This is a genomic window from Novosphingobium sp., from assembly GCF_041905565.1.
GTDB lineage: Bacteria > Pseudomonadota > Alphaproteobacteria > Sphingomonadales > Sphingomonadaceae > Novosphingobium.
The window spans coordinates 1-55880 of record NZ_JAYRKX010000004.1; the positions used below are offsets into that span (position 1 = coordinate 1).

General features: G+C 67.2%; 54 protein-coding genes (1 of these 54 running past the window's edge). 22 read left to right on the forward strand and 32 right to left on the reverse strand.

The features are described 5' to 3' along the window. Nucleotides 1-182: 182 nt before the first annotated feature. Together ACE3N9_RS04455 and ACE3N9_RS04460 are read right to left on the reverse strand one after the other, a co-directional pair. Complete coding sequence (locus tag ACE3N9_RS04455; protein WP_374281261.1) at nt 183-1190, reverse strand: NAD(P)H-dependent flavin oxidoreductase; 1008 nt, start codon at nt 1188-1190, stop codon at nt 183-185. Between the two features lie 129 nt (nt 1191-1319). Further along, nucleotides 1320-2591, reverse strand: a complete 1272-nt coding sequence (locus tag ACE3N9_RS04460; RefSeq protein ID WP_374281263.1) for an aspartate kinase — start codon at nt 2589-2591, stop codon at nt 1320-1322. 77 nt (nt 2592-2668) lie between these two features. Between ACE3N9_RS04460 and ubiG the strand changes: the two genes are divergently transcribed. Then, nucleotides 2669-3403: a bifunctional 2-polyprenyl-6-hydroxyphenol methylase/3-demethylubiquinol 3-O-methyltransferase UbiG gene (gene ubiG / locus ACE3N9_RS04465; protein ID WP_374281265.1), complete on the forward strand. Its 735-nt coding sequence runs from the start codon at nt 2669-2671 to the stop codon at nt 3401-3403. On the opposite strand, the gene ACE3N9_RS04470 is transcribed toward ubiG, so the two are convergent. From ACE3N9_RS04470 to ACE3N9_RS04490, 5 genes are all read right to left on the reverse strand, one after another. Beyond that, the gene (locus ACE3N9_RS04470; RefSeq protein WP_374281267.1) at nt 3400-4305 is read right to left on the reverse strand and encodes a VacJ family lipoprotein; all 906 of its coding nucleotides are present in this window, start codon (nt 4303-4305) and stop codon (nt 3400-3402) included. The two genes, ubiG and ACE3N9_RS04470, sit on opposite strands and share 4 nt — an antisense overlap. A gap of 141 nt (nt 4306-4446) precedes the next feature. Continuing rightward, nucleotides 4447-4983 carry an AAA family ATPase gene (locus ACE3N9_RS04475; protein WP_374281269.1) on the reverse strand — a complete coding sequence of 179 codons (537 nt, stop codon included), beginning with the start codon at nt 4981-4983 and terminating at the stop codon, nt 4447-4449. Continuing rightward, on the reverse strand, nt 4980-5570 hold the full coding sequence (pnuC, locus tag ACE3N9_RS04480) for a nicotinamide riboside transporter PnuC (protein ID WP_374281271.1): 591 nt from the start codon (nt 5568-5570) through the stop codon (nt 4980-4982). The genes ACE3N9_RS04475 and pnuC overlap by 4 nt, the downstream gene beginning before the upstream one ends. Beyond that, nucleotides 5567-5914, reverse strand: a complete 348-nt coding sequence (locus ACE3N9_RS04485; RefSeq protein WP_374281273.1) for an arsenate reductase — start codon at nt 5912-5914, stop codon at nt 5567-5569. The genes pnuC and ACE3N9_RS04485 overlap by 4 nt, the downstream gene beginning before the upstream one ends. Beyond that, nucleotides 5911-6222: an antibiotic biosynthesis monooxygenase gene (locus tag ACE3N9_RS04490; protein ID WP_374281275.1), complete on the reverse strand. Its 312-nt coding sequence runs from the start codon at nt 6220-6222 to the stop codon at nt 5911-5913. The genes ACE3N9_RS04485 and ACE3N9_RS04490 overlap by 4 nt, the downstream gene beginning before the upstream one ends. 72 nt (nt 6223-6294) lie before the next feature. On the opposite strand from ACE3N9_RS04490, the gene aroC reads away from it, so the two are divergent. Further along, on the forward strand, nt 6295-7368 hold the full coding sequence (aroC, locus tag ACE3N9_RS04495; RefSeq protein ID WP_374281277.1) for a chorismate synthase: 1074 nt from the start codon (nt 6295-6297) through the stop codon (nt 7366-7368). Between the two features lie 52 nt (nt 7369-7420). Here aroC and pheT read toward each other — a convergent pair whose 3' ends face one another. From pheT to ACE3N9_RS04540, 9 genes are all read right to left on the reverse strand, one after another. Beyond that, a complete protein-coding gene (pheT, locus tag ACE3N9_RS04500; protein WP_374281279.1) occupies nt 7421-9811 on the reverse strand; it encodes a phenylalanine--tRNA ligase subunit beta in 2391 nt (796 codons plus the stop codon). After that, complete coding sequence (pheS, locus tag ACE3N9_RS04505; RefSeq protein ID WP_374281281.1) at nt 9808-10905, reverse strand: phenylalanine--tRNA ligase subunit alpha; 1098 nt, start codon at nt 10903-10905, stop codon at nt 9808-9810. Before pheS ends, pheT begins: the two co-directional genes overlap by 4 nt. Before the next feature lie 90 nt (nt 10906-10995). Then, nucleotides 10996-11904: a helix-turn-helix domain-containing protein gene (locus tag ACE3N9_RS04510; protein ID WP_374281283.1), complete on the reverse strand. Its 909-nt coding sequence runs from the start codon at nt 11902-11904 to the stop codon at nt 10996-10998. Between the two features lie 69 nt (nt 11905-11973). Further along, entirely contained in the window at nt 11974-12861 is an 888-nt protein-coding gene (locus ACE3N9_RS04515; protein ID WP_374281285.1) for a helix-turn-helix domain-containing protein, read from the reverse strand. 198 nt (nt 12862-13059) lie between these two features. Continuing rightward, nucleotides 13060-13419 (reverse strand): 50S ribosomal protein L20, encoded by a 360-nt coding sequence (gene rplT / locus ACE3N9_RS04520; RefSeq protein ID WP_374281286.1) that lies wholly within the window; start codon nt 13417-13419, stop codon nt 13060-13062. Between the two features lie 55 nt (nt 13420-13474). Beyond that, the gene (rpmI, locus tag ACE3N9_RS04525; RefSeq protein ID WP_088308183.1) at nt 13475-13678 is read right to left on the reverse strand and encodes a 50S ribosomal protein L35; all 204 of its coding nucleotides are present in this window, start codon (nt 13676-13678) and stop codon (nt 13475-13477) included. A gap of 167 nt (nt 13679-13845) precedes the next feature. Continuing rightward, nucleotides 13846-14523 (reverse strand): alpha/beta fold hydrolase, encoded by a 678-nt coding sequence (locus ACE3N9_RS04530; protein WP_374281288.1) that lies wholly within the window; start codon nt 14521-14523, stop codon nt 13846-13848. Between the two features lie 2 nt (nt 14524-14525). Further along, nucleotides 14526-15407 carry a methylenetetrahydrofolate reductase gene (locus ACE3N9_RS04535; protein ID WP_374281290.1) on the reverse strand — a complete coding sequence of 294 codons (882 nt, stop codon included), beginning with the start codon at nt 15405-15407 and terminating at the stop codon, nt 14526-14528. A 25-nt stretch (nt 15408-15432) separates the two neighbouring features. Further along, complete coding sequence (locus tag ACE3N9_RS04540) at nt 15433-16836, reverse strand: aminomethyl transferase family protein (protein ID WP_374281292.1); 1404 nt, start codon at nt 16834-16836, stop codon at nt 15433-15435. A 116-nt stretch (nt 16837-16952) separates the two neighbouring features. On the opposite strand from ACE3N9_RS04540, the gene purU reads away from it, so the two are divergent. Both purU and ACE3N9_RS04550 read left to right on the forward strand, forming a co-directional pair. Next, entirely contained in the window at nt 16953-17807 is an 855-nt protein-coding gene (purU, locus tag ACE3N9_RS04545) for a formyltetrahydrofolate deformylase (protein WP_374281294.1), read from the forward strand. 17 nt (nt 17808-17824) lie between these two features. Continuing rightward, complete coding sequence (locus ACE3N9_RS04550; protein WP_374281296.1) at nt 17825-18226, forward strand: VOC family protein; 402 nt, start codon at nt 17825-17827, stop codon at nt 18224-18226. Nucleotides 18227-18351: 125 nt separating this feature from the next. On the opposite strand, the gene ACE3N9_RS04555 is transcribed toward ACE3N9_RS04550, so the two are convergent. From ACE3N9_RS04555 to ACE3N9_RS04580, 6 genes are read right to left on the reverse strand one after another with little or no spacing between them, the layout of a single operon-like run. Further along, a complete protein-coding gene (locus tag ACE3N9_RS04555) occupies nt 18352-19251 on the reverse strand; it encodes a TauD/TfdA dioxygenase family protein (protein ID WP_374281298.1) in 900 nt (299 codons plus the stop codon). Between the two features lie 12 nt (nt 19252-19263). Then, a complete protein-coding gene (locus tag ACE3N9_RS04560) occupies nt 19264-20007 on the reverse strand; it encodes an alpha/beta fold hydrolase (protein WP_374281300.1) in 744 nt (247 codons plus the stop codon). Between the two features lie 4 nt (nt 20008-20011). Further along, nucleotides 20012-20788, reverse strand: a complete 777-nt coding sequence (locus tag ACE3N9_RS04565; RefSeq protein WP_374281302.1) for a glutathione S-transferase family protein — start codon at nt 20786-20788, stop codon at nt 20012-20014. 10 nt (nt 20789-20798) lie between these two features. Beyond that, the gene (locus tag ACE3N9_RS04570; protein ID WP_374281304.1) at nt 20799-21545 is read right to left on the reverse strand and encodes an SDR family NAD(P)-dependent oxidoreductase; all 747 of its coding nucleotides are present in this window, start codon (nt 21543-21545) and stop codon (nt 20799-20801) included. Between the two features lie 4 nt (nt 21546-21549). Next, nucleotides 21550-22422 carry an amidohydrolase family protein gene (locus ACE3N9_RS04575; protein ID WP_374281306.1) on the reverse strand — a complete coding sequence of 291 codons (873 nt, stop codon included), beginning with the start codon at nt 22420-22422 and terminating at the stop codon, nt 21550-21552. Nucleotides 22423-22479: 57 nt separating this feature from the next. Further along, nucleotides 22480-23994: an aldehyde dehydrogenase family protein gene (locus ACE3N9_RS04580; RefSeq protein WP_374281308.1), complete on the reverse strand. Its 1515-nt coding sequence runs from the start codon at nt 23992-23994 to the stop codon at nt 22480-22482. 168 nt (nt 23995-24162) lie between these two features. Here ACE3N9_RS04580 and ACE3N9_RS04585 point away from each other — a divergent pair, with 168 nt between their 5' ends. Together ACE3N9_RS04585 and ACE3N9_RS04590 are read left to right on the forward strand one after the other, a co-directional pair. Next, nucleotides 24163-25647 (forward strand): AMP-binding protein, encoded by a 1485-nt coding sequence (locus ACE3N9_RS04585; RefSeq protein WP_374281310.1) that lies wholly within the window; start codon nt 24163-24165, stop codon nt 25645-25647. A 188-nt stretch (nt 25648-25835) separates the two neighbouring features. Continuing rightward, the gene (locus ACE3N9_RS04590) at nt 25836-26396 is read left to right on the forward strand and encodes a YqgE/AlgH family protein (protein WP_374281312.1); all 561 of its coding nucleotides are present in this window, start codon (nt 25836-25838) and stop codon (nt 26394-26396) included. 114 nt (nt 26397-26510) lie between these two features. On the opposite strand, the gene ACE3N9_RS04595 is transcribed toward ACE3N9_RS04590, so the two are convergent. Further along, on the reverse strand, nt 26511-27830 hold the full coding sequence (locus ACE3N9_RS04595; RefSeq protein ID WP_374281314.1) for a sugar MFS transporter: 1320 nt from the start codon (nt 27828-27830) through the stop codon (nt 26511-26513). 166 nt (nt 27831-27996) lie between these two features. Between ACE3N9_RS04595 and ACE3N9_RS04600 the strand changes: the two genes are divergently transcribed. The 5 genes from ACE3N9_RS04600 to ACE3N9_RS04620 all read left to right on the forward strand — a co-directional run bounded on the left by ACE3N9_RS04600 (nt 27997) and on the right by ACE3N9_RS04620 (nt 32646). Beyond that, nucleotides 27997-28743: an IclR family transcriptional regulator gene (locus tag ACE3N9_RS04600; protein ID WP_374281316.1), complete on the forward strand. Its 747-nt coding sequence runs from the start codon at nt 27997-27999 to the stop codon at nt 28741-28743. A 1-nt stretch (nt 28744) separates the two neighbouring features. Next, nucleotides 28745-29902, forward strand: coding sequence for an acyl-CoA dehydrogenase family protein (locus ACE3N9_RS04605; RefSeq protein ID WP_374281318.1), 1158 nt, complete (start codon nt 28745-28747; stop codon nt 29900-29902). Nucleotides 29903-29907: 5 nt separating this feature from the next. Then, entirely contained in the window at nt 29908-30927 is a 1020-nt protein-coding gene (locus ACE3N9_RS04610) for an NADP-dependent oxidoreductase (RefSeq protein WP_374281595.1), read from the forward strand. Between the two features lie 65 nt (nt 30928-30992). After that, complete coding sequence (locus ACE3N9_RS04615) at nt 30993-31376, forward strand: cytochrome c family protein (RefSeq protein WP_374281320.1); 384 nt, start codon at nt 30993-30995, stop codon at nt 31374-31376. Nucleotides 31377-31419: 43 nt separating this feature from the next. Further along, on the forward strand, nt 31420-32646 hold the full coding sequence (locus ACE3N9_RS04620; protein ID WP_374281597.1) for a CaiB/BaiF CoA transferase family protein: 1227 nt from the start codon (nt 31420-31422) through the stop codon (nt 32644-32646). Here ACE3N9_RS04620 and cofC read toward each other — a convergent pair. From cofC to cofH, 5 genes are read right to left on the reverse strand one after another with little or no spacing between them, the layout of a single operon-like run. Next, on the reverse strand, nt 32633-33208 hold the full coding sequence (gene cofC, locus ACE3N9_RS04625; RefSeq protein WP_374281322.1) for a 2-phospho-L-lactate guanylyltransferase: 576 nt from the start codon (nt 33206-33208) through the stop codon (nt 32633-32635). The two genes, ACE3N9_RS04620 and cofC, sit on opposite strands and share 14 nt — an antisense overlap. Beyond that, nucleotides 33205-34137, reverse strand: coding sequence for a 2-phospho-L-lactate transferase (gene cofD, locus ACE3N9_RS04630; protein ID WP_374281324.1), 933 nt, complete (start codon nt 34135-34137; stop codon nt 33205-33207). Before cofD ends, cofC begins: the two co-directional genes overlap by 4 nt. Beyond that, nucleotides 34134-34913 (reverse strand): coenzyme F420-0:L-glutamate ligase, encoded by a 780-nt coding sequence (gene cofE / locus ACE3N9_RS04635; RefSeq protein ID WP_374281326.1) that lies wholly within the window; start codon nt 34911-34913, stop codon nt 34134-34136. Before cofE ends, cofD begins: the two co-directional genes overlap by 4 nt. A 2-nt stretch (nt 34914-34915) precedes the next feature. Then, nucleotides 34916-35590 carry an NADPH-dependent F420 reductase gene (gene npdG / locus ACE3N9_RS04640; RefSeq protein ID WP_374281328.1) on the reverse strand — a complete coding sequence of 225 codons (675 nt, stop codon included), beginning with the start codon at nt 35588-35590 and terminating at the stop codon, nt 34916-34918. Continuing rightward, the gene (gene cofH / locus ACE3N9_RS04645) at nt 35580-37961 is read right to left on the reverse strand and encodes a 5-amino-6-(D-ribitylamino)uracil--L-tyrosine 4-hydroxyphenyl transferase CofH (RefSeq protein WP_374281330.1); all 2382 of its coding nucleotides are present in this window, start codon (nt 37959-37961) and stop codon (nt 35580-35582) included. Before cofH ends, npdG begins: the two co-directional genes overlap by 11 nt. 160 nt (nt 37962-38121) lie before the next feature. Between cofH and ACE3N9_RS04650 the strand changes: the two genes are divergently transcribed. Genes ACE3N9_RS04650 through ACE3N9_RS04670 form a run of 5 tightly spaced genes read left to right on the forward strand, consistent with a single transcriptional unit; the run spans nt 38122 to nt 44768 of the window. Then, a complete protein-coding gene (locus ACE3N9_RS04650) occupies nt 38122-39150 on the forward strand; it encodes a phosphotransferase family protein (protein WP_374281332.1) in 1029 nt (342 codons plus the stop codon). Next, nucleotides 39147-39890, forward strand: coding sequence for an SDR family NAD(P)-dependent oxidoreductase (locus ACE3N9_RS04655; protein WP_374281334.1), 744 nt, complete (start codon nt 39147-39149; stop codon nt 39888-39890). Before ACE3N9_RS04650 ends, ACE3N9_RS04655 begins: the two co-directional genes overlap by 4 nt. A gap of 15 nt (nt 39891-39905) precedes the next feature. After that, nucleotides 39906-41132 carry an acyl-CoA dehydrogenase family protein gene (locus tag ACE3N9_RS04660; RefSeq protein ID WP_374281336.1) on the forward strand — a complete coding sequence of 409 codons (1227 nt, stop codon included), beginning with the start codon at nt 39906-39908 and terminating at the stop codon, nt 41130-41132. After that, nucleotides 41132-42667 (forward strand): AMP-binding protein, encoded by a 1536-nt coding sequence (locus tag ACE3N9_RS04665; RefSeq protein WP_374281338.1) that lies wholly within the window; start codon nt 41132-41134, stop codon nt 42665-42667. The genes ACE3N9_RS04660 and ACE3N9_RS04665 overlap by 1 nt, the downstream gene beginning before the upstream one ends. A gap of 28 nt (nt 42668-42695) precedes the next feature. Continuing rightward, the gene (locus ACE3N9_RS04670; RefSeq protein ID WP_374281340.1) at nt 42696-44768 is read left to right on the forward strand and encodes a PQQ-dependent dehydrogenase, methanol/ethanol family; all 2073 of its coding nucleotides are present in this window, start codon (nt 42696-42698) and stop codon (nt 44766-44768) included. A gap of 36 nt (nt 44769-44804) precedes the next feature. Here ACE3N9_RS04670 and ACE3N9_RS04675 read toward each other — a convergent pair whose 3' ends face one another. Further along, a complete protein-coding gene (locus ACE3N9_RS04675) occupies nt 44805-45440 on the reverse strand; it encodes a nuclear transport factor 2 family protein (RefSeq protein ID WP_374281342.1) in 636 nt (211 codons plus the stop codon). A gap of 150 nt (nt 45441-45590) precedes the next feature. On the opposite strand from ACE3N9_RS04675, the gene ACE3N9_RS04680 reads away from it, so the two are divergent. From ACE3N9_RS04680 to ACE3N9_RS04700, 5 genes are read left to right on the forward strand one after another with little or no spacing between them, the layout of a single operon-like run. After that, a complete protein-coding gene (locus tag ACE3N9_RS04680; protein WP_374281344.1) occupies nt 45591-47648 on the forward strand; it encodes a PQQ-dependent dehydrogenase, methanol/ethanol family in 2058 nt (685 codons plus the stop codon). A 3-nt stretch (nt 47649-47651) separates the two neighbouring features. Beyond that, nucleotides 47652-48449 (forward strand): enoyl-CoA hydratase/isomerase family protein, encoded by a 798-nt coding sequence (locus tag ACE3N9_RS04685; RefSeq protein WP_374281346.1) that lies wholly within the window; start codon nt 47652-47654, stop codon nt 48447-48449. Continuing rightward, nucleotides 48449-49093: a flavin reductase family protein gene (locus ACE3N9_RS04690; RefSeq protein WP_374281348.1), complete on the forward strand. Its 645-nt coding sequence runs from the start codon at nt 48449-48451 to the stop codon at nt 49091-49093. The genes ACE3N9_RS04685 and ACE3N9_RS04690 overlap by 1 nt, the downstream gene beginning before the upstream one ends. After that, complete coding sequence (locus ACE3N9_RS04695) at nt 49090-50409, forward strand: spinster family MFS transporter (protein WP_374281350.1); 1320 nt, start codon at nt 49090-49092, stop codon at nt 50407-50409. The genes ACE3N9_RS04690 and ACE3N9_RS04695 overlap by 4 nt, the downstream gene beginning before the upstream one ends. Nucleotides 50410-50413: 4 nt before the next feature. Next, nucleotides 50414-51913 carry an aldehyde dehydrogenase gene (locus ACE3N9_RS04700; RefSeq protein ID WP_374281352.1) on the forward strand — a complete coding sequence of 500 codons (1500 nt, stop codon included), beginning with the start codon at nt 50414-50416 and terminating at the stop codon, nt 51911-51913. Nucleotides 51914-51919: 6 nt separating this feature from the next. Here the strand turns inward: ACE3N9_RS04700 and ACE3N9_RS04705 are convergent, their stop codons facing one another. From ACE3N9_RS04705 to ACE3N9_RS04715, 3 genes are all read right to left on the reverse strand, one after another. Continuing rightward, the gene (locus ACE3N9_RS04705; protein WP_374281354.1) at nt 51920-52672 is read right to left on the reverse strand and encodes a TetR/AcrR family transcriptional regulator; all 753 of its coding nucleotides are present in this window, start codon (nt 52670-52672) and stop codon (nt 51920-51922) included. A 73-nt stretch (nt 52673-52745) separates the two neighbouring features. Next, nucleotides 52746-53879, reverse strand: a complete 1134-nt coding sequence (locus ACE3N9_RS04710; protein ID WP_374281356.1) for an acyl-CoA dehydrogenase family protein — start codon at nt 53877-53879, stop codon at nt 52746-52748. Continuing rightward, nucleotides 53876-55054 carry an acyl-CoA dehydrogenase family protein gene (locus ACE3N9_RS04715; RefSeq protein WP_374281358.1) on the reverse strand — a complete coding sequence of 393 codons (1179 nt, stop codon included), beginning with the start codon at nt 55052-55054 and terminating at the stop codon, nt 53876-53878. The genes ACE3N9_RS04710 and ACE3N9_RS04715 overlap by 4 nt, the downstream gene beginning before the upstream one ends. A gap of 232 nt (nt 55055-55286) precedes the next feature. On the opposite strand from ACE3N9_RS04715, the gene ACE3N9_RS04720 reads away from it, so the two are divergent. Next, on the forward strand, nt 55287-55880 hold the 5' portion of the coding sequence (locus ACE3N9_RS04720) for an enoyl-CoA hydratase (protein WP_374281360.1). The gene runs 291 nt beyond the window's last position; the window shows 594 of its 885 coding nt (coding positions 1-594); the start codon lies at nt 55287-55289; its stop codon lies beyond the right edge, outside the window.

The window sequence follows — 55880 nt, forward strand, 5'->3', positions numbered from 1 at the left end:
CACCCACAGGGTACCTTAAACGGGTGGTTGGGCCGGGGGAGCGGGCCGGCCAGGCCAGGAAAAGCCGGATGGCTTTTCCGCACCGGCGTGAGCCGGAGGGAAACTCTGCCGGGGGAGCGGGCTGGTGTTGCAAGGGAAGGCCGGATGGCCTTCCCGCACCGCCGTCAGGCGGACAAATCAACTCAGCGCGAAAGCGCCGCTTCGCTCTCGGCCATCAGTTCGGCGACGATTTCGGCGGCGGGCTGTTCCTTGGTCACCATGCCGACCGACTGGCCGGCCATGACCGAGCCGTGCTCGACATCGCCGTCGATCACCGCGCGGCGCAGGGCGCCGGCCCAGAAGTGTTCGATCTGCAATTGGGCCTCGCCCATGTCGATCTTGCCCTCGTCCAGCAGCTGGGCCACTTCGCGCTGCTTGGCGGTGAAGGCTTCGGTGCCCTTGTTCTTCAGCGCGCGGACCGGGATCACCGGCAGGCGCGGGTCGACCTGGACGCTGGCTTCGGCATCGCGCGCATTGGCGCGGAAGAAGGCCTGCTTGAACGCCGGGTGGGCAATGCTTTCGCTGGCGCAAGCGAACCGCGTGCCCAGCTGCACGCCCGATGCGCCCATTTCGAGGTAGGCGGCGATCATGTCGCCCCGGCCGATCCCCCCGGCAACGAAGACCACGTGGTCTTCGGCCAGCTCGGGCAGGAATTCCTGCGCCAGCACGCTGGTTGCCACCGGGCCGATGTGGCCGCCCGCTTCGCTGCCTTCGATCACCAGCGCGTCGGCCCCGGTGCGCAGCAGGCGCTTGGCCAGCGCCAGGGTGGGGGCGAAGACCAGCACCTTGCCGCCGAACGCCTTGATCGCCTCGACACTGCCCTTGGGCGGGATGCCGCCGGCCAGCACGACGTGGCTGACCTGGTGCTTCGCGCAGACCGCGATCAGATCGAACAGCATCGGGTGCATGGTGATCAGGTTGACGCCGAACGGCTTGGCGGTGAGCGTCTTGGTCCCGGCGATCTCCGCGTCGAGCAGTTCCGGCGTCATCGCCCCGCAGGCGATCACGCCAAAGCCGCCGGCATTGCTGATCGCGGCGACCAGATGGCGCTCGCTCACCCAGCTCATCGCGCCGCACAGGATCGCGGTTTCGCTGCCCAGGAAATCGATCCCGCGCTGCATCAGCTTGGTGGTCTTGGGATAGGCGGTCATGCAGGGGGTTCCGGTGCTGGGGAGGTGTAATGCCGCGCCTATCGCGCGGCTTTGTGGCAACAAACGGGCGAAGCCGGGCAGAACGTCACTGTCCTGCCCGGCCTGCCTTGTTCATCAGCGCTGGATCGCTCAGTCCTCGGCGTCCATGCCGTAGGCGGTGTGCAGCACGCGCACGGCGAGTTCGGTCTCGTCCTCGTCGATCAGGACCGAAACCTTGATTTCCGAAGTGCTGATCGCCTGGATGTTGATGCCCCGGTCTGCCAGCGCGCGGAACATGGTGCTGGCAACGCCCGCGTGGCTCTTCATGCCGACGCCGACGACGCTGATCTTGGCAACCTTGCCGTCGGTGATGATGCGGTTGAACCCGATCGCTTCCTTCTGCGCTTCGAGCAGGGTCTGCGCGCGCAGCAGGTCGGCGCTGGGGACGGTGAAGGTCACGTCCGTCTCGCCCTTGTCGCGGCCGACGTTCTGGATGATCATGTCGACGTTGATGTTGGCAGCGGCCAGCGGGCCGAAGATCGTCGCCACCGCGCCGGGCCGGTCGGGCACGCGGGTCAGGATGATCTTGGCTTCGTTCTTGTCGGCGGCGATGCCGGTGATCAGCTGGCGTTCCATGTCGAGGCCTTCCTGGATTCTGGCAAGTTCTTCGTCGGAAACGATCATCGTCCCGGGGATTTCGTCGGCAGGGGTAGCGTCATCGTCGATGAAGCTGGACAGCACCTGCACGCGCACGCCTTCCTTCATCGCCAGGCTGACCGAGCGGGTCTGGAGCACCTTGGAACCGACGCTGGCCAGTTCCAGCATCTCTTCATAGGTGACGTTCTTGAGCTTGCGCGCCTTGGCGACGATGCGCGGGTCGGTGGTATAGACCCCGTCGACGTCGGTGTAGATGTCGCAGCGGTCCGCCTTGATTGCGGCGGCCACGGCCACGGCCGAAGTGTCCGACCCGCCGCGCCCCAGGGTGGTGATGCGGTTGTCGTGGGTCAGCCCCTGGAAACCCGGGATCACGGCGATTTCGCCGGCGGCCATCGAGGCCAGCAACTCCGGCGAATCGATCGTTTCGATCCGCGCCTTGGCATGGGCATCGTCAGTGCGGACCGGCAGCTGCCAGCCCAGCCACGAACGCGCCTTGCAGCCCAGTGCCTGCAGGGTCATTGCCAGCAGCCCGGCGGTGACCTGTTCGCCCGAGGCGACGACAACGTCGTATTCCGCCGGATCGTAGAGCGGGTTCGCCTCGCGGCAGAAGTTCACCAGCCGGTCGGTCTCCCCGGCCATGGCCGAAACCACCACCGCCACTTCGTGCCCGGCCGCCTGCTGGCGGCGCACGATGTTGGCGACGCGGCGGATGCGTTCCGAGCCGGCCATCGAGGTGCCGCCGAATTTCATCACGATGCGGGCCACGCGTGTCCCACCTTTCCGCAAGAATCTTGCCTTCAGGGCCCCTCGCCCCAAAGCGCGCGCCCTGTTAGGGAGGGTGCATGGGTAATGCAAGTTCATCCGCAACGATCCGGGCCGAAGAAGCGGCGCATTTTGGCCGCCTGGCCGCCGATTGGTGGGACCCCAAGGGGTCTTCGGCCATGCTCCACCGGTTGAACCCGGTGCGGCTGCAATTCATCCGCGAGGCAATCGACACGCACTGGCCGGGTGATTCGCTCGGTGTGCGCCCCCTCGCGGGCAAGCGCGCGCTCGACGTCGGCTGCGGCGCGGGGCTGCTGTGCGAACCGCTGGCGCGGCTGGGCGCGCATGTGACGGGCGTGGATGCGGCGGCGGAAAACGTCGCGGCGGCGGCGGCCCATGCGGTCGGCGGCGGCCTCGCCATCGACTATTGCCACGGCGACATTGCCGAACTGGCGCTGGTCCAGTTCGATCTGGTCTGTTCGATGGAAGTGATCGAGCACGTGGCCGACAAGGCGGCCTTCATCGCCGCTTTGGGCAAGTGCTTGGCGCCGGGCGGGCTGATGATCCTGTCCACTCCCAACCGCACGCCAAAGGCGCGGCTGCTGATGGTCGAGGCGGCGGAGCGGCTGGGCATGGTCCCGCGCGGCACCCACCACTGGGACGATTTCATCACGCCGGATGAACTGGGCGAGTTGCTGGACGGGGCCGGGCTGGCGATGGGCCAGCCGCGCGGGATCGGCTGGTCACCGCTGGCGGGGCTGCACCTGTCGGACGATCTGGCGCTGAACTATATCGTCAGCGTGACCGCCGCCTAGGGCGCGGCGGCAGGCGGCGGCGCAGCAGGCGCTTCGGGCTGGAGGCATTCGGGCAGCAGCGTGGCCATGTCGACATGGCGGCCGTGCAGGTCCTCGATGTCCGCCTTGCGCGTGGCGAGATACCACTGCCGTTCCGAGGCGTAGAAATCCGGGCAGTCATTGCGCAGCTTGCGCAGCGTCTCGTCGAATTCCACCCGGTCATCCAGGCTGCGGACCGTGCCGGTGCCGAGCGAATAGTACGGCGTGTTGAACGGCGCGCCGCCCAGCGTGGGCAGGAACGACAGGTCAAGCATCCGCCCGGTCAGGTCGCGCGCGGTGGTCGGGCCGATCAGCGGCAGGAACATGTAGGGCCCCTGGCCGATACCGTAATAGCCGAAGGTGTTGGCAAAGCCGTTGCGGCGATAGGGCAGGCCAATCGGCTTGCGGCTGGCCAGATCGACCAGCCCGGCCACCCCGACGGTGCTGTTGATGGTGAAGCGGCCCAGCGTGCGCAGCGCCTTGCCGGGCTTCAACTGGAGCAGGTAGTTCACGAAATTGACCGGCTCGGACAGGTTGTTAAGCGCATTGCGCAGCCCCTGGCGCAGCGGTTTGGGCACGCCCTTTTCATAGCCCTGGCTGACCGGTCCGACCAGCGCCTGGTCCACGCCCTGCATGGCTTCGAAACTGACCATGTTGATCCGTTCCGCCGGATCGCCCGGCGGCGGGCCCTGGCGGGCGGTGACCACGATTTCGCCCGGTTCGGCAGCCTTTACCGGCACAGGCTCGGCGGCCACGGGGTCCGGCAATGCCGGCGGCGGGACGGGCGCGGCCACGGGGGCGGGATCGGGCTGGGCAAGGGGCGCCGCCGCCTGGGGCGCGGTTCCGGCCAGCGTCAGCGCCAGCAGCGCGGCAGACGATGTCACTGCGCCCGGTTCCGGCGCGATGTGCGGCAATAGCGACCCGTCGTCATCATTTTCCCCTGTGCGGTGTCCGGCGCCGCGACCGCGCCTGCATGAACACCGCGTTCATTCTTGCCCAGCGAATGATGAACTGCGCCTTGCCGGTCAAGCCCGGGCGGGCGTTCCGCCGTTCACCGGCAACGTTTCGGCGATCACCGCGCGGACTTGTGCCTCGCGTTCGGCCCAGCCGCCACCGATTCGCCGCCACGGTACATTGGCGCGCAGCAGCATGTCTTCTGCCAGCGCGGCAAAACGGCTGCGCAGCGGCCCCTGGCCGAAAAAGCGCGTGCCATCGTCCACCCACGGCACATCGGCTGCGAACAGCAGGTAAAGATCAGCCTTGGGATAGGCCAGCAGCTCATCCGGCACGCTGCCGAACAGCATTTCGGCCCAGGCGGCGGTCATCAGTTGGTCAGTGTCGAGCAGCAACAGCGGCGGGCGATTGGCCATGGCCGCATCGACGGCGGCCTGCTGCCCTGCCGCAATCGCCCGCAGGTCGTCCATCGTCAACTCGGTGCCGCGCTCCTCGCAATAGGTGCGGCCGTATTCGGGCACCCACGGCACCCCCAGTTCGCGGCTGAGCTTGTCCGCCAGCACGGATTTGCCGGTGCTTTCCGCGCCGTGCAGGCAGATGCGGATCAAACCCCCGTCCCCCGCCGTTCGGCCTCGACCCATTCCTTCAGGCCAACCAGGCACATCACCAGCATCCCGGCATAGAGCCCGGCGGTGGGGTAGAGCCCGCGATTGATGTAGAGCAGCACCGCAGCAACATCGACCGCGATCCATACCACCCAGTTTTCGATCCGGCGGAAGCCCAGCAGCAATTGGGCCGCCACGCTGGCCCCGGCGATGGCCGAATCCGCGAACGGCATGGCCGCATTGGTATAACGGTGCATCACCCAGCCCAGGTTCAGGCTGAGCGCGGCGGTAACCGTCAGCCAGACCACGCGGCTGGGCCAGTCCAGCCAGCGCACCGGCACGCGCGCTTCCGTCCCCCCGGCGCGGCGCCACAGCAGCCAGCCCCAGACGTTGGCCAGGATGTAGAACACCTGCAGCGCGCTTTCGGCGTAGAGCCGGTTTTCGAAGAAAATGAACACGTAGATCGCGACCGACAGGATCGCAAACAGGAAGTTCCACGCGCTGCGGAAGATCAGCAGCGCGATGTTGACCAGCCCCAGCCCGGCGGCCACCCATTCGAGCCTGGCGAGCATGGCGGGATCAATGATCATTTGAGCGCGGCGGCCCAGTCAGCCGGCTTGAACCCCACCAGCAGGCCGCCGGGGTGTTCCACGATCGGCCGCTTGATGCAGCTGGGGTTGGCCGCCATCAGCGCCACCGCCTTTGCCTGGTCGAGGTCGGCCTTGTCGGCATCGGGCAGCTTTTTGAACGTGGTCCCGGCGCGGTTCAGCACCTTGTCCCAGCCCGCCGCATCGCACCACGCCACCAGCTGGCCCGCATCGGCCCCGGCCTTCTTGTAGTCATGGAAGGCATGGGCGATTCCTTCGCCGTCCAGCCAGGTGCGGGCCTTCTTCACGGTGTCGCAGTTGGGAATTCCATAAAGGGTCACGGTCACGCGGGCGGCCTTTCGAAACGGTGCGTGCGGGGATTGTCGCAAGTGTAAAGCGTATAGTCCTGGTAATAGTCAGCGCGGCCCCGGCTCTGCACCACGGCATGGTCGCTCTGGCTGCCCCAGGCGCGCGCAGCCTCGGCATCGGCCCATTCGGACAGGGCGATCACCTCGCCGTCGTCGGCCACGTAGCTCTTGAACGAAAGGAAGCCCGGCTGGGCGCGGGCGAGTTCCTCCATCCGCGCGGCATCGGCGCCATAGGCGGCCTGGTCCAGCCCGGCGCGCTTGCGATTGCGGAAGACGACTAGGAACATGGGCACCGTCCTAGCTGCTCAAGGCGCGGCATGGGAGTGGACTTTTTACCATATCCGCGACAAAGCCGCGCAATGTCCGTCAACACATTCGGTCGTCTGCTGCGTTTCACCACCTGGGGCGAAAGCCACGGGCCCGCTTTGGGCGCCGTGGTCGATGGCTGCCCGCCGGGGCTGGAACTGAGCGAAGGCGTGATCCAGCCCTACCTTGATGCGCGCCGTCCGGGGCAGTCGAAGTTCACCACCCAGCGCCAGGAACCTGACGCGGTGCGGATCCTGTCGGGCCTGTTCGAAGGGCGGACCACCGGCACGCCGATTTCGCTGATGATCGAAAACGTCGACCAGCGCAGCAAGGACTATTCGGACGTCGCCAAGGCCTATCGCCCCGGCCATGCCGACTATGCCTATGACGCGAAGTACGGCTTTCGCGACTATCGCGGCGGCGGGCGCAGCAGCGCGCGCGAAACGGCGGCGCGGGTCGCAGCAGGCGCGGTGGCCCGGCTGGTCATCCCCGAAGTGACGATCACCGGCTATGTCTCGGAAATCGGCGGCGACGCGATCGACCGGGCCAGTTTCGACGCGGGCGAGATCGGCAACAATCCGTTCTTCTGCCCCGATGCGGCAGCGGCAAAGCGCTGGGAAAAGATCGTCGACGATGCGCGGCTGGCCGGATCGTCGGTCGGCGCAGTGGTTGAATGCGTGGCCACGGGCGTGCCCGCCGGCTGGGGCGCGCCGCTCTATGGCAAGCTTGATGCCGACCTTGCTGCAGGGATGATGGGGATCAACGCGGTCAAGGGCGTGGAGATCGGCGACGGGTTCGCCGCCGCGCGCCTGACCGGCGAGCAGAACGCCGATCCGATGCGCCCCGGCGCGGGCGGGCCGCAGTTCCTTGCCAACCATGCCGGCGGGATCGCGGGCGGGATTTCCACCGGTCAGCCGGTGCTGGTGCGCGTGGCGTTCAAGCCGACCAGTTCGATCCTGACCCCGCAGCAGACCATCACCCGCGATGGCGAGGCGGCGGACATGTTCACCAAGGGCCGCCATGACCCCTGCGTCGGCATTCGCGGCGTGCCTGTGGTCGAAGCGATGATGGCGCTGGTGCTGGCCGATCACAAGCTGCTGCATCGGGGGCAATGCGGGGCGGGTTGACCCGGCAGGGGTCACCCCCCGGTGCGGCTGCTGAACCCGGTGCAGGCGGCCTCTAGCCGCGCAGCACCGCGCCCAGCTTGGCCGCCGCAGCGGTGATGCGTTCGGCAATCGCCTTCAGTTCCGCCTCGTCGTAGCTTTTCTCGCCCGGTTGCAGCGTCACTTCGATGGCCAGCGACTTGTGCCCTTCGGGCACGCCCTGGCCGCGGAAATCGTCGAACAGCCGCACCGCGACGACATTGGCCTTGTCCGCGCCGCGCACCGCGCGGACCAGATCGCCCGCTGGCAGGTCCGCCGGGACGAGGAAGGCAAAGTCGCGGGTCACCGCCTGCAGCGCCGGCGGGGCATAGGCGGCGCGGGCAAAGCCGGCGGCCTTCTTGCCCGGAATCGCATCGAGGAACAGTTCCACCGCCGCGACCGGAGCCGCGACATCGAACGCCTTGAGCGTGGCCGGGTGCAGCATGCCGAAGCGCGCCAGCACGGTCTTGGGGCCAAGCCGCAGCGTGGCTGACTGGCCGGGATGGAACTGCTCGCCCGCTTCGCCCATGACCTGCAGGTTGTCGACCGGCGCACCGGCTTCGGCCAGCAGGGCCAGGGCCTCGGCCTTGGCGTCGAAGGCGTCAAACGCCTGCGCCTTGCCATTCGCCCAGCCGCGCGGGGCCTTTTCGCCCGCCAGCACCACGCCCAGCGTCAGCCGTTCGTCCGAATGGCCGCCCGCACCGCGCAGGTAGCGGCGGCCCAGTTCGAACAGGCGCAGGCCGCTGGCCCCGCGATCGAGATTGCGCTTGGCGGCAGACAGCAGCCCCGGCAGCAGCGAGGGGCGCATCGCCTTCATGTCCTCGCTGATCGGATTGTCGAGCACCCACAGGTCGCTTCCCGCCTCCGCAAAGGCTTCCGCCTCGGCGGTGGGCAGGAACGACCAGGTGACCGCTTCGTTCAGCCCGCGCGCGGCAGCGGCGCGGCGCAGCTTGCGCTCCAGCTTCTGAGCCGGGCTGGCGGTGGGCCGGGCCACGCCATCGGTGCGCGGCAGGGCCACGCTGGCGACGTTGTCCAGCCCGTGGATGCGGACCACTTCTTCCACCAGGTCGGGCGCGCCGTCCACGTCGGGGCGCCAGCTCGGCACCACCACGTTCCAGCGCGCGTCGCTGGCAAAGCCCAGCGCGCGCAGCGTGGCGCGCTGCTGGTCTTCGGGAATGGCGACGCCGCCCAGCCGTTCGGACAGGGCAGGGTCATAAGCCACCACCTTGGTCCCGCTCGGCGCTTCGCCCGCGCGGATCACCTCGCTCGCCTCGCCGCCGCAGATCTCGATGATCAAGGTGGTGAGCAGTTCGAGCCCGGCATCGAGGAAGGCCGGATCGACCCCGCGCTCGAACCGCTGGCGCGCGTCCGAGGTGAGGCCCAGCTTGCGGCCCGTGTCGCCGATCCGCACCGGATCGAAATAGGCCACTTCCAGCAGCACGTCGGTGGTCGTGTCCGAACAGCCCGAATGCTCGCCGCCCATGATCCCGGCGATGTCGTGGACGCCGGCATCGTCGGCAATCACGGTCATTTCGCTGTCGAGGGTATATTCCTTGCCGTTCAGCGCCAGCACGGTTTCCCCATCATGCGCGCGGCGGGCAAAGATTGCGCCGGTCAGCCTGGCCAGGTCATAGGCGTGGGCCGGGCGGCCATAGGCCAGCATGACATAGTTGGTAATGTCGACCAGCGCCGAAATCGGGCGCTGGCCCGCGCTTTGCAGGCGCGCCTGCATCCAGTCGGGCGAGGGGCCGTTCTTCACCCCGCGAATGACGCGGCCGTGGAACGCCGGGCAGCCGGCGGGATCGTCGGTGCGGATCGGCAGGGGGCAGGCAAAGCTGCCCGGCACGGCCTGCGCCGCGATCGGCTTCAGCGTGCCGAGGCCGGCGGCGGCGAGATCGCGGGCGATCCCGTAAACCCCCATGCAGTCGGGCCGGTTGGGCGTGATCGCCACATCGAACACCGGATCGCTGCCGTGGTATTCGGCAAAGGGCATGCCCACGGGCGCATCGGCGGGCAGTTCGATGATCCCGTCGTGATCCTCGCCCAGTTCCAGCTCGCGCGTGGAACACATCATGCCGTTGCTCTCGACCCCGCGGATCGCGCTTTTCTTCAGCTCGAAGCCGCCCGCGGGCACCACCGCGCCCGGCAGGCCCAGCACGCCGACCAGCCCGGCGCGGGCATTGGGCGCGCCGCAGACCACCTGGAGCGGTTCGCCCCGGCCGGTATCGACGCTCAGCACCTGCAGCTTGTCGGCATTGGGGTGGCGCTCGGCGGTCAGCACGCGGGCGACGGTGAACCCGGCCAGCTTGGCGGCGGGGTCTTCGACGCTTTCCACCTCAAGCCCGATGGCGTTGAGCTTGGCTGCGATTTCCTCGACCGAGGCGTCGGTATCGAGGTGGTCCTTGAGCCAGGTCAGCGAGAACTTCATGCCACAACTCCCACGCCGGCGGACAGGGTCGGAACGTCAAGCGCGGAGAAGCCATAGTGGCCCAGCCAGCGCGCATCGCCATCGAAGAAGGCGCGCAGGTCATCCATTCCGTATTTCAGCATGGCGAGGCGGTCGACCCCCACGCCAAAGGCGAAGCCCTGCCATTCGTCGGGATCGAGCCCGCCCGCGGCAATCACCTTGCGGTTGACCATGCCGCTGCCCAGCAGTTCCATCCAGCCGTGGCCCGGCGCATCGCCGCTGCCGCCCAGCGCACGCTTGCCGTTTACCAGCGCAAAGCCGACGTCCACTTCGACCGAAGGTTCGGTGAACGGGAAGTAGCTGGGGCGCAGCCGCAGGACGATGTCCTCGCGCTCGAAGAACGCCTTGAGGAAGGTTTCCAGCGTCCACTTGAGGTGGCCAAGGTGAATGCCCTTGTCGATCACCAGCCCTTCGACCTGGTGGAACATCGGGGTGTGGGTCGCGTCGCTGTCGCTGCGATAGACCCGGCCCGGAGCGATGATGCGGATCGGCGCGCCCTGCGCCAGCATCGCGCGGATCTGCACCGGGCTGGTGTGAGTGCGCAGCAGCATCCGCCGCCCTTCGGCGTCGTGATCGGGGAAATAGAAGGTATCGTGCATCGCGCGCGCCGGATGGCTTTCCGGAATGTTGAGCGCGGTGAAATTGTGCCAGTCGTCCTCGATCTCGGGTCCGGTGGCGACCGAGAAGCCGAGGTCCGCGAACACTTCGGCCAGCTCGTCCAGCACCTGGCTGACCGGGTGGACCGAACCGCGCGGGGCCTGCGGCGCGGGCAGGGTCAGGTCGATCCGTTCGGCCGCAAGGCGCGCGGAAAGGGCAGCCTGCTCCAGCGCGTCCTTGCGGGCGGAGAGCGCTGCGGTCACCCCTTCGCGCAGGGCGTGGATCTGCGGGCCAACCACCTGCCGGTCTTCCGGCGAAAGGCCGCCCAGCGTCTTGAGCAGGGCGGAAATCGAACCCTGCTTGCCCAGGAATTCGACCCGCAGTTTCTCCAGCGCGTCAAGATCGGGCGCGGCGGCGATGCGCGCCTGCGCTTCGTTTGCGGTTGCTGCGTAGTCCACGGTGGTGTCTTTCCATCAGATGACGAATGCGGGAGATGCGCCTTTAGCGGCGCGCCGCCCGGAGTCAAAGCGGAGTCAAAATGGCAATGTTCAGGCGGCGTCGGCGCTGGGTGCGGGGGCGGCGCCTTCGGGCTTGTCGAGCGTCTGCACCGCCGCGCCGTGCAGCCGCGCCCGCTCGCGGGTGAACACGTCCAGCACGGGGTGCGGCGTGGCGGCATATTCGCGCGGGGTCTGGCCCATGAATTCGTGGAAATCGCGCACGAACTGGGCCTGGTCGTGATAGGCCCAGTCCATCGCCCCGATCCATTTGAGCGAAGGGTCCAGCATGAACTGCGCCAGGCTGCGCATGAAGCGCTGGCGGCGCAGCAGCTGCTTGGGCGAAAAGCCGAAATGCCGGGCGGTCAGCCGTTCGACCGTGCGCTGGCTGGCGCCGACGCGGGCGACCAGCTGGGTCACGCTGACCACTTCGGGATCGATCATCGCCGCGTGGATCGCCAGGATGCGGTCGGCATCGATGTCGCGCACGGCGGGCAGGCCGCGAAAGAAGGCGGTGATCTGCGTCAGTTCTGCCAGCGGATCGCCCGGCGCGGCGCACAGCCGGTCGGCCAGCGGGGAGAACCGGGCGAAAGCGGGATGGCGATCGCCATCGACCGCCGTATTGGCATGATCGGCGGCCGGCTGGCGCACGAACCGCGCCCAGCCCAGCGGCAGCAGGCCCACGCCCCATATCCGGGTGGTGCCCAGGGTGAAATCGGTGCTGCGCGTGGTCGGACCGGTAGCGATGAACCGCGCGCCCGCCACCAGCGGCCCATCAGCGATCCGGGCCTGGGGATTGCCGCCGGCGAAAAAGCGCAGGCCGCCCCATTCGGGATGCAGCGCATCGCGCACCAGCTCGCCCGGCGGGGCAGTGATCTCGGTGTGATAGAACGACGTGAAATAGCGCCGCAGGTCTTCCGGCGGCGGGTGGAAGCGAACCGATACTGCTACGTTTGCTGACACCGAAGGGCCTTTCCCGCCTTGGGCAGTGGACTGCCATGCTGTGGGTGCGCTTGGCAAGAGGAGTGAAGCTCAGGGCCGGTGCAGCGCCTGCACGGCGGCGCCGGCGGCGGCGGCGCGGGCGCGCGCGGCGGCGCGCAGCACGGGGTGGTCCAGCTGGGCATAGGTGCTCGGGCTCATCCCCATGAAGCGCTTGAAATCCCGCACGAAATGCGCCTGATCGACATATTGCCAGTCCAGCGTCCTGATCCAGGTGAGCGAGGGATCGAGCATGAACTGGGCCAGGCTGCGCAGGAACCGCTGGCGGCGCAGCAGCAGCTTGGGCGAAAAGCCGAACGCCTTGAGGCTGAGCCGTTCGAGCGAGCGCGGCGACAGCGACAGGCGTTCGGCCAGTTCGCCGACCGAGCCGACTTCGTGATCGAGCAGCGCGGCGTGGGCGGCGCGGATCCGGGCTTCGTCCTCGCTGGGCGGGCGGCGGGCCAGTTCGGCCAGCAGGTGCGCGTCGATCCGGGCGGCTTCGGCGGCGGGATCGGGCTCGTCGGTGAAAGCCGTGTCCAGCAGCGGGGCGAACGCGGCATAGGCCGGTTCAGCCCGGGCATCGGTAAAGCGGTCGGCATGCAGGGCGGCATCGCCGCTGCACAGCCGCGCCCAGCCCAGCGGCAGCACGCCGATCCCCCAGATCCGGGCCGGGCCGATCAGGAAATGCGCGGCCTGGCAGGTTGGCCCGGTGCCGATCACGGTCGGCGGTTCGCGCAGCGCATCGCTGCCGATCGCGGCCTGCCAGCGCGGATTGCGGGCAAAGCGGACATTGGCCCATTCGGGATGGAGCCAGTCCTGCACCGTGGTATCGGCCGGGCCGCGCACCTCGGTCAGATAATAAGTCGAAATATAGGGGGCGAGGGCAGGGGATGGCAGAAAGAATCGCACCGTGACGGCATCGCCGACGTGCTGGCTCGACATCCGGTAATTCCCCTGAACCCTGGTTCTGGCGACGCTGCCGGCGTCACCGCGGGGCAAATATTGGCGGAATGTTTACTATTCGGCAAGGACGTCCGGGGGTTTGACTGTCCCAATTCAGCTAGTGCATTGCAATCAAACGAAAAGGGCGCGCCAGATTGCTCTGGCGCGCCCCTTGTGGCGTTAACCCTTCGCTGCGGCTCAGGCCGGCAGCGCGGCCTTTGCCTGGGCGATGACGGCCGCGAACACGCCGCCTTCGTTCATCGCCAGGTCGGCCATGGCCTTGCGGTCCAGTTCGATCCCGGCCAGCTTGGTGCCGTGGATGAACTGCGAATAGGTCAGGCCTTCGGCGCGGACCGCAGCGTTGATGCGCTGGATCCACAGGGCGCGGAAGCTCCGCTTCTTCACCTTGCGGTCGCGGTAGGCGTACTGGCCGGCCTTTTCGACCGCCTGACGCGCAACGCGAATGGTGTTCTTGCGGCGGCCGCGGTAACCCTTGGCCTGTTCCAGAATGTTCTTGTGCTTGGCGCGGGTGGTAACACCCCTTTTGACACGTGCCATAATTCAGTACTCCGAATTTCGTTGGAGCGATCCCGCAGTGCGGGACCAGCCCGATTCAGCCCAGCCCGTAGGGCGCCCACTTCTTGATCGTCTTCGCATCAGCGTCAGAGATCGTGTCGGTCCGGCGGTGCTGGCGGATGTACTTGGCGTTGTGGCTGATCAAACGGTGCCGCTTGCCAACTGCGCCATGCTTGATCTTGCCGGTCGCAGTGAGCTTGAAGCGCTTCTTGACGCCGCTCTTGGTCTTGAGCTTGGGCATTTTCGTCTCCTCAAGTTGAGACACGTCCGACCTGCCCTGGCAGCCCTAGTTAGCCAGGCGGGCCATCGATTCCGTGTCAATGAAGTGCGCGCCCCTAAGCGCGAATCGCCCGCATTGCAAGCGCTAAGCACCGGCCAGGCCGCGCAAATGCGGCATTCCGGCCGGATTCAGGCAAGATCGAGCACGATCTCGAGCAGCCGTTCGCCCTGATCGGCCATCACATCGTGCCCGCCGCCCACTTCGTGCAGCTGCCAGGCGGGATCGCCATTTACCGCGTCGCGAAAGCGCGGAAAGGGGCTGGGCTGCCAGCCAGTGGCGAAAATGTAGGTGCGGCGCGGTACTTTCGCTTCCTCGCCGGTGAAGCGCACCGGCTCCAGCAGGGTCAGCAGCGGATGGCGGCCATAGCGCGGGTTCTTGAGCAGTTCGACGCCCCCGATCGGCGCGACCAGGCCGGGGGTGTCCTTCTGCGTGTCGACGTACCAGCGGTGTTCGTAATCGCCGGTTATGTCCCACAGCGATTGCCCGTCGCCGGGCAGGAAGGCGTCGATATAGCACAAGGCGTCGATCCGCGCGCCCAGCCGCGTCGCCACCCCGGTGATCACCATCCCGCCATAGGAATGGCCGCACAGCACGAAGCGGTCGATCCCGGCGGCTTCCACCTGCCCGATCACGTCGCGCACATGGGTCGACAGGTCGATTGCCGGGTTCAGCCCGTCGCGCCGGGTGCCAAGCCCGGCCAGCTGCGCGACCAGCACGGTGTGGCCGCGTTCCCGCAGTTCCCGCGCCAGCCGGTCATAGGACGAGCCGCCGCCCCAGGCCCCGTGGACAAGGACGAAATTGGTCACGCTCAAATCCCGTGCTTGGCGTTGTATTCCTGGATCCATTCGAGCGTCTTGGTCATCCCGCCGAACGGATAGAAGTGCAGCCGCACCCGGCCGTGTTCATCGCCCAGCCCCTTGGCAAAGGCATTGACCAGCTTGTCCGGCCCGGCCGTGCCCAGCAGGTTCGTGACGGAGATGCCGTATTTCTTGAGCACCGAGGTGGACGCCCCCACCCCGCAGCGCGCGGCATAGGCCAGCAGGCGCTTGATCCCGGCGGGGCCGGGCACGCCCATCCGCACCGGGCATTCGATCCCGCGCGCGCGCAGCTGCTTGAGCCAGGCGAGGCAGGCATCGGGATCGAAGCTGAACTGGGTGACCACCAGCGCCGCCATGCCGCGTGCCTCGATTTCACGGACCTTGGCTTCCAGCACGTCCCAGCACTGCGCCTCGGTCATGTTCGGGTGCCCTTCCGGGTGCCCGCCCACGCCGATCGCCTGCACCCCGGCGCGCTCGAACGCGCCGGTGCGGATCAGGGCCATGGTATCGAAATAGGGGCCCTGCGGTTCGGGCGGATCGCCCGCGACGATGAAGCAGCGCTTCACCCCGGCCTGATCGACCACGGCCTTGAGGTAGCCTTCGAAATCATCCTGCGACGTGATCCGCCGGGCGGAGAAGTGGGGCATCGGCTCGAAGCCCAGCTCGCGCACCGCCACCGTGGCGGCGACGCGCGCGGCCAGTTCCTCGCCGGGCAGATAGGTGATCGCCACCGGGGTGCCCGCCGGGATCAGGGGCGCCGCATCGCGCAGCGACCCCTCATCCTTGGCGGTCATTTCCAGGCTGAACCCGTCGGTGATCCCGGCGGGGGCCTTGTCCCAGTTGGGGTGGATCAGTTCAGAGGCCTTGGCCATGGTCCGCTCCTCCCGCTTGCGTGCCTTAGAGGCCCTGCGACCGCCAGCCTTCCTGGTAGGTTTCGCGCGCGACCCGGCTGTAAGGCACCGGGCTGACGATGGCGCGCACTTCCAGCTGCTTGTGCGGTTCGACCGTGGTCTTGCGCGTGCCGCCGTTTTCCTCGCCCCAGACCACGCGCACTTCGGTGCCGATCTCGATCGAGGGATCGACCGTCGCCAGGCTCAGCGCCTGCTTTTCGTTGTAGGAATAGCCGGTGAACATCGACAGGCCGACCGTCTTGCCACCCGCATCGACCACGCGGTCGTAGTTGGACGAGGCATAGTTCGCCAGCGGCACGTCGAAGAACTTGTACTGGTCACCGTCCGGGTTGAACAGCGAAGCCATGATCTTGGCCATGTCCTCGGGATGCCAGGCCAGGGTCACCTTCTTGCGCTGCTTGGCCGGATCGATCTGTTCCAGCGCCTCGCGGCCGTGGAAATCGTGGTCGAACTTCACGAAGCCGCCGTAACCCAGTTCCCACGGGTTGAGGTAATAGTCCTCGATCTTGTCCGAGACGAACGAACCGCCGATCGAGCCGGTCGCTTCATAGCTGTCGGCGCCGAGCCATTCGCGGAAGCCCTTGAGCTTTTCGCCGGTGTAGATCGCGGGCAGCGGGCTGGGGATCCAGCCCGATTCCAGCGTGTTCGACGGATAGGCGCGGCTGCCGCAGGCGATCAGACCGAATTCCTTGCCGGCTTCGAGAATCGCGGCGCGGATTTCTTCCTGCTGTTCGTAAGGCCCCCAGATTTCGAGGCCCGGCGCGCCCGACATGCCGTGACGCAGGGTGCGCACGGTGTGGCCGGCGATGTTCATCGTGCTCATGTTGAAGAACTTGAGCTGTTCGAGCGGGCCGCCGTGCAGCTTCTCGATCACGTTCCAGGCTTGCGGGCCCTGGATCTGGAAGCGCCATTCCTTGCGGGTCACGGGCTTGCCCATCGGGCGCATCGGCGAACGGTCGTCCAGCTCGATGTCCACGTCATAGCCGCCGGTCGCGCCGTGATAGCGCAGCCAGTTGCTGGCCGGGGCGCGGCCGACATAGGTGAAGCTTTCTTCTTCTTCCCAGAAGATGATGCCATCGCCGATCACGTGGCCATAGGGCGTGGTCGGCACATACTGCTTGGCCTTGTTGACGCTCCAGCCCTTCGAGCTGTTGATCATCGTGTCGGACAGCAGCTTTCCGGCGTCACGCCCGCGAATGTACAGGTTCACCATGTGGTGCGACTGGTCGAACAGCACCGCGCTGTGCTGCCAGGCCCACTGTTCGCTGCGCCAGTTGGAAAATTCCGGCGCGACCACCGGATAGACATAGGCACCCAGCTGCGAATTGCGCAGCATGTCGACGATATTACCCTGTGAGCTCAGCAGCTGTTCAAGATTGTTGGCGGCCATGATGCCCCGACTCCCTCTCCGGTTGAATTTTGTATGCACTGCATACTATATTTTGCTAGTCGTGCAAATGAAAAGCGGTGCCGCTAGGGGGCACCAACCAAATGGGAGTTATGCCGATGGCCGAGGTCCAGATCCTCACCCTGTCCTGCCGCGACCGTGCCGGGATCACCGCTCGTGTTACGGGTTATCTGTTTGATAAAGGCGGAAATATCCTTGAAGCGCAGCAGTTCAACGATGCCTTGAGCGGCGAGTTCTTCATGCGGGTGGCGTTCGATCCGCAGGCGGCCGACGTGGCGGCGATTCGCAGCGGCTTCGAACCGCTGGCCGCCGAATACGCGATGACCTGGAGCCTGCGGGCCAAGGGTGCGCGGCGCAAGGTGGCGCTGATGGTGTCGAAATTCGACCATTGCCTGGGCGATCTGCTGTACCGCAACCGCATCGGCGAGCTGAACATGGATGTGGTCGCGATCATCAGCAACCACCCCAAGGAAGCGCTGTCGATCTCGCTGCTGGGCGATGTGCCCTATCACCACTTCCCGATCACCAAGGATACCAAGCCGCAGCAGGAAGCGCAGATCAAGCAGGTCGTTACCGAAACCGGGGCCGAACTGGTCGTGCTGGCGCGCTACATGCAGATCCTGTCCGACGATCTGGCCGCCTTCCTGTCGGGCCGCTGCATCAACATCCACCATTCGTTCCTGCCCGGCTTCAAGGGCGCCAAGCCCTATCACCAGGCCCATGCGCGCGGGGTGAAGATGATCGGCGCGACGGCGCACTACGTCACCGCCGATCTCGATGAAGGGCCGATCATCTACCAGGACGTCGAAGCCGTGACTCACGCCGACAGCCCCGAGGACATGGTCCGCAAGGGCCGCGACATCGAACGCCGCGTGCTGGCCGAAGCGGTGCGGCTGCACCTCGAAGACCGCGTCTTGCTGAACCACGACAAGACGGTAGTGTTCCGCAGCTAAAGCGGGGAGCGGGTGCGATGCAGGTCAACTGGCTCGATCACGTCAACATCATCACCGACCGGCTCGACGAGACGGCGGAATTCTACCGCACCCTGCTCGGGCTGGAGCGGCGCGACGCGCCGCCCCCGCTCACCCCGCAGAACGCGCAGTGGATGTATGATACCGGCGGCAAGGCGATCATGCACATCAACTCGGTCGATTGCCCGCGCATGTTCGACCGCGCAGTGCAGCCCGGCGCGCTGACCGGCGCGGTCCACCACGTGGCGCTCAATTGCACCGGCTATGACGAGATGATCCGCCGGATCGAGGCGCGGGACCTGCCCTACCAGGTCAACCTGGTTGAAGCGATCGGCCTGCGCCAGATCTTCGTGGCCGATCCCAACAACGTGCTGCTGGAGCTCAATTTCTTCGGGGATTGAGCGTCCGGCGTTCAGCGCCCCGCTCAACCACTACCGTCACCCCGGACTTGATCCGGGGTCCAGCTGCCTTTTGCGCCGCTGAAAAGCTGGCCCCCGGATCAAGTCCGGGGTGACGGGGGGTAATCCTAAACCGGGCGTTCCCCGGCCATGGTGGTGCGGTACATCTCGCGCCGAAAGCCGTCGTAATCGTTGGCCGCCAGGTGCAGCGCGCTGCGGTTGTCCCACATTGCCACCATGCCCACGTCCCAGCGCAGGCGGCAGGTGAAGTGGTGCTGGGTGATGTGCTGGCACAGGAAATCCAGCAGCGGGCGGCTTTCCGCCGTGGTCATCCCGTCGATCCCGATCGCGTAGACTTCATCCAAATAGAGCGACAGCTCGCCGGTTACCGGGTGGCTGCGGACCAGTGGGTGGGCATTGCCGGCAAAGGCGGCTTCCCGCGCGGCGTCGCTGGCAAAGCTCAGTTCCTTGCCGTCGGCCTGCTTCTGGGTGAAGGCGTTGTTCATCGCGCTCATCCGCACTTTCAGCGGGCGCAGCATGGCCTGCATCGCCGGGCTGAGCATCCGGTATGCCAGCGCGGTGTTGGCCCAGACCGTGTCCCCGCCCCACGGCGGCACTTCCACGGCGCGCAGGATCGTCATTCCCGGCGGTTCGGGCAGGAACGGGCTATCAGTGTGCCAGCCGCTGCCGAACAGGCCCTTGCTGCGGTGGTCGGCTTCCTTGATCAGCGGCTGGACGTTCGCGTGGCCGGGCACGCCGTGGGTATAGGCGTCAGGCGCGAAGGGCCCCCAGCGCAGCGCGAAGGCCTCGTGCGCGGCGTGGTCCAGCTGTTGGCCCCGCGCGAAGATCATCTTGTGCCGCCACAGCGCGTCCTGCACTTCGGCAAAGGCCGCGTCGGTCAGATTGGCAAGATCGATGTCCAGCAGTTCCGCGCCCATCGCGCTGGCCAGCGGGCGCACCGTGATATGCGCGTATGGGCGCGGGGCGTTATCGTATTCGCCCGCCGGGCTCAGCCGCACTTCACGCATGGACTTGTCTCCTCAAGCGGCGGGAATAGCCCCGATCAGCGCCTCGGCCAATTGCTGCGGGCAGCACAGGTAGGGCGAATGATCGCTGTCCAGCGTCACCACTTTCGCCCCCGGCGACATGGCCTGCATCTTGCGCTGGCTGGCGATCGGGATGGTGCGGTCCGCCGTGCATTCGACATAGGTGCGCGGCAGGCGGCCCCAGCGTTCGGCAGTCACCTCGATTGGCGTCGAGCGCGGCCCGTGCGGTTCGGCCAGCAGCCGGGGCAGGGCGGCGGCAACCAGCTCGGGCGGGGACAGTTGGGCAAAGACGGCCCCGGCGCCCGCCGGATCGACCACGGTGCCCGCACCATTGTGGACCGGGCTGATCAGCGCGTCGAAATCGGGGGTCGGTTCCTCCAGCGCCTTGAACGCGGCGCGGCTCATGCCGGCGGGCAGCATCATCGCGCAGATATAGACCAGCGCGTCCATTGCCTCGGGGTTCTGCTCAGCCGCGGTGCTGACCACCAGCCCGCCGCGCGAATGGCCTGCCAGCACTACCGGCGCGCCGCCAAGTTGTGCTTTGAGATCAGCGCATTGCTGCGCAGCATAAGCGCCCCAGCCGGGCAGGGTAACAGCACGCAATTCAGCCTCGTCGCCGCCCATGCCGGGCAGGGTCGGGGCGATCACACTGTGGCCTTTGCTGCGAAGCAATGCTGCAACCTCGTCAAAGCACCAGCCGCCGTGCCAGGACCCATGGATCAGGACGAAACCGGCCATCGGCTTAGCGCACGTGGCCCGACCAGGTGCGCAGCCCGGGCGCAGTGCGGTCTTCGCTCTTGAGCGCTTCGGCCACGGCGGGGCGGGCGGTGACCCGCTCGCGCCAGTCGACCAGGCGCGGGTACTTTGCGGCCACTTCCAGTTCCGGGAACATCCGTTCGACCATCATCCCGCAGTGCGAATAGAAATTGATGTCCGCCAGGGTATAGGCGTTGCCGGCCAGCCACGCCGTTTCGCCCAGCTGCTTCTCGACCTTTTCCAGCGCATAGACGATCTTGTCGGTCGCGGCGGCAAGGTCAGCCTCCGACCAGCCGGAACGCGCGGTTGCCCATTTCTTGCGCTGGTCGGGCAGGGGGATGTTTTCCAGCAGCTGCTCGAATTCGCCGCCCTCGATGCTGCGGGCGATGATCCCGACCATGCGGTGCCAGCCGTGCATCGAGACGTAATTCATCACGTGTTCGTCAACGAACTTGTTCCAGTACCGCATCCGCGCGGCGCCCACCGGATCGCGCGGGCGCAGCGGGCCATCGGCGGGCTGGGCATCGGGAAAGGCGTCTTCCAGGTATTCGTTGATCACCGTGGTGTGGGTGATGATCGTCCCGTCGTGGTCCAGTACGGGCACCTGCCCTTCGGGATTGATCGCGACGAACCAGGCCGAATGCTGCTCGAACTTGTGCAGGTCGACATAGTGGCTTTCGTAGGCCAGCCCCTTTTCCTTGAGCGGCACCATCGACTTCAGCGAATTGGCCAGCGGTTCGGCGTGATAGTATTTGAGAGCCATGGTGCGTCCTTCAGATCCTGAGCGTGCCGAGTACCCCGCCGTCCACTGCCAGCGTCTGTCCGGTGACATGGCTGGCCGCGTCCGACAGCAGGAAGGCGGCGACATTGGCCAGCTCGTCGGCGGTGCCGGTGCGGCCCTGCGGGGTGGCGGCAGCCATCTGCGCCAGGGCACCCGGCGGCAGTTGCCCCAGCATCGGGGTTTCGATGAAGCCGGGGATCACGCAGTTGCAGCGCACGCCGCTGGGCGCGGCTTCCAGCGCGACCGCGCGGGCCAGCCCCAGCACGGCGTGCTTGCTGGCGACATAGCCGACATTGCCCGCCATGCCGCGCTCGCTCGCCAGGCTGCCGGTCACCAGGATCGCCCCGCGCCCGCGCGCGCTCATCCCCGGCAGGACCCGCTGGATCGCCCACAGCGCGGACTTGAGGTTGACTGCCATGACCATGTCGAGCACGTCATCGGCATAGTCCGCCACGGGGGCAAAGCTGCCGCCCGTTCCCGCATTCAGGAACAGGCCGTCGATCGGCCCGTGCTGCGCTTCGGCGCTGTCCAGCGCGGCGAGCAGCTGCGCCTTGTCGCCCACGTCCGCCGCCGCCCAGCGCGCCATGTCGCCAATCTCGACGCAGGCCGCTTCCAGCAGCGCCGCGCGCCGCGCGATCAGTGTCACCCGCCCGCCCAGCGCCGCGATCCGCCGCGCGGCGGCCAGGCCGATCCCGGTCGACGCGCCGGTGATGGCGATGTGGCGGCCGGTGAAGCCCATTCGCTCAGGCCAGGCCCAGCAGCCGGGCGGCGTTGTCCTTCATGATGCCGGGCAGGACTTCTTCCTTGAAGCCAACCTGCCGCGCCGCATCCAGCCACTTTTGCGGGTGGATCAGCGGGAAATCGCTGCCGAACAGCATCTTCTTCCGCAGCTGCGTGTTGGCATACTGGATGATCTGCGGCTGGAAATACTTCGGGCTCCAGCCCGACAGGTCGATGAACACGTTGTCCTTGTGCAGCGCCATCGACAGGCTTTCATCGACCCACGGCCAGCTGGGATGGGCCAGGATGATCTTCATGTCGGGGAAATCGACCGCAACGTCATCGACCAGCATCGGCTGGCCATACTTCAGCCGTACCCCGCCGCCGCCGCGCATCCCGGTGCCCATGCCGGAATGGCCGGTGTGGAAGATCGCCGGCAGCTTGTATTCGTTGATCACTTCATAGATCGCGTAACCCACCTGCGCGGCGGGTTCGATGTTCTGCATGATGTGGTGGAACTTGAAGCCCCTGACCCCGCAGTTCTCGATCAGGTCCCGCGCCTCGCGCGCGCCCAGCTTGCCCTTGTGCGGGTCGATGCTGGCGAAGGGGATGCAGATGTCGTCATGCCTGGCGGCAAATTCCGCGACCTCGTAGTTCGACACGCGCTTGGCGCCGATCCCGCTTTCGCAGTCCACCGTGAACATGCAGAAGGCGATCTGCTGTTCGCGGTAGATCTCGGCAATCTCGGGCATCTTGGGCCGTTCGCGCGGCGCCTTGAAATAGGCGCTGGCGGCATCGAAGAACTGGCCCATCACCGGGTCTTCGGGATCGTGGCACGACACCTCGGCGTGGACGTGGACGTCGATGGCTTTGATCTTGGACAGGTCGATGGGCATTGCAGTTCCTTCTTGCCGGCGGCCGCGCGCGCCGGTGGCGGCGCGGCCGGACGGGCATTACAGCTGGAGAATGACGGTCTTGGTTTCGAGGTAGGCTTCGATCCCCTGGCGGCCCTGTTCGCGGCCCAGGCCCGATTCCTTGTAACCGCCGAACGGCAGCGCGGTATCGATCACCGCGTGGCAGTTGCCCCACACGGTCCCGGCTTTGATCTTGGACGCCAGCCTGTGCATCGTCGCGACGTCCTTGGTCCAGACGCCCGCGCCCAGGCCATAGCAGGTGTCGTTGGCGGCCTTGGCCACTTCGTCGATGTCGTCGAAGCGCTGGGCGACCACGACCGGGCCGAAGATTTCCTCGCGCATCACGCTCATCTGCGGGTTCACGTCGACCAGCACCGTGGGGTTGACGTAATAGCCGCCGTCCACCGCCGGGGCATCGCCGCCAATTGCCACGCTAGCGCCGTCGCGCTTGCCGGCTTCGATATAGCCCATCACCCGGTCGAACTGTTCCTTGCTGATCAGCGGGCCGGCGTGGCCTTCGGGATCAAGGCTGGCGCGCGGGGCCCAGAACGGGGCCTGCGCCGCGACGCCTTCGATCACCTGGTCGAAGATCGAGCGGTGCGCGTAAAGGCGCGAACCCGCCACGCAGACCTGGCCCGAATTGAACCAGATCGCGCCTGCCGCGCCCGGCGCGGCCTGGGCCACATCGACATCGGGCATGACCACCACGGGCGACTTGCCGCCCAGTTCCAGCGTCACCCGCTTGAGGCTGGCGGTGGCGTTGCGGTTGATCAGCTTGCCGATTTCCGTCGATCCGGTGAAGGCGATCTTGTCGACGTCCGGATGCTTGACCATGCGGTCCCCGGCAGTGTGGCCGTTGCCGGTGATGACGTTGACCACGCCCGCCGGAAAGCCCGCTTCGGCAATGAAATCGGCCAGGCGCAGCGCGGTCAGGCTGGTCTGTTCGGCGGGCTTCAGCACAATCGTGCAGCCCGCCGCCAGCGCCGGGGCGATCTTCAGGCAGGCCATCAGCAGCGGGAAGTTCCACGGCACGATCTGCGCGCAGACACCGACCGGTTCCTTCCGGGTATAGCCGAAGAAGGCGCCATCGGGGATCGAATAGGGCTGGATTACCTCGCCGTTGATCTTGCTCGCCCAGCCGGCCATGAACCGGATGTGGGCGATGGCGCCCGGCACGTCGACCGCGCCGGCCATGCCCTTGGGCTTGCCGTTGTCGATCGCTTCCAGCTCGGCAAATTCGTCCGCATGGGCTTCAAGCAGGTCGGCGAGGCGCTGCATGGTCCGTTCGCGCACCATCGGCGGCAGGCCGGACCAGCGGCCATCGTCAAACGCGGCGCGCGCGGCGGCAACCGCGCGGTCCACGTCGCGGTCGCTGGCATCGACCACGTGGGACACGATCTTGCCCGACGAGGGATCTTCGACCTCGATCAGCGCGCCGTGGCTGGAGGAAACCCATTCGTTGTTGATGAACAGCGCGGGTTTGCGCCCCAGCGCGGCCTGGGCAGCGGCGGAATAGGGGCGCTGGGTGCGGTCGATCGTGGTCATGTCATTCATGGTGCATGCTCTCCACAGGCATTTCCGGTTGCGTTGCCCGGATTCGAATTAGTAGGTAAGACTTACAAAATATCCGGCGCGGCGCAAGGGGCGTCGCGCGTGGTATTGTTATTGACCATAGCAATATTCCGGCTATGTCGGGAATCAGCTTTTGGGAGCATTGTGCCGATGTCTGCTGTCCTGGTCGATTCCGTTCGCACCTATGCAAAGTCGATGCCGCACCGGCTGGCGGTGGGTTGCACCGAAAGCGGGCGGCGCTGGTCGTGGGCGCAGCTCGACGCGGCGATTGATCGCGCGGCGGCCTGGCTGGTCGACCGGCTGGGCGCGGCGAGCGGCGCGCGCGTCGCCACGCTGACCCGCAACCACCCCAACATGCTGGTGCTGCAACTGGCCTGCGTGCGCGCGGGCGCGGTGTTCGTGCCCTATAACTGGCGGCTGGCCACGGCGGAAATCGCCGCGTTGATGCAGGATGCAGAGCCGAGCCTGGTGTTCCACGACGCGGAATTCACCGTGCCCGATTGCCCGGCCGAGCGGCTGCTGCTGGCCGATCTGGAAAGCCTGGGGCAGGCGGGGGCGCGCGCCCCGGCGGAGGCGCGGCGCGACTGGGAGCTGCCTTCAACCCTGCTCTACACCAGCGGCACCAGCGGGCGGCCCAAGGGGGTGATGATCAGCGAGGCGAACGCGTTCTGGGGGGCAACCAATTTCGCGCTCGGCAGCCTGGTTTCCTATGAAAGCGTGTTCTTGTGCGACATGCCGATGTTCCACACCGCCGGGCTGTTCGCCGCAGTGCGCGTGCCGGTGCAGACCGGCGGCGCGGTGTGGATCAGCCCGGGCTTCGTGCCGGACAAGACCATTGCCCGCATGGCCGACCGCGAGCTTGGCATCACCCACTATTTCTCGGTCCCGCAGATGGCGACGACGATCTGGCAGCATCCGGATTTCACGCCGGAGAAGCTTCAGGGGCTGAAGCTGTATGTCACCGGCGGCGCGCCCAATCCCAAGGCGCAGGTCGAACGCTTTGCCCGCGCCGGAATCCGCTTTTCCGACGGCTTCGGGATGAGCGAGACCTGTTCCAACTTCGCCATGCCGGTGCTGGACGTCGAACGGCTGATCGAAAAGGCGGGATCGTGCGGCCAGCCGCTGCTGACGGTCGAAACCCGGATCGTCGATGACGAAGGGGGTGACGTGCCGCAGGGCGAGACGGGCGAACTGTGGATTCGCGGCCCCAGCGTCACCAAAGGCTACTGGAACCAGCCGGAACTGACCGCCAAGGCGTTCGAAGGCGACTGGTTCAAGACCGGGGACGCCGCGCTGATGGATGTGGACGGGTTCTACTATCTCGTCGACCGCAAGAAGGACATGTACATCTCGGGCGGCGAAAACGTCTATCCGGCCGAGGTCGAGGCGGTGCTGGCGGAACTGCCGGAAATCGCCGAAGTGGCGGTGATCGGCGTGCCCAGCGAACGCTGGGGCGAAGTGGGCCGCGCTTTCGTGATCGTGCGCGAGGGTATGGCGCTGAGCGAGGAACAGGTCATCGCCCACTGCGCGGCGCGGCTCGCCAAGTTCAAGGTGCCCGCCAGCGTGGTGCTGACCGACGCGATCCCGCGCACCGCATCGGGCAAGGTCCAGAAGCACCTGCTGCCGCGGGACTAGGCCGCCCACGCTAAGGTCGTCACCCCGGACTTGATCCGGGGGCCAGCTGCCTTTTGCGAACGGACCGCTGGCGAGGAAGCTGGACCCCGGGTCAAGCCCGGGGTGACGTAGTGGCGGGATAAGCGGGGCGACGAAGGTCGCTGCAACGCCCCTTCGCCCGACTCGCAGGCCCGTGTTAGCCAGCTGCCATGACCCAGGCCGAATACCTTGCCGGCAGGCTGCTGCTTGCCATGCCCGGAATGGGCGATCCGCGCTTCGAACACGCGGTGGTCGCGCTCTATGTCCACGATGCGCAAGGCGCGCTGGGGGTGGCGGTGGGCAAGATCCGCCATGGGCTGCGTCTGCACGAATTGCTCGAAGATGTCGGGATCGCACCGGGCCAGGCGCCCGACTGCGTGATCCACGATGGCGGCCCGGTGGAGCCGCAGCGCGGCTTCGTGCTGCATTCGCCCGACTGGACCGGGCCGGGCACGATCGAGGCCGGGGAACTGGGCTGCCTGTCGGCCTCACTGGAAGTGCTGAAAGCGATCGCGGCGGGCGAGGGGCCGAGCCGCTGGATCGTCGCGCTGGGCTATGCCGGGTGGGGTGCGGGGCAGCTCGATGGCGAAATGCGCCAGCACGGCTGGTTCGCCGCCCGGGGCAATCCCGAGGTGCTGTTCGACACCCCCGTCACCGCGCGCTGGAAATCAGCCTGGCTGGGCGAGGGGATCGACCCGGCGCTGCTCGCCAGCCAGACCGGGCGGGCGTAGACCGCTTCACAACTCTCGTCATCCCGGGCTTGACCCGGGATCCAGCTTCTTCCCGATTGCCGCGCCGCCCAAGGCAGCTGGACCCCGGATCAAGTCCGGGGTGACGGCTGGTTCCTACTCGAACACCGGCCCTTCGCTGCCCGCGTCCTTGCTCGGATTGCGCACCGCCCACAGGCCGAACGCGGCGATAATCGCATAGCACACCGCCGGGACCAGCAGCGCCGTGCGGATGTTGCCGGTCACGTCGGCCACCGTGCCGAACAGGTAGGGCACCAGCGCCCCGCCGACGATGGCCGTGCACAGGATACCCGAACCCTGCGGGGTGCGCTCGCCCAGCCCTTCGGTGCCGAGGCTGAAGATGGTCGGGAACATCAGCGAATTGCAGAAGCCGACCAGGATCAGCGCCCAGCCCGCCATGGCCCCGGTGCTGGCGGCTGACAGTGAGATCAGGCCGATCGCGGCGGCGGCATAGGCGGTCAGCACGCGGCCCGGGCGGAACAGGCGCAGCACGAAGCCGCCGACCAGCCGCCCGATCATCGCCCCGCCCCAGTAGAACGCGACCAGCTTGCCGGCCTGTTCCAGCCCCAGCCCCATCACTCCGCCATCGCCCAGGTAGGCGATCAGGTTGCTGCCGATCGCCACTTCCGCGCCGACATAGGTGAAGATGCAGAGCGCACCCAGCTGGACCCGGCGGTTGCCGGTGAACAGGTCCCAGGTGCCCGCGACCTTGGTTTCCTGCGCCTTGGCCCCGTCCAGCGCCGAACGGAACAGCCAGAACAGCGCGGCGATGCCCAGCATCACCACCGCCAGCCACATGTACGCATGGCCGATCGAAGCGCCCTGTTCGACGCGGTAGGCCTGGAGCTGTTCAGCCGTGGCGCTGGCCGCGTCGATCGGCTTGGCATCGCCCAGCAGCACGCTCGCCCCGCCATAGACCATCAGCGTCACCCCGATGGAATTGAAGGCCTGGGCAAAGGTCAGCCGGCTGTGCGAGGTTTCGACCGGGCCCAGCGTGGTGATCACCGGGTTCATCGCCACCTGCAGCACGGTGATCCCCGCGCCGATGAAGAACAGCGCCGCCAGGAACCCGCCGAACGAGGCCGCGTTGGACGCCGGAATGAACAGCAGCGCCGCGCTGGCCACCATCAGGAAGCCCAGCACGAAAGTGCGGATATAGCCCAGCTTGCTCATCACGATCCCGGCCGGGATCGAGCACAGCGCATAGGCAATGAAGAACGCCATCTGCACCAGGTTCGCCTCGGCATGGCTCAACTGGAACATCGGCCTGAACTTGCCGACCAGCAGGTCGTTGATGTTGGTCACCCCGCCAAGGATGAAAAATACCGCGAAGGCCAGCAGCAGCACGGTGCGCGCCTGCGATCCTCCGGCATTGCCGCCCGCAACGCCCTGTCCACCCGTGATCGGTGCTGCCATAGCCTCTCTCAACCCCCGCTTGATCTGTTTGTGCAGCCTTGTTGCCGGGCCGGGCTGCCTTGTCCACGTGCATACGTATAACGGAATTTCCAGCATTGGAAGCGCTTCCAATTATTTTTCAATATTGGGGATTGCAATTCATCATTCTGAAAAATAGGAATGCGGCATGACCGGACCCGTGCGCTCCGTATCCCAGGCCTTTGCCATCCTGCGCCTGCTGGCGCGGGACGGGCACGCGCAGACCCTGTCCGACGTGGCGCGCGCCACAGGGCTGTCGGTGTCAAGCTGCCTTAACCTGCTGCGCACCCTGGTGGCCGAAGGCGCGCTCGAGGCGGAAAGCGGCAAGCGCTATCGCCTTGCCCCGGGCTGGGCCGAACTTGGCGCACTGATGCGCGGCGAAACCGCGCAGCTGGTCGCCCGAGCACAGCCGCTGCTCACCCGTTTTGCCGAACAGCACGATGCCACAGTCGGCCTGTGGCATATCGAACCGCGCGAACGGCTGGAGCTGGTCGCGCTGGGCGAAAGCGAATCGGCCACCCGGATCCACATGGCCGTGGGCCAGCGCCAGCCGCTTGGCGCGGGCAGCACCGGCCGGGCCTTGTCCGCGGCGCAGTGCGTGGACGATGCCGAACTGGCGCGCCGTTTTGCCGCGCTGCGCTGGCAGCGCTCGCTGGATTACGCCGCCTATGCGATGCAGATCGGCGCGGCGCGCTCCAGCGGTTATGCGCTGGACGATGGCTTTGCCCATGCCGGGGTCTGCTCGGTCGCCTGCGCGGTGCCGGGCGATCCGCTCGCCTTCTGTCTTTCCGCTTCCACCTTTGCCGGTTCGCGCGACGCCGATGGCGTGCGCACGCTGGGGCAGGCGCTGACCGCGCTGGCCCGGGCAATCGGCCAATCCGACGAAAGGTCCTGACATGTCGACTGAGGAAACGTTCCCCGAAATCCGCGAAGCTGTGCGCAAGCTGTGTGCCGACTTCCCGGGGACCTACTGGCAGGCGCTTGACCGCGAGCGGACCTATCCCACCGAATTCGTCCGCGCGCTGACCGAAGCCGGTTTCCTCTCGGTCCTGATCCCGGAGGAATTCGGCGGTTCGGGTCTGGGCCTGGGCGCGGCGACCGCGATCCTTGAGGAAATCCACCGTTCGGGCTGCAACGGCGGGGCCTGTCACGCGCAGATGTACACCATGGGCACCGTGCTCAAGCACGGCAACGCCGAACAGAAGGCCAAGTACCTGCCCGGCGTAGCCGATGGTTCGCTGCGGCTCCAGGCCTTCGGCGTGACCGAACCGGGCGCGGGCACCGACACCACCCGGATCCGCACTTTCGCCCGCCGCGAGGGCGATCACTATGTCGTCAGCGGGCAGAAGATCTGGATCAGCCGGGCCGAACATTCCGACCTGATGGTGCTGCTGTGCCGCACCACCCCGCGCGAGGAATGCGCCAAGAGTTCGGACGGGATGAGCGTCCTGCTGGTCGACATGCGTGAAGCGGTCGGCAACGGCCTGACCATCCGCCCGATCCGCACCATGCTGAACCACGCCACGACCGAGCTGTTCTTCGATGACCTCAAGGTGCCGGTCGAAAACCTGATCGGCGAAGAAGGCAAGGGCTTCCGCTACATCCTGTCGGGGATGAACGCCGAACGCATCCTGATCGCCTCGGAATGCATCGGCGATGCGAAGTTCTTCATCGACCGCGCCAGCGCCTATGCCCGGGACCGCAACGTGTTCGGACGGGCGATCGGCTCGAACCAGGGGGTGCAGTTCCCGATCGCGCGGGCCTATGTCCAGGCCACTGCCGCCGAACTGGTGGTGGCCGATGCCGCCGCCAAGTTCGAAGCCGGGATCAACTGCGGGACCGAGGCCAACATGGCCAAGCTGGTCGCTTCCGAAGCCAGCTGGTTCGCCGCCGACATGTGCATCCAGACCCATGGCGGGTTCGGCTTTGCCGAGGAATATGACGTGGAGCGCAAGTTCCGCGAAACCCGCCTGTACCAGGTCGCCCCGATCAGCACCAACCTGATCCTCAGCCACGTGGCCACCCACGTGCTCGACCTGCCCAAGAGCTTCTGAGGAACCTGCCGATGCAGTCGCGCGAAGTCCGCCTCGTCCGCCGCCCGCAGGGCACCCCCGTGCCCGAGGACTTCGCCCTGGCGGTGACCGAAGTGGGCGCGCCGGGCGAGGGCGAGGTGCAGGTCCGCAACCTGTTCATGGCGGTCGATCCCGCGATGCGCGGGCGGATGGACGATGCCCCCAGCTATGTCCCGCCCTTCGTGCTGGACGCGGCGATGGAAGGCCCGGCGGTGGGCGAAGTGGTGGCATCGAACGATCCCGCCTTTGCGCCTGGCGACCTGGTGTTCCACCGCCTGGGCTGGCGCGAGGCGTTCAACGCGCCGGGCAGCGCCCTGCAGAAGCGCGATGGCAGCGCCCTGCCGCCGCAGGCCTACCTTGGCTTTGCCGGCATGACCGGGCTGACGGCCTATGCCGGGCTGCTGCGGGTCGGCGGGCTCAAGCCGGGCGACGTGGTGTTCGTCTCCGCCGCTTCGGGCGGGGTCGGCTCGCTGGTCTGCCAGATCGCCAAGCTTAAGGGCCACAAGGTGATCGGTTCGGCTGGTGGCGCGCACAAGGCGGCCTACCTGCGGGACGAGCTGGGGCTGGACGGGGTGATCGACTACAAGGCCGAACCCAACCTGACCAAGGCCCTGGCGCGCGAGGTCAAGGCGATCGGAGCCAAGGGGATCGACCTCTATTTCGACAATGTCGGGGGCGATCACCTCCACGCCGCGCTGGCGCTGGCCAATCCTTTCGCGCGCTTCGCGATCTGCGGGATGATCAGCCAGTACAACGCCGCCGGGCACGTCAGCCCGCCGCGCAACCTGACGCTGATCATGGGCAAGCGCATCCGTATGGAAGGATTCATCGCCTTCGATCACCACGACCTCGACCAGCACCTGGTCGCGGACATGACCGCCTGGCACAAGGCCGGCCTGCTCAAGGCCAGCGAGACCGTCTATGACGGGATCGACCAGGCCCTGTCCGCCTTCCTTGGCCTGTTCGATGGCCGCAACCTGGGGCGCACACTGGTGCGGCTGGGCTGACCCCGGTCAGCCTGCAGAAAGCATGCGCCGTCCATAGGATCACGGATTTCCTGGAGTAGCCGAAGATGAAACTGTCGCTGATTGTTCCTGCCGCCCTGATCCTGTCGCTGGGCGGCGCGGCCGCGCTGGCCGCTGGCCCCGCCGCCGATCCGGTCAAGGGCAAGGCCGTGTTCGCGCGCTGCGCGGTGTGCCACGACCTCAACACCGGCGCCAACCGCATCGGCCCCAGCCTGAAAGGCGTGATCGGGCGCAAGGCTGGCACCGCGGCCGGCTATGCCTACTCGCCGGCGATGAAGAAGAAGGCCGTGACGTGGAATGCCGCCACGCTCAGCGCCTATCTGGCGGCGCCGACGACCTATGTGCCGGGCAACAAGATGGCCATGGCGCCGATGGCCAATCCGCAAGACCGGGCGAACCTGATCGCCTATCTCCAGCAGGCCGCGAAGTGACCGGCGCGAACAGGGGGCAAGTGCAGTGACCAATTCCAATGGGGTGTCGCCCCGCGCGCTTGAAGGCGTCAAGGTGCTCGATCTGTCGCGCGTTCTGGCCGGGCCGTGGGCCACGCAGATGCTGGCCGATTTCGGTGCCGACGTGATCAAGGTGGAACTGCCCGGCAAGGGCGATGACACGCGCGGCTGGGGTCCGCCGTTCCTGAAGCTGCCCGATGGCAGCGACGATCCGCAGGAAAGCGCCTATTACCTGTGCTGCAACCGCAACAAGCGGTCAATCGCAATCGACATGACCAAGCCCGAAGGGCAGGCGCTGATCCGCAAGCTTGCCGCCGAAGCCGACATCGTGGTCGAGAACTTCAAGGTTGGCGGTCTGAAGAAGTACGGGCTGGATTACGCCAGCCTGAAGGCGATCAATCCGAAGCTGGTCTATTGCTCGATCACCGGGTTCGGCCAGACCGGCCCCTATGCCGACCGGCCGGGCTATGACTTCGTCGCCCAGGGCATGGGCGGCTTCATGTCAATCACCGGCGAGGAAGGCGGCGGACCGCTGCGCGCGGGCGTGGCCATGGCCGACCTGTCGACCGGCAACATGGCGACTATCTCGATCCTGATGGCGCTGCGCCATGCCGAACGCACCGGCGAAGGCCAGCAGATCGACGTGTCGCTGCTCGACACGCAAATCGCGATGCTCGCCAACCAGGGTTCGACCTATCTGGTCGATGGCACGGTGCCGGGGCGGATGGGCAACCGCCATCCCACCGTGGTGCCTTACACCACCTTCCCCTGCGCCGATGGCGTGCTGATCATCGCGATTGGCAACGACGGGCAGTTCCGCGCCTTCTGCCACGAGATGGGACGGCCCGAACTGGCCGAGGATCCCAAGTTCAAGCTGTCGCGCAACCGCCTGATCAACCGCGAGGAGATCGAGCAGATCGTCCGCGACATCGCCGCCCCAGAGCTGCGCGATCCGCTGATTGAACGGCTGGTGGCGGTTGGCGTCCCGGCCGGTCCGGTCAACTCGATCAAGGACGTGTTCACCGATCCGTTCATCGAAGCGCGCCAGACGGTCCACCGCTTCGTCCGCGACGACGGGGTGGAAATCCCGACAGTCGCGTTCCCCGGCAAGCTGTCCGCCACCCCGGCGGACTATCGCTATCAGCCGCCCAAGGTGGGCGAGCAGACCCGCGAAGTGCTGGGCGACTGGCTGGCGCTTGACGGCGATGAACTGGCGGCGCTGGAGGAATGCGGCGCGGTCAGGCAGCGCTGAGCAGGCCGGGCGGCAGCAGGGCGAGGTCCTCGGGCCGATCGATATCGGTGGCGAGGCCCGCCCGCTCGCACAGGGCAAAGCGCAGGCCGCTGGCCGCTGCCGCCGCGCGGTGGGCGGCCAGGCTGCCTTCGCCAAAGGCATAGGCAATCAGGCCCGGCCGGGCGAGCAGCAAGGCATTGGTGCCGGTCCCGGCGCGGTCCGGCGCGGCCACCACGTCCGCCCCGTCCAGCAGGGCGGTCATTGCCTGTAAGTCATCTGCCGAAAGCAGCGGGAGGTCGGCGCTGAGCGCCAGCACGGGCCCGGTGCCATCGAGCTGCGCCGCAGCCTGTTCCAGCGCGGGGTTGAGGCCCTGTCCGGCCTCGCGCAGCGGCTGCGCGGCGATGGCCAGCAGCGCCGGATCGCGGCTGACCACATGGGTCGGGGCAAAGCGCTGCGCCACGTCCAGCACGTGCCGGAACATGCCCAGTGCCAGTGCGGCGCGGGCCTGCGGGGCCAGGGCCGCGCCCAGCCGCGACTTGGCCTCAAGCAGCGGGCGCATCGGCACGACGATCCGCACGTTCACGCCAGCCCCCGCGCCAGCGCCAGCACTTCGCGCCCCAGCCGCTGCTGGCCCGCATCGTCGCGCATCAGCGTATCGGCGGCGTGGAATGCGATGCCGTCCAGGGTCTGCCCGGCGGCGGGATCGGCATGGTCGCACAGCACGGCATCGACGATTCCGGCATAGTGCCCGACCAGGCTGGCCGCGCCCGGCTCCTCGCCCAGCTCGCGCATGATCTTTGCTGCCGGGCCTTTCACGGCCTCGCCGCCTATGAACGGGGACACGGCCACGCACGGCACCCGCCGGGCGCGCAGCGCGGCGGCAATCTCCGCCACGGCCAGGAACGGCCCGATGCTCAGCACCGGGTTCGACGGGCAGACCACCACTGCTTCCAGTGCGGGATCAGCCAGTGCGGCGGCCAGTCCGGGGCTGATGCGTGCCTGTTCCGCCCCGGCAAAGCGGATCGAGACGAAGCGCGGTTCGCAGCGGCGGCGCACGAAATAGTCCTGGAACGGCAGCTCGCCCTCGTCGGTCAGGACCATCGATCGGACCGGATCGTCGCTCATCGGCACGATCGCGTGGGGGATGCCTTGCCGCCGGGCCAGTTCGGCGGTGACCTGCGAAAGGGTCCAGCCCTGCCTCAGCCATTCACCGCGCAGCGCATGCTTGGCCAGGTCCCGGTCGCCCAGGTTGAACCAGTCCGGCCCGCCCAGCGCCTTGAGCTCGTCCATGAAGGCCCAGCTTTCGCCGTTGACGCCCCAGCCGAGCTCACGGTTGTTGCGGCCCGCCAGGGTATAGGTGACCGTGTCGATGTCCGGGCAGATCGGCAGACCAAGGTGGGTGAAATCATCGCCGACGTTGACCGCCACGGTGAGTTCCCCCGCAGGCAGCACATGGGCCAGCCCATTGGCCAGCCGCGCCCCGCCGACGCCGCCTGCCAAGGCCAGGATCACCGGAACAGGTCCATCTGCAAGGGCCGGATCAGGTCGGCTGCCGTGCCGGGCTGGCCCATCGCCGGCAGGCCGCGCACCAGCACCAGGGGGCGGCCTTCGCCAGCCTGGCCCATGGCGAGCGAGGCGGCGGCGGCCACTTCGTCGGCCAGGCCCAGTTCGCTCGATTCGAGCTGGCGTCCGTTCAGGTCGGGCCGCCCGCGCAGGTCGAGCAGGGCGGGTGTCCCCGCCACGCCGATTGCGGTGCCGGCCGTGCCCATCCGCCAGGCGCGGCCCAGACTGTCGATCACCAGCACGGCAATGTGCTTGCTGGTGGCGGCTTGGAGGGCATCGCGCAGCCGCGCCGCGCTGGCATCGGGATCGAGCGGCAGCAGCAGCGCCTGCGCGCCCTGGCCATAGCCCGTCCCCGTGCCAACGTTCGACTGGTCGATCCCGGCATTGGCCAGCACCAGCCCCAGCCGGTGGCGCACGATGATCAGGTTCGGGCGGGTGCGCAGCACCTCCTGCGCTTCGGACAGGATCAGTTCGACCAGCCGTGCGTCCTTGCCGGTTTCAGCCGCCAGTTCCAGGGCGCGCGGCCCCGGAGTGACATCGGCCAGGGCAACCTGCCGCCCTTCGGCCTTGGAGACGACCTTCTGGGCCAGCACCAGCACATCGCCGTCGGCAAAGGCCAAGCGGCCCGCCTGCATGGCGTCCAGCGCTACGCGCGCCAGGTCGTCGCCCGGCCGGACCGCCGGAACGCCTGGCAGCGCGGTGATGGAGTAACTGAACCCGGTCACGTTCAGGGACGTGGCACACCCGTGATGCGGATGCCAGCCCCCGGCACCTTGTAGCGGCGGTTCAGCGCGATCAGGACACTGGTCAGCGCTTCGGCCACGGCCGAATTGGCCAACGGCCCGGCGTTCCATGCGGTCAGGCCGATTTCCTGGCTGAGCGCGACCACCGTATCGGCGGCGGCCGGATCGTCAGAGCAGACCAGCACGTCGCAGTCCATTTCCTCGTCCAGGTTGGCGAGGTGGTGGGCCGAGATGTTCTGGAAGGCGGAAACCACCTTGACGCCTTCGCCCAGCAGCTTCTGCACGGCTTCCACCGCGCTGCCGCCTTCGGGCAGCTGGACGCGGCTGACCTTGGGCGGGACCAGCGGCACGGTCACGTCGATCAGGATCTTGCCCTGAAGCTGCGCGGCGACGTCCTGCACGGTGGCCTGCTGCGCCGCATAGGGCACCGACAGGACCACCAGGTCGGCCGCGGTGGCGGCATCGGGGTTGGCCATGCCGCTGACCTGTGCGTCCGCGCCCAGCGTTTCGCGCATCGCGGCGGCGGCTTCCTCGGCCCGGTCGGCGGTGCGGCTGCCGATCACCACGCGGTGGCCCTTGTGCGCCCAGCGCAGCGCCAGGCCGCCGCCTTCTTTGCCGGTTCCGCCCAGCACGGCGATGGTCAGGCGTTCATTCGACATCGGTTATTTCCTTCTGCTTGAATTTCTTCGGCGGAGTCAGCACCACCGGGGTGAGCGGCGCCGCCTGCCGCCCGCGCGCGCGGGTCAGGTCATCGACTTCGCCGTAAAGCGTGGAGCGCTGGTGCGGCTGGCGGCCCAGGCCCCGGATCAGTTCTTCCATTTCGTAGGGCGGCATTTCCTGCCCGTGGCTGGCTCCGGCGGCGCGGCTGATGCTTTCGTCCATCAGCGTACCGCCAATGTCGTTGGCCCCGCCGTTAAGACAAGCGGCGACGCCGTCCGGCCCGAGCTTGACCCAGCTGGTCTGGATCGAGGTGATCTGCGGATGCAGCGCCAGCCGTGCCACGGCGTGCATCAGCCGCACTTCGCGGAAGGTCGGCCCGCGCCGCGCGATCCCGCGCAGCGCCATCGGCGCTTCCATCGGCACGAAGGGCAGAGGCACGAATTCGGTGATCCCGCCGCTGCGCGCTTGCAGCTCGCGCACCCGGATCAGGTGCCGCGCCCAGTGGCGCGGGCTATCGACATGACCGAACATGATCGTTGCCGTGGTCTTGAGGCCAACGCTGTGCGCGGCCTCGACCGTTTCGAGCCATTCGGCGGTGTTGAGCTTGTCCGGGCAGATAACGTCCCGCACTTCGTCATCGAGGATTTCCGCCGCCGTGCCGGGCAGCGAGCCCAGCCCCGCCGCCTTGAGCCGGGTCAGGTAATCTGCGAGGCTAAGGCCGAGCGTTTCGGCGCCGTGCCGCACTTCCAGCGGGCTGAAGGCATGGATGTGGAGGCCCGGCTCCGCCGCCTTCACCGCGCCGAGCAGTTTGAGGTAAGTTTCGCCGGTGTAGGCCGGATGGATCCCGCCCTGCATGCACACTTCGGTCCCGCCCCGCGCCACGGCCTCGTGGGCGCGGCGGGCGACTTCGGACAGGTCGAGGTCATAGGGCTTGCCGCGCAGGTTGTCGGCCCCGCGCCCCTTGGAAAAGGCGCAGAACCCGCAGGCGTGGGCGCAGATGTTGGTATAGTTGATGTTGCGGTTGACGACGAAAGTCACCTCGTCGCCGCGGGTGGCGCGGCGCAGCGCGTCTGCCCCGGCGCAGACGTGTTCGACGTCCGGTCCGCGCGCCACGAACAGGGCGACGATGTCATCCTCGTCCAGCGCTTCGCCGGCCTGCGCGCGTTCGATCAGGCGGGCGATGTGGGGCGAACAGGCGCCGCGTGACGGTTCCGGCTGGGGCGGCAGCGGCAGGCCGGGGGACCAGGCATCGGCGCGGGCATAGTGTTCGGCGTCGCTGCTGGCGGCAATCAGCGGCAGGATCGCGGCGTCCTGCCAGTCCGGGCCGGTCCAGCCGGGATAGACCGGCAGGCGCGCCACCAGCCGGCGGCCGGCGGCCTCGGTCGCGGCGCGCAGCTTGTCCACGGCGGGCCAGGGGCGTTCGGGATTGACGTGATCGGGGGTGACCGGACTGATCCCGCCCCAGTCGTTGATCCCGGCGTCCATCAGGCGCGGGAACATCGCGTCGGCCAGGTTCGGCGGGGCCTGCACGGTGACATCCGGCGGCAGGATCAGGCGCGCCGCGGCGATGGTCCACAGTAGGTCGTCCATGTCCGGTTCGTCCGCATCGGCCATCGGCGTGCGCGACTTGGCGCGGAAGTTCTGGACGATCACTTCGGCAATGTGGCCGTATTCGGCGTGCAGCTCGCGGATTGCCAGCAGCGCATCGATCCGTTCGGCGCGGGTTTCGCCGATGCCGATCAGGATGCCGGTGGTGAAAGGCACTTTAAGTTCACCAGCCGCGCGGATCGTGGCCAGCCGCACGGCTGGCACCTTGTCGGGCGAGCGGTAATGCGCTCCGCCTTTTTCCCCCAGCCGGTCAGCCACCGTTTCCAGCATCAGCCCCTGCGAGGCTGAAACCCGGCGCAGCCGGGCGATGTCGGCCGCGTCCATTACCCCGGCGTTGACGTGGGGGATCAGGCCGGTTTCCTTGATTACCAGCCGGCACATAGCCTCGAGATAGTCGAGCGTCGTGGCATGGCCCAGTTCGGCCAGCTCGCGCCGAGCCTGGGCAAAGCGCAGTTCCGGCTTGTCGCCCAGGGTGAACAGCGCTTCGGTGCAGCCGGCGGCGGCGCCGGCGCGGGCCACTTCCAGCACCTCGTCAGGCGTCATGTAGGCGCGCTGACCGGGGCGCGGGCGCGAGAAGGTGCAGTAGTGGCACAGGTCGCGGCACAGCTGGGTCAGCGGCAGGAAGACCTTGGGCGACCAGGTCTGATTTATGCCGAACGCGCTGTCGCGCACGGCTGCGGCACGCGTCAGCAGTCCGGGCAGCGGTGCATCGACCAGCGCATGCGCCTCGGGGGCGGGCAAGGGGGGCGGATTCGCAATCATTCGCGGGTCTTTTGCCAGCCTCTCCAAGGGCCCGGCAAGAGCCGGGCGATGGCACTTATTGTTCCTATAAAAATTGCATTGCAATGCAGTATCGTCAAGTGCATTATCCAAATGATTTAAAAATGCGGGATGCTCCTGATTCATGGGTGAGAGTGTGCAAGTGGCAGGCGTTGACCTGGTAGTACTGGCCGGCTGGATGGACGGCCAGGGGCTGGGTTCGGGGCCGATCGAACAGGTGCGCGAGCTGGCTGGCGGCACGCAGAACGTGCTGTTGCGCTTTACCCGCGCGGGGCGCGACTATGTCCTGCGCCGCCCGCCGCCGCACCTGCGCGCGGGCAGCAACGAAACGATGCGGCGCGAAGCGCGGCTGCTGGGCGCGCTGGCCGGCAGCGCCGTGCCGCACCCCGCGCTGATCGCGGCCTGCGGGGCAGAGGACGTGCTGGGCGCGGCCTTTTACCTGATGGAGCCGATCGAGGGGTTCAACGCCACTTCGGGCCTGCCCGATTCGCATTGCACGGCCCAGGCGCAGCACCGTATGGGCCTGTCGATGGTCGAAGGACTGGCCGCGCTGCACGCGCTTGATCCGTTCGCGCTGGGGCTGGACGGGTTCGGCAAGGTCGAAGGCTTTCTTGAGCGGCAGGTTGGCCGCTGGCAGGCGCAGCTCGATTCCTATGCTGAACTGGCCGGCTGGCCGGGGCCTGGCGAACTGGGCGATGTGCGCGCGGTAGGGCAATGGCTTGATGCCAACCGCCCCGCGTCGTTCGTGCCGGGCATCCTGCACGGCGACTATCACCTCGCCAATGTGATGTTCCGCAGCGATGCGCCCGAACTGGCCGCGATCGTCGATTGGGAACTGGCAACGCTGGGCGATCCGCTGGTTGACCTGGGCTGGCTGCTGGCAACCTGGCCCGACGGTTCGGACAGTTCGATCACGTCGGTCACGCCGTGGATCGGCTTTCCCAGCGCGGCGGAACTGGTTGCGCACTATGCGGCGCGCTCCGCCCGCTCGCTGGACGCGGTCGGCTGGTACGGGGTGTTCGCCTGCTACAAGCTGGGCATCCTGCTGGAAGGCACCCACGCGCGGGCCTGTGCCGGCAAGGCACCCAGGGAAACCGGAGACAAGCTGCACGCCCGGGCCGTCTGGCTGCTGGAGCGCGCGCGCAAATGGATTGCAGAGGGGGTTTTGTGAACGGAAACGAATTGGATTTCACGGGCAAGCGCGTGCTTGTCGTCGGCGGATCGAGCGGGATCGGCAATGGCATTGCCCATGCGTTCCGCGTGCGCGGCGCGCAGGTGCATGTCTGGGGCACGCGGGCATCGGCGGCTGATTACTCGGCCGAAGAAGGTTCGGACCTGACCGGCATCGGTTACACCCAGGTCGATTGCGGCAATCCGGAATCGATCGCGGCGGCCCCGGCGCCGTTCGCCGAAGGGCTGGACGTGCTGGTCCATTCGCAGGGCATGGTGCTGTACAAGCGCCAGGAATTCGAACCCGAAGGCTTTGCCAAGGTGGTCGCGGTCAACCTTGCCAGCGTGATGCAGATTTCCGAACGGTTCCACGCCGATCTGGCTGCCGTGCAAGGCTCGATCATCGTGATCAGTTCGATCGGGGCGTTCCGGTCGACCATGGGCAACCCGGCCTATGCCGCGTCCAAGGCTGGCGTGGTGCAGCTGGTTCGCACGCTGGGCCAAGCCTGGGCTGGGGAGGGGATCCGCGTCAATGGCATCGCCCCCAGCCTGGTCGATACCAAGATGACCAAGGTGACTATGGACAATGCCGAACGGCGTGCCCGCTCGCTCGCCAAGATCCCGCTCGGCCGGTTCGGTACGGTCGAAGACATGGCTGGCGCCGCGCTGTTCCTCGCCTCGCCGCTTTCCGCATTCATCGTCGGCCAGACCCTTGTGGTCGATGGCGGCGTGACCCTCTGACAGGAGAAGATTTCCATGGATTTCCAGTACAGCGCCAAGGTTCAGGACCTGCGCGAACGCGTCGACGGCTTCATGAAGGAATACGTCTTCCCGATCGAGGAAGAGCGTGACCATTTCCTGCACGATCCCGCCACCCTGTGGCAGCCCTGGCCGGGCACCGAGAAGCTCAAGGAAAAGGCCCGCGAACTGGGCCTGTGGAACCTGTTCCTGCCGCACGAATACGGCGAATGGTCGCCGGGGCTGACCAACCTTGAATATGCCCCGCTGGCCGAACTGATGGGCCGGGTGCTGGGCGCGTCCGAATACTTCAACTGCGCCGCGCCGGACACCGGCAACATGGAAATCCTGGCCAAGTACGGTACGCCCGACCAGCAGGAAAAGTGGCTGAAGCCGCTGCTCAATGGCGAGATCCGTTCGGCCTACGTGATGACCGAACCCGGTGTCGCTTCGTCGGACGCGACCAATATCGAAACCTCGATCGTGGCGGATGGCGACGACTATGTCATCAACGGGCGCAAGTGGTGGATTTCGAGCGCGATGGATCCGCGCTGCAAGGTCTACATCCTGCTGGGCCGTACCCCCAATCCGGACAAGCCGAAGCACCAGCAGCACAGCCAGGTGATCATTCCCGCGAACACGCCGGGGATCGAGATCATCCGTCCGCTGCACGTGCTGGAAGCGCTGCATTCGCCGGGCGGCCACTGCGAAATCCAGTTCACCAATGTCCGCGTGCCCAAGGAAAACCTGCTGCTGGGCGAAGGCCGCGGGTTCGAGATTGCGCAGGGCCGCCTCGGGCCGGGCCGCATCCACCACTGCATGCGCATTGTCGGCATGGCGCAGCGCGCGCTCGACCTGATGTGCAAGCGCGCCGATCACCGCGTTGCCTTTGGCCGCAAGCTGTTCGATCATGGCAGCGTGCGCCAGGACATCGCCAAGAGCTTCTGCGAGATCGAGCAGGCCCGCCTGCTCACGCTCAAGGCCGCCGACGCGATGGACCGCTATGGCAACAAGGTGGCCAAGGACCTGATCGCCGCGATCAAGATCGTTGCCCCGCAGATGGCCCAGACCGTCGCCGACCGCGCCATGCAGGTCCACGGCGCGATCGGCTTCAGCCGCGACTTCCCGCTCGCCACGATCTTCGGCACCGCGCGCTACCTGCGCATGGCCGACGGCCCGGATGAAGTGCACATGAGCCAGCTGGCCAAGCTGGTTTCGGCCGCCCGCATCCCGGAGGCGATCTGATGAGCCAGACGCTGCTTTCAGTTCCGGCTGACAAGCGTGACAGCCTGGCGCTGGCGGACGAGCGGATCGAGCTGAGCTGGAATCAGCTCGATCCGGTGCTCAACCGTGCCGCCAATGCCCTTGGCGCGGCGGTTGACGGCGTCCGCCGCGCCGCCGTCTTCGCGCCCAATGCCGCCGAAACGGTGATCGCCTATCTGGCGGGGCTGGAAGCCGGCGTTTCGACCGTGCCGGTCAGCTATCACCTGACGGCGGGCGAACTGGTCTACATCCTTCAGGATTCGGGCGCTTCGGTGCTGTTCGTCGGGCCGGAAACGCTCGCCGCCGGGCTGGAAGCCGCGCGCGAAGTGGGCGTGAAGACCGTGGTCGGCTGGCGCTGCCCGCAGACCGAGGGCGTCACCGCGTGGGACGACTGGCTGGCTGCCGCTTCGGATGCCGAGCCGGACGCCAATGTGAAGCCGCTGCCGCACCTGCACTACACCTCGGGCACCACCGGCAAGCCCAAGGCGACCGAGACCCCGCCGCAATACTTCCCCGAAGCCGCGACGGTCCGTGAATTCGCGGACATCGTCCGCCCCAAGGCGACCCCCTCGCCGGGGTTGGCGGTCGGCCCGCTCTACCACACCGGCCCGCTGGGCATGGCGCGCAACGTGTTTGCCGGCACCGCGCTGGTCGTGATGGGCCATTTCGATCCCGAAGCCGCGCTCGCGGCGATCGAGAAGTACCAGGTCAAGGGATCGGTCATGGTCCCGACCCACTTCCAGCGCTTCCTGTCGCTGCCGGACGAGGTCCGGGCCAAGTACGACGTGTCCTCGATGCAGCGGCTTGCCCACACCGGCGCGGCCTGCCCGCGCGAAGTGAAGAAGGCGATGATCGAATGGTTCGGTCCGGTGCTGGTCGAAGCCTATGGCGGGACCGAGGCGGGATCGGCCACCTTCATCACTTCGCCCGAATGGCTTGAACGGCCCGGTTCGGTCGGCAGGGCGCTGCCGCCCTTTACCACCGTGATCATCGGCCCCGATGGCGAGGAGCTTGGCCCCAACCAGGAAGGCCAGGTCTATTTCCGCGACAGCACCGGGCGCGGGATCATCTATGCCGGCGACCCGGAAAAGACCGCCGCCGCGCACATCGCGCCGGGCGTGTTCACCCTGGGCGAGGTCGGCTATGTCGATGAAGCCGGCTACCTGTTCATCACCGACCGCGTGTCCGACATGATCGTTTCGGGCGGGGTGAACATCTACCCGGCCGAAAGCGAGCAGGTGCTGCTGCGCCATCCCGGCGTTGCCGACGTGGCCGTGCTGGCCGCGCCGAATGCCGAAATGGGCGAAGAAGTGAAAGCGCTGGTCATTCCGCGCGATCCGGCCAACCCGCCGAGCGCCGAGGAGCTGAACGCGTTCTGCCGCGCCAGCCTGGCCGGGTTCAAGTGCCCGCGCAGCTACGATTTCGTCGACGACATCGGCCGCAATCCGATGGGCAAGATCAACAAGAAGTCCCTGCGCGCGCGCTATTGGCCAAGCGACCGCACGATCGGGGGGTAAGGCGCACAGCGCCGGGGAGAGCACATCGATGACTGGAATGCTGCGGAATTTCGCGATCGGTGCCCTGGCGCTGGCCCTGGCCGCCTGCGGGCAGGGCGGGGCGCAGGGTGATGACTGGCCCGACTATGACGGCCCGGACACCACCCACTTCAGCCCGCTGGCCGAAATCAACACCGGCAACGCGGGCCAGCTTGGCCTGGCCTGGCACCACGACATCGACGTTGGCGGACAAAGCCTGACCGCGCCGGTCGCGGTGGACGGGGTGCTCTACTACGCAGCCGGGGACAGCCATGTCTTCGCGCTCGATGCTGCCACCGGCAAGCAGCTGTGGGACTATGACAGCCAGACCCGCGAACGCGCCGGGGTAACGCTGCGCGGTGCCTGGGGCAGCCGCGGCATCGCCTATTCGAACGGCAAGGTGTTCACCGGCACGCTCGACGGGCGGCTGATCGCGATCGACGCGAAAAGCGGCAAGGAAGTCTGGTCGGCGCAGACCACCACGGCGGGCGACCAACGCTATATCACCGGCGCGCCGTGGGTTTACGGCGACAAGGTGGTGATCGGCCACGGCGGGGCGGACTATGCCCCGGTGCGCGGCTATGTCACCGCTTATGACCAGGCCAGCGGCAAGCAGGCCTGGCGGTTCTACACCACGCCCGGCGATCCGGCGAAGGGGTTCGAGGACGAGGCCATGAAGATGGCCGCCAAGACCTGGACCGGCGAATGGTGGAAATTCGGCGGCGGGGCCACGGTTTGGAACGCCATGGCCTATGACCCGAAATACAACCGCCTGTATATCGGCACTGGCAACGGCAGTCCGTGGAACCACAAGATCCGCTCGCCCGGCGGGGGCGACAACCTGTTCGTCTGCTCGATCGTCGCGCTGGATGCCGATACCGGCAAATACCTGTGGCACTACCAGGTCAACCCCGGCGAAAGCTGGGACTTCAATGCCAACATGGACATCGAGTTGGTCGATGGCTTCGAGGTGAACGGGCAGAAGCACGACGTGCTGATGAACGCGCCGAAGAACGGCTTCTTCTATGTAATCGACCGCAAGGACGGCAAGCTGCTGTCGGCCAAGCCGTTCGTGCCGACCACCTGGGCCAGCTCGATCGACCTCAAGACCGGCCGCCCGGTCGAAAACCCCGAGGCGCGCTATCCCGGCGGCAAGGCGGCGATTGTCTATCCCTCGCCGTTCGGGGCGCACAACATCGAGGCGATGAGCTACAACCCGGCCTCGGGCCTGGTCTACATCCCGGCGATGGACCAGGGCCGGGTCTATGTCGATCCGCCCGGCAAGCTGGCGGATTGGCAGTTCAAGGACGGCCAGCGGATCTCGAACGGGCAGGGCACGCCTCCGCCCGATCTGAAGCCGCGCGCGCCCACTTCGTTCCTGCTGGCCTGGAACCCGAAGACCCAAAGCGAGGCCTGGCGCATCCCGATGATCGGCCCGCGCGGCGGCGGCGGCACGGCCACGACCGGCGGCGGCCTGCTGCTGCAAGGGCGGGGTTCGGGCGAGTTCACCGTGCTCGACGCGAACAGCGGCAAGCTGCTGTGGCAGTTCGATGCGCAGACCGCGGTCATGGCCCAGCCGATCACCTACCGCGCCGGGGGCAAGCAATATATCGCGGTGGTGGCTGGATCGCGCTTTCCCACCGCGCAGGGCTTCCCGCGCGGGGAATGGAGCTATCGCACCCAGCAGTGGCGGGTGCTGGCCTTTGCCTTGGGCGGGACCGACAAGCTGCCCGCGCCGGTCAAGCCTGACCTGACCATTCCCGACGATCCGAAGTTCCGGGTCGATCCGGCGCTGGTCAAGCTCGGGGCCGAAGCCTACGCCGATCGCTGCGCCGCCTGCCACGGGGCCGGTGCCGCATCGGGCGGCAGCGCGCCGGACCTGCTGCGTTCGCCCGTGCCGCTGGATGTCGCCACGTTTACCCAGTTGCTCAAGGAAGGGCCGCTGGTCAGCCGGGGGATGCCGGCCTTTGCCGAAGTGGATGATCGCACGCTGGCGGGAATCGCGCACTACCTGCGCAGCCGCGCGCGCGAAGTGGCCGCCGCGGCCAAGCCCGTGGTGCCAGTGGACGACAAGGGGCAATAGCCCTTGTCGTCCAGCGCGCCCTTGGCTGACTTCAGCCTATTTGCCGGCCTCGAACCGGGCCAGCATGGTGTAGTAGGCATCGTCCTTGCTGCGCTCGGCGTGGCTGCCCGGGGGAAGCGCGGAATAGGGCGCTTCGGCTGGGGTGACCGGCGAATTGAAATCGCTGGTGCCGCGCCGGGAGATGATCTTCCAGGTGCCGCCGCGCCGCTCCCACAGGTCGATGTAGCGACCTTCGAACCACTGGTCTTCCTCGCCCGTGCCGGCCTTGTCGGGGCGGCGGTGGTGGGCGTTGTAATAGCATTCGCTGAAGGCGCGGTCGCCGCTGATGCGGATCGACACGTTGCTGATGTGGTGCTTGCTGTACTTCAGCGTGTTGCCGACCTTCATCGCGAAGCCGACGAAATCGCTCGACGAGCCTTCGAAGCGGCCATGCTTGTGCTGGGATTCGGGCCAGAAGCAGTCGCGGATCATCGCGTCGTCGCCATGATCGTTGCCGCGGGCATAGGCGTACAGCACTTCTTCGATCTCGGCGCGCGAGACCAGCATGTCGATCTGCTGCGCGGCGGTGGGCTTGCGCGCTTTCGGCGCGGCGGCGGCAGGCGCGGCGGCCAGGGCCAGCCCGCCCGTCAGCGCGGCGACGGTCAGGGCGTCGCGGCGGTTCACTCCAGTCATGGCAATCCTTTCCGAGTGGCCCTTTCGGGTCCTTGTGCGAGGCTTACGGACATAGCACCGGGCTTCGTTGACTTCACGCGAAAACTGCAACAAAGTGCAACTATCAGGCGTCGGAGCGAATCCGCCGCCCAACCATTGGGAACAGGCTGAATGGGCAAGAATCGGAAAGTGGCGGCGCTGGCCGCAGGCATTGTCGCGCTGGCGCTGGGTTCGGCGCAGCCGGGTATCGGCGCGCCGGGCGCGGGCGTGGTCGAAGGACGCGACTGGTACAGCTTCGGTGGCTCCGACAACGGCGGCCACTACAGCGGGCTGGCACAGATCAACGATTCCAACGTCAGCCAGCTCGGTCTGGCCTGGGCCTATGACATCGATACCTTCGATGCCTACACCGCCCCGCTGGCGGTCAACGGGGTGATCTATTTCGCGGTCGGCCATTCGGTGATCCACGCTCTCGACGCGCGCACCGGCAAGCTCTTGTGGCAATACGATCCCAAGGTCGCCGAGGCGCCCGAGGCCGGCTGGCGGATGCGCGCCGGCTGGGGCATTCGCGGCATCGCCTACCGCGATGGCATGGTGTTCACCGCCACGCGCGAAGGCCGCCTGATCGCGGTTGACGCCAAGACCGGCAAGCTGCGCTGGAGCGTCAAGACGCTCGACGAGCCCGGCTCGCACGGCGCCTATATCACCGGCCCGCCGTTCGTGGCCGGGGACAAGGTGGTGATCGGCTTCGGCGGCGCGGACTATTCCAAGGTGCGCGGCTACGTCTCGGCCTATGACCTCAAGACCGGCAAGCGCGCCTGGCGCTGGTATGTGGTCCCGGGCAATCCGGCGGTCGACAAGGATGAAACCACGCTGCAGGCGGCCAAGACCTGGACCGGCGAATGGTGGAAGTTCGGCGGCGGCGGGGCGGTCTACCAGGCCATGACCTATGACGCGAAGTATGACCGGATCTACCTGGGCACCGGCAACGGCTTTCCCTGGAACCAGAAGATCCGTTCGCCCGGCGGCGGCGACAACCTCTACCTGTCGTCGGTCGTCGCGCTTGACGTGAAGACCGGCAAGTACGTCTGGCATTACCAGACGGACCCGGAAAACACGTGGGACTTCAACAATGCGATGGATATCGAGCTGACACAGCTGCCCATCGACGGCCAGAAGCGGGACGTGCTGCTGCATGCGCCGAAGAACGGCTTCTACTATGTGATCGACCGCGAAACCGGAAAGCTGATCTCGGCCGACAAGTTCGGCAAGGTCAACTGGGCCGACCGGATCGACATGAAGACCGGGCGTCCGGTGGTGAACCCGGAATCCCGGTTCCCCGATGGCAAGCCGTTCGTGCTCTATCCGTTCCCGAACGGGGCGCACGGCATTCAGGCCATGGCGCACAGCGAACAGACCGGCCTGACCTATATCCCGGTGATGGAAGGCGGACGTGTCCACATCGATCCGGCCGGCATGGCCGACTGGAAGGTCCGCGACGGGATGTTCATCAACAGCGGGCTGGGCGTGCCGCCTGCGGGGATCTCCGTGCCGCCCTCCAAGAGCACGCTGCTGGCCTATGATCCGCGCACCCAGAAGAAGGTCTGGGAAATCCCGCAGCCCGGTACGTTCAACGGCGGGGTGCTGGCAACCGGCGGCAACCTGCTGTTCCAGGGCGTGAACACCGGCGATTTCGCGGCCTACAACGCCAAGGACGGGACCAAGCTGTGGAGCTTTGACGCGCAGAACGGGATCCTTTCCGCGCCGATCAGCTACACCGTGAACGGCAAGCAGTACGTCACCGTGATCGCCAGCTTCCGGGCCAGCTTCGCCAACCAGCCCAACTGGGACTACCGCCAGCAGAAGCGCCGCGTGCTGACCTTCGTGCTGGGCGGCAAGGCCCGCCTGCCCAAGTTCACCCGCGTGGACGAGCCGGTGCTGGACGATCCGGCCTTTGCGGTTGATCCGCAGAAGGTCGCGCTGGGTGCGGGCATCTATGGCACCACCTGCGTGGTCTGCCACGGCGGCGGCGTGATGGCCGGCGGCGCGGCGCCGGACCTGCGCAAGTCGCAGATCCCGCTGGATGCCGATGCGTTCAACGCGGTGGTCCGCGGCGGCGCGCTGATGGAGCGCGGCATGGGCAAGTTCGACAACCTGTCCGATGCCGAAATGGATGGCCTGCGCCACTACATCCGCCAGCGTGCGCGCGAAACCATGCCGAAGAAGTAGGGCATGAGCGGGGAAAGCACGGCAGATCTGCTGGTTGAGCGGCTGGACGGCGATATTGTCGTCGTCACGCTCAACCGCCCGCAGGCGAAGAACACGGTGTCCTTCGGGATGTGGGAAGCCTTTGCCCAGCTGCTGACCGAGGTCGAGGCGGGCACCCCGCCGCGTGCCCTGGTGATCCGGGGGGCGGGTGGCTACTTCTCCAGCGGGGGGGACGTGAAGAACCCGCCCGCGCGCGGGGAAGGGGCGCTCAACCTGGCTGCCCGGCTGGAACTGGGCCAGCGCTGCATCCGCCGCCTGGCCGCCCTGCCGGTGCCGACCATCGCTGCCGTTGAAGGCGGCGCCTGGGGCGTCTCGTGGGGGCTGGCGCTGGCCTGCGACGTGTTGATCGCGGGCGAGGGCGCCAGCTTTGGCGCGCCGTTCCTGAAATTCGGGCTGGCCCCGGACGGCGGGGTTGCCTGGTTCCTGACCCGCCAGATCGGCCGCCGCCGCGCTGCCGAGATCGTCTATTCCGGCCGCACGGTGACGGCGGCCGAAGCGCTGGACCTGGGCCTGGCGAGCAGGCTGGTGCCCGATGCGCAAGTGATCGACGCCGCGCTCGACTTTGCCCGCGGCATCGGCGGCGGCAACCGCCACGCCAGCGAATTGACCAAGCGGCTGATCCACGCCAGCGACGAAGGCAGCCTGGAAACCGCGCTTGGCCTCGAACTGGCCTACTGCCACCAGCTGCAATCGGGCGACGAAGCGCGCCGCGCGCGCGAAGGGTTCATCGCCCGCTCTGCCGCCAAGAAGGACCAGGCCTGATGCAATTCGACATGCGCGCGCTCCCGCTCGGGGCGCGCTACAAGCTGCTCAATTCCACGGTCACCCCGCGGCCGATCGCCTGGGTAACCACGGTGAACGGGGCCGGGCTGGTCAATGCCGCGCCCTACAGCTTCTTCAACGTCTGCGGGATCGAGCCGCCGCTGGTGGTGCTGGGCCTGCTCAAGGACTTCCGCACCCGCGCGCTCAAGGATACGGCGCGCAACATCATCGAAACCGGCGAATTCGTGGTCAACCTGGTCAGCGAGGCCGACGCCCCGGCGATGAACCTGTCGAGCGTCGATGCCCCGGCCGAGGTCAGCGAAGTCGACTATGCCGGGATCCAGACCACGCCCAGCAGCGAAGTGCGCCCGCCGCGCATCGCCACGGCCCCGGTCAGCTTCGAATGCCGCAAGGTGACTGCGCTGGACATCGGCACGCACCAGACCGTGCTGATCGGCGAAGTGCTGGTCACCCACATCCAGGACCAGTTCGTCAGCGATCCGGACAAGTTCTATCTCGATACCCCGGCGATGGGGCTGGTCGGGCGCACGCACGGTGCCGGCTGGTATGCGCGCGGGACTGACCAGTTCGCGCTGGAACGCCCGAAATTCGATCCCGAACGCGCAGAGGCGACCCGCAAATGACCCAACCGACGGACCACGCCTATCCCCGCCCGCTGGTCGCCTGGCTGACCGTGGCGATCCTGTTCCTGCTGTACATCCGCAGCCTCGCGGACCGCTATCTGGTTGCCCTGATGGTCGAACCGATCAAGCGCGACCTGGGGCTGAGCGATTTCCAGATGAGCCTGCTGCAAGGGCTGGCTTTTGCCGTGCTCTATTCGATCTGCGCGATCCCGGTCGGGCTGGCGCTCGATCGCAAGAGCCGCCGCTGGGTGCTGTTCCTGTGCGTCGTGGTGTGGAGCCTGGGCGCGGCGGGCTGCGGCCTGGCCGGCACCTTCGGGGCGCTGATTGTCGCCCGCGCGCTGGTTGGCGCCGGGGAATCCGGTTACACCACCGGGGCCTATTCGATCATTGGCGACAGCTTCCCGCCGAACAAGTTGTCGTTCGCCATGTCGATCTTCGTCATGGGCGGGGTGATGGGGGCGGGGATCACCTTCCTGCTGGGCGGACCGCTGGTCGGTGCGGTGCTCGATGGGGCGATCTCGCACTGGCCGGGCATGTCGGGCTTCAAGCCGTGGCAGCAGGCCTTCCTGATCACCGGGATTCCGGGTGTGCTGACCGCTTTCCTGGTATTCCTGTTTCCCGAACCCAAGCGCCACCGCGCGCCCGCACCGACCCAGGACGGGGGCGGTTACGGCGAGGCGCTGCGTTTTATCCTGGCGCACCCGCGTGCCTTTAGCGCGATCATCCTGGGGATCGGGCTGGTCTATACGGTGACCATCGGCCTCCAGCTGTGGACTCCGGCCTACCTGACCCGCATCCACGGCTGGACTCCGGCGCAGATCGGCCTGGCGATGGGCGTGGCGCAGATGGTGCCCGCGCTCAGCCTGCCGATCCACGGCAAGATGGTGGACCGCATGTTCAGCAACGGGCGCAAGGACGCGCACCTGCTGTGGTGCCTGGTCACCGTGGTGCTGGCCGCGCCCTTCGCGATTGCCGCCTACCTGGTGTCCAGCCCCTGGCTGACCGTGGTGCTGTTCGGCTGCTACATGCTGCTGGTCATGTCGGCCGCGTCGATGGGCCCGGCCGCATCGCAAGTCGTTACCCCGCCCGCACTGCGCGGCCGCGTCTCGGCGATCTTCGTGCTGGTGACCGGGCTGATCGGCATGGTGCTGGGCAATTCGATGGTCGGTTTCGTGACCGACAAGGTGCTGGGCGATCCGATGCAGCTGGGCACCTCGCTCATCGTGCTGGTCGCCAGCGTGATTACCATTGCCGCCATCCTGATGGCGCTGGGCCGGGCCGACATGCGCCGCCTGGTCGATAAACCGGAGAACTGAAGCCATGAACGCCCCCGCCACCAACCTTGTCCCCGCCGTGCTGCCCGCGCAGTATCGCCAGCGCAATGTGCACTTCATCAATGGCCAGGCGGCCGAGCCGGCCTCGGGCGAATGGTTCGATGCGATCAACCCGTCGACCGGGCAGGCCTTTGCCCAGATCGCGGAAGGCAGTGCCGCCGACGTGGACCGCGCCGTGGCTGCGGCCCGCGCTGCCTTCGAAGGTCCGTGGAGCAAGTTCACCCCGGCCCAGCGCCAGCGCGTGCTGCTCAAGCTGGCGGACCTGCTCGAAGCCGAATTCGCCGATATCGCGCTGGTCGACACCATGGAAATGGGCCGCCCGATCACCCCGTCGCGGATGGTGGGCGATATCATCGTGCGCGCGCTGCGCCATCACGCGGGCCTGGCGACCACGATCCACGGCTATACCCCGGGCAACAGCGCCCCGGTTGACCTGACCGCGCTGGTCATGCGCGAGCCGGTGGGCGTGGTCGGCGTGATCATGCCGTGGAATGGCCCGATCTTCTGCGCCGCGTGGAAATGCGGCCCGGCGCTGGCCGCCGGCTGCACCGTGGTGATCAAGCCCAGCGAACACGGCTCGCTGACCCCGCTGCGCTTTGCCGAACTGTGCATGGAAGCCGGCTTCCCCGCCGGGGTGGTCAACGTGGTGACCGGCCACGGCGAGGTTGGCGCCGCGATTTCGGCCCACCCGGATATCGACAAGATCACTTTCACCGGATCGTCCGCGACGGGTCAGAAGATCATCGCCGCCGCCGCGCCGACGGTGAAGAAGGTGACGATGGAGCTGGGCGGCAAGTCGCCCAACATCATCTTTGCCGATGCCAACCTTGACGTCGCGGTGCCGATGGCGGCTTCGGCGATCTTCAACAATTCGGGCCAGGTCTGCTCGGCCGGTTCGCGCATCTATGTTGAACGTTCGATCCACGATGAATTCATCGCCCGGATGCGCGAATTCGCGCAAGGCATGGTGGTTGGCCACTCGCTTGATCCGGCCACCCAGATCGGCCCGATCGTCTCGGCACGCCAGTTCGAACGGGTCTGCTCCTACCTTGACCTCGGCCCGCAGGAAGGGGCCAGTGTCCACCTTGGCGGTGCCCCGCTGACCGAAGGCTACATGGCCGATGGCTACTACGTTGCGCCGACGATCTTCGGGCAGGTCCAGGACGCCATGCGGATCGCGAAAGAGGAAATCTTCGGACCCGTCGCCTGCGTGATGCCGTTCGACAGCTTTGACGAAGTGATCGCCCGTGCCAACGCCACCCGCTTTGGCCTGGCCGGCGCGGTCTGGACCCGCGACATCGGCAAGGCGATGCGCGCGGTCAAGGCGATCAAGGCCGGGACGGTCTGGGTCAACCATTACCACACCATGGACCCGGCCGTGCCGTTCGGCGGCTACAAGCTGAGCGGCGTCGGGCGCGAGGGCGGTTTCGAGCACATCGAAAGCTATCTCCAGACCAAGAGCGTCTGGATCCGCAACGACATCTGACGAAAGCTATTCAGCCGCGAGGGTCGCCTGCTGGATCAGCGGGTGATCCTCGAGGTTGTCGAGCAGGTCGAGGATTTCCTTGCGCGCGCGGCCCCGCGTGGCCCCGGCCATGAAGGTGAAGAACCCGCGCAGCACTTCCAGCACCAGGTCTTCCTCGGCGATTTCGCCTTCGGTCCAGGCCTGGGCGAGGGCATAGCGGTAGCGCACCAGCAGCGAGATCAGCAAATCCGGGTTGATCCAGGGCTGCAACTGGCGGCTGGAGGCCAGCTTGCGGATCCACGGCGCGTGGCTGCGCGCGGCGATGTCGTGGATCGCCTGGCGGATCTGCGGATCGACATCGGACGAATGGTAGATGTCCATCAGCGCGCGGGTGTAGTTGCGGATCGCCAGGTTCCGCCGCGCAACGATGATCAGGCGTTCGACCATCCAGTCGAGCGTGGTCGCATCGTCATTGGTATAGTGGATCTTGCGTTCGTAGGCTTCGAAGTACTTGCTGATCGCCGTGGCGACCAGGTGCTCCTTGCTCTGGAACGCGTTGTACAGCGTGCGTTTGGCCACGTTGGCACGGCGGGCCACATCGTCCATCGCCAGCCGGGCTAGCCCGACTTCGGCAATCATCTTGCGGGTTTCGGTCAGGATGCGGTTGCGCCGGGCCAGGATCGATGGGCTGGCATAGCCCGACGAACGCCCCCTTGCCCCCGCAGGGGCGGGGGCGCTCCCGCTGATTTCATCGCTTTCGAGCACCGGTTGGCTGGCCATCGAGCTTAACTGACACGCGAAAGCCCGCGCGCCAATCAAAAACTGCAACCGGTTGCGCTATTGGCGCTTGCGGTTAGAGGCCCGACAAGCGCGCATAGCGCTGACGGTGGAACGCTTCGTTGCCCCAGGTCATGTCCGCCACCTGGGCGCGCTTGAGGTACAGCCCGGCGTCGTGCTCGTCGGTCATGCCGATCCCGCCGTGCAATTGCACCGTCTCCTGAGCCACCTTGCGCAGGGTCTTGCCGGCCATCGCCTTGGCCAGCGAAACCAGCTGCGCGCGGTTCGCAGCGCCCTCGTCCATCGCCCGCAGCGCCCCGATCACGGCCGAGCGGGTCAGCTCGAGCTGGCCGATCAGGTACGCGGCGCGGTGCTGCAGCGCCTGGAACGAGCCGATCGGCTGGTCGAACTGGATGCGGGTTCTGAGATATTCGAGCGTGGTCTCGAAAGCCTGCTGCGCGCTGCCCAGCATTTCGGCTGACAGCACCGCCCGGCCGCGGTCCAGCACTTCGGCCAGCACCGGCCAGGCATTGCCGGCCTCGCCCAGCAGGGCATCGCCGGGCAGGCGCACTTCGGCCAGGTCAAGCCGGGCGCAGCCGCGCGAATCGATCTGTTCCATCGCCGTGACCGTCAGGCCGGCGGTATCCGCCGGGCACAGGAACAGGGCCAGGCCCGTTTCATCGCCAGCCTGTCCGGCAACGCGCGCTACGATCACGAACAGATCGGCGGCGGGGCCTTCGAATACGGCTTGCTTGCTGCCGGTCAGGACCCAGGCGCCGTCCTGCGCGGCGGCGGGCAGGGCAATCGCGGCGGGATCGTGGCGGTGGCCTTCATCGATGGCCAGCGCGGCGCGCACTTCACCGGCGACGATAGCTGGCAGCCACTGCTGCTTCTGTTCGGCATTGCCGGCCAGTTCGATCGCACCCGCAGCTACCACGCTGGTGGTCAGCAGCGGCGATCCAACAAGGTTGCGGCCCAGTTGCTCGGCCACCACGCCGGCCCCGGCCAGGCCGAAGCCGAACCCGCCATCGGCTTCGGGGACGGCAATCCCGGTCCAGCCCATTTCGGCCATTTCGCGGTACAGCGCCGGATCGTGGCCCAATGCGGCGTGTTCGCGGCGCAGGCTGCGCAATGCGGCGATGGGGGCGCGTTCGCTGACCCAGCCTTGTGCTGCATCGCGCAGCATCTGTTGTTCGTCGGTCAGGATCATGCCGGCAGCCCCAGTTCACGCCTTGCGGTAATGTTGTTCTGCACTTCGTAGCTGCCGCCGTAGATCGAATAGCACTTCGAATAGAGCCACTGGCTGGTCAGCTCGAGTTCCAGCGGCGAATAGGGCTCGCCCGCCCAGCCCAGGCTGTTCAGCCCGGCCAGTTCCACCGCCAGTTCGGCGCGCGCCTGGGCCACGTCCGAACCGATGTTCTTGAGCACCGACAGCGGGGTGGAGGGGGCCATGCCCGCTTCGGCTTCGGCTGCGCGGCGTTCGAGCGTCAGGCGATAGGCATGGTCCTGCAGCAGGTGATCGGCCAGCCGGCCGCGCAGGTCGGTTTCGTCGGCAGGCAGGAAACGCCCGGCCAGCTCGGCCAGATCCTGCGTCTTGGCCTTGGCCCCGCGCTGCGCCGACAGGCCCGAGCGTTCGTGCTGGAGCAGGCGCTTGGCAATGGTCCAGCCGTGGTTCACTTCGCCGACCAGCCCGTCCTTGGGCACGCGCACGTCGTTGAAGAAGGTTTCGCAGAAGTGCGAAACGCCGTTGATCAGCTTGATCGGGCGCGCCTCGATCCCCGGGGTGCGCATGTCGATCAGCAGGAAGCTGATGCCCAGGTGCTTCACGCTGGTATCGGTGCGGACCAGGCAGAAGCACCAGTCGGCCAGGTGCGCGTAAGAGGTCCAGATCTTCTGGCCGTTGAGCAGCCAGTGATCGCCAGCATCATCGCAGCGCAGCCGCAGCGAAGCCAGGTCGCTGCCCGCGCCGGGTTCGGAGAAGCCCTGGCACCAGCTGAGCTCGCCCCGCGCGATCGGCGGCAGATGGCGGAGCTTCTGTTCTTCCGTGCCGTATTCCAGCAGGGTCGGGCCAAGCATCATCAGCCCCAGTCCGGCAATCGGACTGAACGCGCCGATGTGCTCCAGTTCCTCGGCCAGGATATCGGCCTGCTGGCTGTTCAGGCCGGCGCCGCCATAGGCCACCGGCCAGCGCGGCGCGCCATAGCCGGCATCGGCCATCGCCGCCTTCCAGCGGGCGTGGTCCTCGGCCGGGCCGTGCAATGTGTCGTGCCCGCCAAGCAGGCGCGGATGGCCGCGCAGGCTGGCCGGGAAATGCTCCTCAAGCCATGCGCGCAGGCTGGCGCGGAAGGCATCCGGGGTTTCTAGATTGGCAGCGGGCGCGTTCACGGCATCTCCGGTGGCGGGTCTGGTTGTCGCAAGGGAACCCCGGCCAAGCGGCAGGATGCCCCATCCTGAATGGCGCCGTTCTAGATCGCAGCGGGGTCGAGTCAACCTCAATTCTGCACTAGCGGATAATTTTGGCTTACGCGGGCCGTTGTCTAATTCTGCAACCAGGTGTAAGGAAGACTCGCAAACAAGGCGCCGCCTGCGAGAGGCGGCCAAGGTGGAGAGCTCATTCATGTCGACTGCCCCGGATGCCGCGGCCGATCAGGCCAAGCAGTTCATCAGCTATGAAGTACGCGATGCCGTCGCCTGGGTGATGCTGGACCGTGCCGAATATGCCAACACGCAGAACTACCGCCTGCTCAACCAGTTGGACGACGCGTTCAAGCGTGCGGTCGACGATCCGGCGGTCAGCGTCATCGTGCTGGGCGGCAAGGGCAAGCACTTCTCCGCGGGCCATGACCTTGGCACGCCGGAGAAGGACCGCCACCTCGAGCGCGAGCGCAAGCTGCTGTGGTACGATCACCGCGACCTGCCGGGCGCCGAATCGCAGTACGTGCTGGAACAGGACGTTTACCTGGGCTTCTGCCGCCGCTGGCAGGAACTGCCCAAGCCGATGATCGCGATGGTCCAGGGCGCCTGCGTCGCGGGCGGGCTGATGCTGGCCTGGGTGTGCGACATGATCGTCGCTTCGGAAGACGCGTTCTTCCAGGATCCGGTGGTCCGCATGGGCGTGCCGGGCGTCGAATACTTTGCCCACGCGTTCGAATTGCCGCCGCGCATTGCCCGCGAATTCCTGCTGCTGGGTGAGCGGATGCCGGCGGCGCGC

Coding starts and splice junctions, on each gene's coding strand:
- ACE3N9_RS04455 (WP_374281261.1), bottom strand. CDS start 1,190: ATGACCGCCTATCCCAAGACCACCAAGCTGATGCAGCGCGGGATCGAT.
- ubiG (WP_374281265.1), top strand. CDS start 2,669: ATGGGTAATGCAAGTTCATCCGCAACGATCCGGGCCGAAGAAGCGGCG.
- pnuC (WP_374281271.1), bottom strand. CDS start 5,570: ATGATCATTGATCCCGCCATGCTCGCCAGGCTCGAATGGGTGGCCGCC.
- ACE3N9_RS04490 (WP_374281275.1), bottom strand. CDS start 6,222: ATGTTCCTAGTCGTCTTCCGCAATCGCAAGCGCGCCGGGCTGGACCAG.
- aroC (WP_374281277.1), top strand. CDS start 6,295: ATGTCCGTCAACACATTCGGTCGTCTGCTGCGTTTCACCACCTGGGGC.
- pheT (WP_374281279.1), bottom strand. CDS start 9,811: ATGAAGTTCTCGCTGACCTGGCTCAAGGACCACCTCGATACCGACGCC.
- ACE3N9_RS04515 (WP_374281285.1), bottom strand. CDS start 12,861: ATGTCGAGCCAGCACGTCGGCGATGCCGTCACGGTGCGATTCTTTCTG.
- rplT (WP_374281286.1), bottom strand. CDS start 13,419: ATGGCACGTGTCAAAAGGGGTGTTACCACCCGCGCCAAGCACAAGAAC.
- rpmI (WP_088308183.1), bottom strand. CDS start 13,678: ATGCCCAAGCTCAAGACCAAGAGCGGCGTCAAGAAGCGCTTCAAGCTC.
- ACE3N9_RS04535 (WP_374281290.1), bottom strand. CDS start 15,407: ATGGCCAAGGCCTCTGAACTGATCCACCCCAACTGGGACAAGGCCCCC.
- ACE3N9_RS04540 (WP_374281292.1), bottom strand. CDS start 16,836: ATGGCCGCCAACAATCTTGAACAGCTGCTGAGCTCACAGGGTAATATC.
- purU (WP_374281294.1), top strand. CDS start 16,953: ATGGCCGAGGTCCAGATCCTCACCCTGTCCTGCCGCGACCGTGCCGGG.
- ACE3N9_RS04550 (WP_374281296.1), top strand. CDS start 17,825: ATGCAGGTCAACTGGCTCGATCACGTCAACATCATCACCGACCGGCTC.
- ACE3N9_RS04555 (WP_374281298.1), bottom strand. CDS start 19,251: ATGCGTGAAGTGCGGCTGAGCCCGGCGGGCGAATACGATAACGCCCCG.
- ACE3N9_RS04560 (WP_374281300.1), bottom strand. CDS start 20,007: ATGGCCGGTTTCGTCCTGATCCATGGGTCCTGGCACGGCGGCTGGTGC.
- ACE3N9_RS04565 (WP_374281302.1), bottom strand. CDS start 20,788: ATGGCTCTCAAATACTATCACGCCGAACCGCTGGCCAATTCGCTGAAG.
- ACE3N9_RS04570 (WP_374281304.1), bottom strand. CDS start 21,545: ATGGGCTTCACCGGCCGCCACATCGCCATCACCGGCGCGTCGACCGGG.
- ACE3N9_RS04575 (WP_374281306.1), bottom strand. CDS start 22,422: ATGCCCATCGACCTGTCCAAGATCAAAGCCATCGACGTCCACGTCCAC.
- ACE3N9_RS04580 (WP_374281308.1), bottom strand. CDS start 23,994: ATGAATGACATGACCACGATCGACCGCACCCAGCGCCCCTATTCCGCC.
- ACE3N9_RS04585 (WP_374281310.1), top strand. CDS start 24,163: ATGTCTGCTGTCCTGGTCGATTCCGTTCGCACCTATGCAAAGTCGATG.
- ACE3N9_RS04590 (WP_374281312.1), top strand. CDS start 25,836: ATGACCCAGGCCGAATACCTTGCCGGCAGGCTGCTGCTTGCCATGCCC.
- ACE3N9_RS04595 (WP_374281314.1), bottom strand. CDS start 27,830: ATGGCAGCACCGATCACGGGTGGACAGGGCGTTGCGGGCGGCAATGCC.
- ACE3N9_RS04600 (WP_374281316.1), top strand. CDS start 27,997: ATGACCGGACCCGTGCGCTCCGTATCCCAGGCCTTTGCCATCCTGCGC.
- ACE3N9_RS04605 (WP_374281318.1), top strand. CDS start 28,745: ATGTCGACTGAGGAAACGTTCCCCGAAATCCGCGAAGCTGTGCGCAAG.
- ACE3N9_RS04615 (WP_374281320.1), top strand. CDS start 30,993: ATGAAACTGTCGCTGATTGTTCCTGCCGCCCTGATCCTGTCGCTGGGC.
- npdG (WP_374281328.1), bottom strand. CDS start 35,590: ATGTCGAATGAACGCCTGACCATCGCCGTGCTGGGCGGAACCGGCAAA.
- cofH (WP_374281330.1), bottom strand. CDS start 37,961: ATGATTGCGAATCCGCCCCCCTTGCCCGCCCCCGAGGCGCATGCGCTG.
- ACE3N9_RS04660 (WP_374281336.1), top strand. CDS start 39,906: ATGGATTTCCAGTACAGCGCCAAGGTTCAGGACCTGCGCGAACGCGTC.
- ACE3N9_RS04665 (WP_374281338.1), top strand. CDS start 41,132: ATGAGCCAGACGCTGCTTTCAGTTCCGGCTGACAAGCGTGACAGCCTG.
- ACE3N9_RS04670 (WP_374281340.1), top strand. CDS start 42,696: ATGACTGGAATGCTGCGGAATTTCGCGATCGGTGCCCTGGCGCTGGCC.
- ACE3N9_RS04675 (WP_374281342.1), bottom strand. CDS start 45,440: ATGACTGGAGTGAACCGCCGCGACGCCCTGACCGTCGCCGCGCTGACG.
- ACE3N9_RS04680 (WP_374281344.1), top strand. CDS start 45,591: ATGGGCAAGAATCGGAAAGTGGCGGCGCTGGCCGCAGGCATTGTCGCG.
- ACE3N9_RS04685 (WP_374281346.1), top strand. CDS start 47,652: ATGAGCGGGGAAAGCACGGCAGATCTGCTGGTTGAGCGGCTGGACGGC.
- ACE3N9_RS04690 (WP_374281348.1), top strand. CDS start 48,449: ATGCAATTCGACATGCGCGCGCTCCCGCTCGGGGCGCGCTACAAGCTG.
- ACE3N9_RS04695 (WP_374281350.1), top strand. CDS start 49,090: ATGACCCAACCGACGGACCACGCCTATCCCCGCCCGCTGGTCGCCTGG.
- ACE3N9_RS04700 (WP_374281352.1), top strand. CDS start 50,414: ATGAACGCCCCCGCCACCAACCTTGTCCCCGCCGTGCTGCCCGCGCAG.
- ACE3N9_RS04705 (WP_374281354.1), bottom strand. CDS start 52,672: ATGGCCAGCCAACCGGTGCTCGAAAGCGATGAAATCAGCGGGAGCGCC.
- ACE3N9_RS04710 (WP_374281356.1), bottom strand. CDS start 53,879: ATGATCCTGACCGACGAACAACAGATGCTGCGCGATGCAGCACAAGGC.